The 57671-nt window shown below is 38.2% G+C and carries 59 protein-coding genes, 4 tRNA genes, 1 other RNA gene and 1 pseudogene (1 of these 65 running past the window's edge); 39 read left to right on the forward strand and 26 right to left on the reverse strand.

From position 1 onward, the window contains the following. Window positions 1-170 precede the first annotated feature (170 nt). The 9 genes and pseudogenes from CVT05_RS06940 to CVT05_RS06980 all read left to right on the forward strand — a co-directional run bounded on the left by CVT05_RS06940 (window position 171) and on the right by CVT05_RS06980 (window position 11231). Window positions 171-1571: an aspartate ammonia-lyase gene (locus tag CVT05_RS06940; protein WP_107698279.1), complete on the forward strand. Its 1401-nt coding sequence runs from the start codon at window positions 171-173 to the stop codon at window positions 1569-1571. A 91-nt stretch (window positions 1572-1662) separates the two neighbouring features. Then, a complete protein-coding gene (locus tag CVT05_RS06945; protein WP_054196953.1) occupies window positions 1663-3150 on the forward strand; it encodes an anaerobic C4-dicarboxylate transporter in 1488 nt (495 codons plus the stop codon). Between the two features lie 293 nt (window positions 3151-3443). After that, window positions 3444-5718 (forward strand): annotated as a pseudogene (phsA, locus tag CVT05_RS06950) (thiosulfate reductase PhsA). Window positions 5719-5727: 9 nt separating this feature from the next. After that, window positions 5728-6291 (forward strand): 4Fe-4S dicluster domain-containing protein, encoded by a 564-nt coding sequence (locus CVT05_RS06955; protein WP_072595164.1) that lies wholly within the window; start codon window positions 5728-5730, stop codon window positions 6289-6291. Further along, window positions 6284-7219, forward strand: a complete 936-nt coding sequence (gene nrfD / locus CVT05_RS06960) for an NrfD/PsrC family molybdoenzyme membrane anchor subunit (protein ID WP_107698280.1) — start codon at window positions 6284-6286, stop codon at window positions 7217-7219. Before CVT05_RS06955 ends, nrfD begins: the two co-directional genes overlap by 8 nt. Window positions 7220-7309: 90 nt before the next feature. Next, complete coding sequence (locus CVT05_RS06965; RefSeq protein ID WP_103583408.1) at window positions 7310-7978, forward strand: response regulator transcription factor; 669 nt, start codon at window positions 7310-7312, stop codon at window positions 7976-7978. Then, window positions 7962-9068, forward strand: coding sequence for a sensor histidine kinase (locus CVT05_RS06970; RefSeq protein ID WP_107698281.1), 1107 nt, complete (start codon window positions 7962-7964; stop codon window positions 9066-9068). The genes CVT05_RS06965 and CVT05_RS06970 overlap by 17 nt, the downstream gene beginning before the upstream one ends. Before the next feature lie 49 nt (window positions 9069-9117). Next, window positions 9118-10128, forward strand: a complete 1011-nt coding sequence (gene ruvB, locus CVT05_RS06975; RefSeq protein ID WP_009294236.1) for a Holliday junction branch migration DNA helicase RuvB — start codon at window positions 9118-9120, stop codon at window positions 10126-10128. Window positions 10129-10151: 23 nt separating this feature from the next. Then, window positions 10152-11231, forward strand: coding sequence for a cytochrome C (locus CVT05_RS06980; RefSeq protein WP_107698282.1), 1080 nt, complete (start codon window positions 10152-10154; stop codon window positions 11229-11231). Here the strand turns inward: CVT05_RS06980 and CVT05_RS09275 are convergent. Continuing rightward, window positions 11219-11395, reverse strand: coding sequence for a hypothetical protein (locus tag CVT05_RS09275; protein WP_159070834.1), 177 nt, complete (start codon window positions 11393-11395; stop codon window positions 11219-11221). The genes CVT05_RS06980 and CVT05_RS09275 overlap by 13 nt on opposite strands. Before the next feature lie 51 nt (window positions 11396-11446). Between CVT05_RS09275 and CVT05_RS06985 the strand changes: the two genes are divergently transcribed. The 3 genes from CVT05_RS06985 (at window position 11447) to CVT05_RS06995 (ending at window position 13753) form a co-directional block, all read left to right on the forward strand. Then, a complete protein-coding gene (locus tag CVT05_RS06985) occupies window positions 11447-12487 on the forward strand; it encodes an AI-2E family transporter (protein ID WP_072595169.1) in 1041 nt (346 codons plus the stop codon). 14 nt (window positions 12488-12501) lie between these two features. Beyond that, window positions 12502-12873 carry an HIT family protein gene (locus CVT05_RS06990; RefSeq protein ID WP_107698283.1) on the forward strand — a complete coding sequence of 124 codons (372 nt, stop codon included), beginning with the start codon at window positions 12502-12504 and terminating at the stop codon, window positions 12871-12873. Window positions 12874-12970: 97 nt separating this feature from the next. Beyond that, complete coding sequence (locus CVT05_RS06995) at window positions 12971-13753, forward strand: cache domain-containing protein (protein ID WP_178140366.1); 783 nt, start codon at window positions 12971-12973, stop codon at window positions 13751-13753. A gap of 45 nt (window positions 13754-13798) precedes the next feature. Here CVT05_RS06995 and ssrA read toward each other — a convergent pair. Beyond that, window positions 13799-14157, reverse strand: a transfer-messenger RNA (tmRNA) gene (gene ssrA, locus CVT05_RS07000). Between the two features lie 26 nt (window positions 14158-14183). Further along, window positions 14184-14588 (reverse strand): histidine phosphotransferase, encoded by a 405-nt coding sequence (locus tag CVT05_RS07005; protein ID WP_035167557.1) that lies wholly within the window; start codon window positions 14586-14588, stop codon window positions 14184-14186. 85 nt (window positions 14589-14673) lie between these two features. Here CVT05_RS07005 and panB point away from each other — a divergent pair, with 85 nt between their 5' ends. Continuing rightward, window positions 14674-15483 (forward strand): 3-methyl-2-oxobutanoate hydroxymethyltransferase, encoded by an 810-nt coding sequence (gene panB, locus CVT05_RS07010; RefSeq protein WP_107698368.1) that lies wholly within the window; start codon window positions 14674-14676, stop codon window positions 15481-15483. A 47-nt stretch (window positions 15484-15530) separates the two neighbouring features. Here the strand turns inward: panB and CVT05_RS07015 are convergent, their stop codons facing one another. The 11 genes from CVT05_RS07015 to CVT05_RS07065 all read right to left on the reverse strand — a co-directional run bounded on the left by CVT05_RS07015 (window position 15531) and on the right by CVT05_RS07065 (window position 22723). Continuing rightward, window positions 15531-16550, reverse strand: coding sequence for a bifunctional 3,4-dihydroxy-2-butanone 4-phosphate synthase/GTP cyclohydrolase II (locus tag CVT05_RS07015; protein ID WP_107698284.1), 1020 nt, complete (start codon window positions 16548-16550; stop codon window positions 15531-15533). Between the two features lie 266 nt (window positions 16551-16816). Continuing rightward, window positions 16817-16893 (reverse strand) — tRNA-Asp (locus CVT05_RS07020). Between the two features lie 8 nt (window positions 16894-16901). After that, window positions 16902-16977, reverse strand: a tRNA-Val gene (locus tag CVT05_RS07025). An 18-nt stretch (window positions 16978-16995) separates the two neighbouring features. Next, window positions 16996-17071, reverse strand: a tRNA-Glu gene (locus CVT05_RS07030). Between the two features lie 13 nt (window positions 17072-17084). Next, window positions 17085-17160: transfer RNA gene (locus CVT05_RS07035), tRNA-Lys, on the reverse strand. A 493-nt stretch (window positions 17161-17653) separates the two neighbouring features. After that, window positions 17654-17914: a 30S ribosomal protein S18 gene (gene rpsR, locus CVT05_RS07040; RefSeq protein ID WP_021091467.1), complete on the reverse strand. Its 261-nt coding sequence runs from the start codon at window positions 17912-17914 to the stop codon at window positions 17654-17656. A gap of 15 nt (window positions 17915-17929) precedes the next feature. After that, window positions 17930-18487 (reverse strand): single-stranded DNA-binding protein, encoded by a 558-nt coding sequence (locus tag CVT05_RS07045; RefSeq protein ID WP_103589590.1) that lies wholly within the window; start codon window positions 18485-18487, stop codon window positions 17930-17932. 13 nt (window positions 18488-18500) lie between these two features. Further along, on the reverse strand, window positions 18501-18920 hold the full coding sequence (gene rpsF, locus CVT05_RS07050; protein WP_107698285.1) for a 30S ribosomal protein S6: 420 nt from the start codon (window positions 18918-18920) through the stop codon (window positions 18501-18503). Window positions 18921-18997: 77 nt separating this feature from the next. Further along, window positions 18998-19996 (reverse strand): DNA polymerase III subunit delta, encoded by a 999-nt coding sequence (gene holA, locus CVT05_RS07055; RefSeq protein WP_107698286.1) that lies wholly within the window; start codon window positions 19994-19996, stop codon window positions 18998-19000. Further along, complete coding sequence (locus CVT05_RS07060; protein ID WP_107698287.1) at window positions 19989-21908, reverse strand: RNB domain-containing ribonuclease; 1920 nt, start codon at window positions 21906-21908, stop codon at window positions 19989-19991. The genes holA and CVT05_RS07060 overlap by 8 nt, the downstream gene beginning before the upstream one ends. Then, complete coding sequence (locus CVT05_RS07065; RefSeq protein WP_107698288.1) at window positions 21905-22723, reverse strand: HDOD domain-containing protein; 819 nt, start codon at window positions 22721-22723, stop codon at window positions 21905-21907. Before CVT05_RS07065 ends, CVT05_RS07060 begins: the two co-directional genes overlap by 4 nt. A 142-nt stretch (window positions 22724-22865) precedes the next feature. Here CVT05_RS07065 and ilvC point away from each other — a divergent pair, with 142 nt between their 5' ends. From ilvC to ruvX, 4 genes are read left to right on the forward strand one after another with little or no spacing between them, the layout of a single operon-like run. Beyond that, window positions 22866-23888: a ketol-acid reductoisomerase gene (gene ilvC, locus CVT05_RS07070; protein WP_107698289.1), complete on the forward strand. Its 1023-nt coding sequence runs from the start codon at window positions 22866-22868 to the stop codon at window positions 23886-23888. Window positions 23889-23891: 3 nt separating this feature from the next. Further along, window positions 23892-25283 carry a divergent polysaccharide deacetylase family protein gene (locus CVT05_RS07075; RefSeq protein ID WP_107698290.1) on the forward strand — a complete coding sequence of 464 codons (1392 nt, stop codon included), beginning with the start codon at window positions 23892-23894 and terminating at the stop codon, window positions 25281-25283. After that, complete coding sequence (locus tag CVT05_RS07080) at window positions 25280-26050, forward strand: DNA-processing protein DprA (protein WP_107698291.1); 771 nt, start codon at window positions 25280-25282, stop codon at window positions 26048-26050. Before CVT05_RS07075 ends, CVT05_RS07080 begins: the two co-directional genes overlap by 4 nt. Then, a complete protein-coding gene (gene ruvX / locus CVT05_RS07085) occupies window positions 26047-26436 on the forward strand; it encodes a Holliday junction resolvase RuvX (protein WP_107698292.1) in 390 nt (129 codons plus the stop codon). The genes CVT05_RS07080 and ruvX overlap by 4 nt, the downstream gene beginning before the upstream one ends. Window positions 26437-26444: 8 nt before the next feature. On the opposite strand, the gene CVT05_RS07090 is transcribed toward ruvX, so the two are convergent. From CVT05_RS07090 to CVT05_RS07120, 6 genes are all read right to left on the reverse strand, one after another. Then, entirely contained in the window at window positions 26445-27245 is an 801-nt protein-coding gene (locus tag CVT05_RS07090) for a hypothetical protein (protein WP_107698293.1), read from the reverse strand. Next, on the reverse strand, window positions 27242-28264 hold the full coding sequence (gene queA / locus CVT05_RS07095) for a tRNA preQ1(34) S-adenosylmethionine ribosyltransferase-isomerase QueA (RefSeq protein ID WP_107698294.1): 1023 nt from the start codon (window positions 28262-28264) through the stop codon (window positions 27242-27244). The genes CVT05_RS07090 and queA overlap by 4 nt, the downstream gene beginning before the upstream one ends. Further along, a complete protein-coding gene (gene tatC / locus CVT05_RS07100; protein WP_021091515.1) occupies window positions 28257-29015 on the reverse strand; it encodes a twin-arginine translocase subunit TatC in 759 nt (252 codons plus the stop codon). The genes queA and tatC overlap by 8 nt, the downstream gene beginning before the upstream one ends. Beyond that, the gene (gene tatB / locus CVT05_RS07105; protein ID WP_084042117.1) at window positions 29015-29413 is read right to left on the reverse strand and encodes a Sec-independent protein translocase protein TatB; all 399 of its coding nucleotides are present in this window, start codon (window positions 29411-29413) and stop codon (window positions 29015-29017) included. The genes tatC and tatB overlap by 1 nt, the downstream gene beginning before the upstream one ends. Before the next feature lie 67 nt (window positions 29414-29480). Further along, a complete protein-coding gene (gene hemW, locus CVT05_RS07115) occupies window positions 29481-30527 on the reverse strand; it encodes a radical SAM family heme chaperone HemW (RefSeq protein WP_107698295.1) in 1047 nt (348 codons plus the stop codon). 55 nt (window positions 30528-30582) lie between these two features. Further along, window positions 30583-31467: an AraC family transcriptional regulator gene (locus CVT05_RS07120; RefSeq protein ID WP_107698296.1), complete on the reverse strand. Its 885-nt coding sequence runs from the start codon at window positions 31465-31467 to the stop codon at window positions 30583-30585. Window positions 31468-31573: 106 nt separating this feature from the next. On the opposite strand from CVT05_RS07120, the gene CVT05_RS07125 reads away from it, so the two are divergent. The 12 genes from CVT05_RS07125 to cmoA all read left to right on the forward strand — a co-directional run bounded on the left by CVT05_RS07125 (window position 31574) and on the right by cmoA (window position 43321). After that, window positions 31574-33520, forward strand: coding sequence for a TonB-dependent receptor domain-containing protein (locus tag CVT05_RS07125; protein ID WP_107698297.1), 1947 nt, complete (start codon window positions 31574-31576; stop codon window positions 33518-33520). A gap of 1 nt (window position 33521) precedes the next feature. After that, window positions 33522-34619, forward strand: coding sequence for a PepSY-associated TM helix domain-containing protein (locus CVT05_RS07130; RefSeq protein ID WP_107698298.1), 1098 nt, complete (start codon window positions 33522-33524; stop codon window positions 34617-34619). A 63-nt stretch (window positions 34620-34682) separates the two neighbouring features. Then, the gene (locus tag CVT05_RS07135; RefSeq protein WP_107698299.1) at window positions 34683-35147 is read left to right on the forward strand and encodes an RNA pyrophosphohydrolase; all 465 of its coding nucleotides are present in this window, start codon (window positions 34683-34685) and stop codon (window positions 35145-35147) included. Continuing rightward, complete coding sequence (locus CVT05_RS07140) at window positions 35147-36349, forward strand: aspartate kinase (protein ID WP_021091541.1); 1203 nt, start codon at window positions 35147-35149, stop codon at window positions 36347-36349. The genes CVT05_RS07135 and CVT05_RS07140 overlap by 1 nt, the downstream gene beginning before the upstream one ends. After that, window positions 36349-36891: a HobA family DNA replication regulator gene (locus CVT05_RS07145; RefSeq protein ID WP_087583908.1), complete on the forward strand. Its 543-nt coding sequence runs from the start codon at window positions 36349-36351 to the stop codon at window positions 36889-36891. Before CVT05_RS07140 ends, CVT05_RS07145 begins: the two co-directional genes overlap by 1 nt. Beyond that, entirely contained in the window at window positions 36892-37512 is a 621-nt protein-coding gene (locus CVT05_RS07150) for a DNA polymerase III subunit delta' (protein ID WP_107698300.1), read from the forward strand. Continuing rightward, the gene (gene folP / locus CVT05_RS07155; RefSeq protein ID WP_107698301.1) at window positions 37509-38648 is read left to right on the forward strand and encodes a dihydropteroate synthase; all 1140 of its coding nucleotides are present in this window, start codon (window positions 37509-37511) and stop codon (window positions 38646-38648) included. The genes CVT05_RS07150 and folP overlap by 4 nt, the downstream gene beginning before the upstream one ends. Next, window positions 38642-38968, forward strand: coding sequence for an NADAR family protein (locus CVT05_RS07160; protein ID WP_234400578.1), 327 nt, complete (start codon window positions 38642-38644; stop codon window positions 38966-38968). The genes folP and CVT05_RS07160 overlap by 7 nt, the downstream gene beginning before the upstream one ends. Window positions 38969-39114: 146 nt before the next feature. After that, complete coding sequence (gene ligA / locus CVT05_RS07165) at window positions 39115-41058, forward strand: NAD-dependent DNA ligase LigA (RefSeq protein WP_107698302.1); 1944 nt, start codon at window positions 39115-39117, stop codon at window positions 41056-41058. Beyond that, window positions 41048-41761 (forward strand): TlyA family RNA methyltransferase, encoded by a 714-nt coding sequence (locus CVT05_RS07170; RefSeq protein ID WP_107698303.1) that lies wholly within the window; start codon window positions 41048-41050, stop codon window positions 41759-41761. Before ligA ends, CVT05_RS07170 begins: the two co-directional genes overlap by 11 nt. Further along, window positions 41727-42620, forward strand: coding sequence for a bifunctional riboflavin kinase/FAD synthetase (locus CVT05_RS07175; RefSeq protein ID WP_107698304.1), 894 nt, complete (start codon window positions 41727-41729; stop codon window positions 42618-42620). Before CVT05_RS07170 ends, CVT05_RS07175 begins: the two co-directional genes overlap by 35 nt. Next, a complete protein-coding gene (gene cmoA, locus CVT05_RS07180) occupies window positions 42617-43321 on the forward strand; it encodes a carboxy-S-adenosyl-L-methionine synthase CmoA (RefSeq protein ID WP_103648276.1) in 705 nt (234 codons plus the stop codon). Before CVT05_RS07175 ends, cmoA begins: the two co-directional genes overlap by 4 nt. A gap of 147 nt (window positions 43322-43468) precedes the next feature. Here cmoA and CVT05_RS07185 read toward each other — a convergent pair whose 3' ends face one another. Further along, window positions 43469-45745 (reverse strand): molybdopterin oxidoreductase family protein, encoded by a 2277-nt coding sequence (locus tag CVT05_RS07185; RefSeq protein WP_107698305.1) that lies wholly within the window; start codon window positions 45743-45745, stop codon window positions 43469-43471. 397 nt (window positions 45746-46142) lie between these two features. Then, entirely contained in the window at window positions 46143-46415 is a 273-nt protein-coding gene (gene rpsO / locus CVT05_RS07190; RefSeq protein ID WP_004317763.1) for a 30S ribosomal protein S15, read from the reverse strand. Window positions 46416-46561: 146 nt separating this feature from the next. Here rpsO and CVT05_RS07195 point away from each other — a divergent pair, with 146 nt between their 5' ends. Genes CVT05_RS07195 through CVT05_RS07225 form a run of 7 tightly spaced genes read left to right on the forward strand, consistent with a single transcriptional unit; the run spans window position 46562 to window position 53069 of the window. After that, window positions 46562-46966: an RrF2 family transcriptional regulator gene (locus CVT05_RS07195; protein WP_072594593.1), complete on the forward strand. Its 405-nt coding sequence runs from the start codon at window positions 46562-46564 to the stop codon at window positions 46964-46966. 2 nt (window positions 46967-46968) lie between these two features. Continuing rightward, window positions 46969-49164, forward strand: coding sequence for a flagellar biosynthesis protein FlhA (flhA, locus tag CVT05_RS07200; RefSeq protein WP_107698306.1), 2196 nt, complete (start codon window positions 46969-46971; stop codon window positions 49162-49164). A gap of 9 nt (window positions 49165-49173) precedes the next feature. Further along, the gene (locus CVT05_RS07205; protein ID WP_107698307.1) at window positions 49174-50199 is read left to right on the forward strand and encodes a DHH family phosphoesterase; all 1026 of its coding nucleotides are present in this window, start codon (window positions 49174-49176) and stop codon (window positions 50197-50199) included. Next, a complete protein-coding gene (locus CVT05_RS07210) occupies window positions 50196-50423 on the forward strand; it encodes a hypothetical protein (RefSeq protein ID WP_021089755.1) in 228 nt (75 codons plus the stop codon). Before CVT05_RS07205 ends, CVT05_RS07210 begins: the two co-directional genes overlap by 4 nt. Before the next feature lie 9 nt (window positions 50424-50432). Continuing rightward, on the forward strand, window positions 50433-50843 hold the full coding sequence (locus CVT05_RS07215; protein WP_107698308.1) for a tetratricopeptide repeat protein: 411 nt from the start codon (window positions 50433-50435) through the stop codon (window positions 50841-50843). A gap of 16 nt (window positions 50844-50859) precedes the next feature. Then, a complete protein-coding gene (locus CVT05_RS07220) occupies window positions 50860-51789 on the forward strand; it encodes an aspartate carbamoyltransferase catalytic subunit (protein WP_107698309.1) in 930 nt (309 codons plus the stop codon). Between the two features lie 2 nt (window positions 51790-51791). Continuing rightward, window positions 51792-53069 (forward strand): dihydroorotase, encoded by a 1278-nt coding sequence (locus tag CVT05_RS07225; RefSeq protein ID WP_107698310.1) that lies wholly within the window; start codon window positions 51792-51794, stop codon window positions 53067-53069. An 87-nt stretch (window positions 53070-53156) separates the two neighbouring features. Here CVT05_RS07225 and CVT05_RS07230 read toward each other — a convergent pair whose 3' ends face one another. Genes CVT05_RS07230 through CVT05_RS07245 form a run of 4 tightly spaced genes read right to left on the reverse strand, consistent with a single transcriptional unit; the run spans window position 53157 to window position 56112 of the window. Next, window positions 53157-54446 (reverse strand): M28 family peptidase, encoded by a 1290-nt coding sequence (locus CVT05_RS07230; protein WP_107698311.1) that lies wholly within the window; start codon window positions 54444-54446, stop codon window positions 53157-53159. A gap of 16 nt (window positions 54447-54462) precedes the next feature. Continuing rightward, window positions 54463-54720: a heavy-metal-associated domain-containing protein gene (locus CVT05_RS07235; RefSeq protein ID WP_009294141.1), complete on the reverse strand. Its 258-nt coding sequence runs from the start codon at window positions 54718-54720 to the stop codon at window positions 54463-54465. Continuing rightward, entirely contained in the window at window positions 54713-55036 is a 324-nt protein-coding gene (locus CVT05_RS07240) for a hypothetical protein (protein ID WP_009294140.1), read from the reverse strand. Before CVT05_RS07240 ends, CVT05_RS07235 begins: the two co-directional genes overlap by 8 nt. Beyond that, window positions 55033-56112 carry a transglutaminase-like domain-containing protein gene (locus CVT05_RS07245; protein ID WP_107698312.1) on the reverse strand — a complete coding sequence of 360 codons (1080 nt, stop codon included), beginning with the start codon at window positions 56110-56112 and terminating at the stop codon, window positions 55033-55035. Before CVT05_RS07245 ends, CVT05_RS07240 begins: the two co-directional genes overlap by 4 nt. Before the next feature lie 93 nt (window positions 56113-56205). On the opposite strand from CVT05_RS07245, the gene CVT05_RS09360 reads away from it, so the two are divergent. The 3 genes in view from CVT05_RS09360 to CVT05_RS07255 are tightly spaced (at most 8 nt apart) and all read left to right on the forward strand, a layout consistent with a single transcriptional unit that may run on beyond the window. After that, on the forward strand, window positions 56206-56373 hold the full coding sequence (locus CVT05_RS09360; RefSeq protein WP_002942642.1) for a hypothetical protein: 168 nt from the start codon (window positions 56206-56208) through the stop codon (window positions 56371-56373). 1 nt (window position 56374) lies between these two features. Beyond that, window positions 56375-57244, forward strand: a complete 870-nt coding sequence (cmoB, locus tag CVT05_RS07250) for a tRNA 5-methoxyuridine(34)/uridine 5-oxyacetic acid(34) synthase CmoB (protein WP_234400581.1) — start codon at window positions 56375-56377, stop codon at window positions 57242-57244. An 8-nt stretch (window positions 57245-57252) separates the two neighbouring features. Beyond that, a protein-coding gene (locus CVT05_RS07255; protein ID WP_103589560.1) for a thioesterase crosses the window boundary here: on the forward strand, window positions 57253-57671 show its 5' portion. 115 nt of this gene lie beyond the right edge of the window; 419 of the gene's 534 nt are visible here — the first part of the coding sequence; the start codon lies at window positions 57253-57255; its stop codon lies beyond the right edge, outside the window.

Here is a 57671-nt window from a genome sequence, read left to right on the forward strand (position 1 = left end):
ATCTAAGCTATATTATTAAATATAGCTTAAAAGCTACTATAAATTTTTTTCCAAAAGTCGTTTTATCTAGGTTAAAAGTCAAAGCTTAAAAAAATAAAGTAGTAATTAATATTTAAAATATTAAATATCTATATAATTTCATTAATACATTTTTTATAAGGAGAATGGTTATGGCAACCAGAAAAGAACACGATTTTATAGGTGAGTTGGAAATCTCTGACGATTTTTATTATGGTATCCAAACATTTAGAGCTACCGAAAATTTTCACATGAGCGGTAGAACATTAAAAGAGTATCCATACTTTGTAAAAGCATTTGCACAAATCAAAAAAGCGGCTGCACTTGCAAATAAAGAGGTTGGCGTTTTAGATCCTAAGATCGCTGATACGCTAGCAAAAGCCGCTGATAGAGTAATAGCAGGTGAGTTTTTAGATCAATTTGTTGTTGATATGGTCCAAGGTGGTGCTGGAACAAGTACAAATATGAATGCAAATGAGGTTATTACAAACATCGCGCTTGAGAGCATGGGTCATAAAAAGGGCGAGTATCAATACATCCATCCAAACGATCATACAAACCTTGGACAAAGTACAAATGACACTTATCCAAGCTCAATAAAAGTAGCAACTTACGCAAAACTTACTGATTTGCTTGCTGCAATGAATCTACTAAAAGACGAACTTGATAAAAAAGCAAAAGATTTTAAAGATATCATTAAAATGGGTAGAACTGAGCTTGAGGACGCAGTTCCTACAACACTTGGAAATACATTTAATGCATTTGCGAGCTACATTAAAAGCGATATCGAAAAGATCACAGCTGCACGCGAATCAATGACATATCTAAACATGGGTGCAACTGCGATTGGTACAGGTATTAACTGCCATCCTGATTATAAAAATGTGGTTGTTAAAAAGTTAAAAGATATCACTGGTGTTGATTTCAAAAAAGCTGATGATTTCATCGCAGCTACACAAGATACAGCAGACTTCGTTCACGTAAGTGGTGCGTTAAAAACTGCAGCTGTTAGACTTTCAAAAATCGCAAACGACCTTCGCTTAATGAACTCAGGTCCAAGATGCGGCCTTGGCGAGATAAATTTACCACAAATGCAACCAGGTAGCTCAATCATGCCAGGCAAAGTAAACCCAGTTATTGCTGAGGTTGTAGGCGAAGCATGCTATGAAGTAATCGGTAACGACGTAACTATCATGCTTTGCAGTGAGAGAGGCGAATTTGAGCTAAATGCATTTGAGCCAGGCATTGCTTATGCGCTATTTAACTCTATATTTATACTTGAAAATGCGATGAAAACACTAGCTGAAAAAGCTGTAAGAAAACTAACAGCAAATCCAGAAGCTTGCTTAAAATCAGTTCTAGGCTCAGTTGGTATCGTAACTGCGTTTAATCCATACATCGGTTACGAAAAATCTGCAAGTATTGCTAAAGAAGCGTTGCAAACTGGTAAAGCAGTTGGTGATATCTGCCTAGAGAGAGGTTATCTAAGCAAAGAAGAGATCGATAAAATTTTAGAGCCAAAAAATATGCTAAATCCAAGCATGATTAGGTAAAAATTTAAGCAAAGTATTATTAAAAGCGTGTCAAAATTCTGACACGCTTAAGTAAAAATTTTAGTTATAAAATTTAATAGAGGAGTTTTCAATGGATATTTCATTGATATTACAGTTGATCGTGCTTTTTGGTGCGATATTCTTGGGTGTTAGACTAGGCGGTATGGCTATTGGTTATGCTGGTGGCATTGGCGTCGTAGTTTTAACTTTAGGACTTGGATTAAAAGCAGGTAGTATACCTTGGGATGTTATTTTAATCATTATGTCCGTTATAGCTGCTATTACAGCTATGCAAGTAGCTGGTGGCCTTGATTATTTGGTGCAAATAGCTGAAGGGATACTAAGAAAACATCCAAAATACATAAATTTCTTAGCTCCAGTTGTCACTTACTTACTAACTGTATTTGCCGGTACTGGACACACAGCATTTTCTATGATTCCAGTTATTACCGAAGTTGCAAAGACACAAAACATTAAGCCTAGCGCGCCTCTTAGTATAGCTGTTGTTGCTAGTCAGATAGCTATTACAGCAAGCCCGGTTTCAGCAGCGGTTGTATTTATGGCTGGTGAGCATGCTTTGGGTGGACTTGGCATTAGCTATCCATTACTATTAGCTATCTGGATACCTACAACTTTTATTGGTTGTATGCTAACAGCTCTTGTTATAAATATATTTTATAATCTTGATCTAAGTAGCGATAAAGAGTATCAAAGAAGACTTAAAGAAGGGCTAATCAAAGATGTTAAAATCGAAGAGAAAAAAGAGCTTCCAAAAGGAGCTAAACTATCTGTTTTAATATTCTTAGTTGGTGTTATCTCTGTCGTTTTATATGCTACTGCTATTAGTAAAAACGTAGGCTGGATAAAACCAAGCTATGTAACAGGCTATGAAAAAATTTATGAGACCAAAAGTCCAGATAAATTTAATGAACTTGTCGCAAAAGATATAAAAGTCAAAACTGACTCAACTACTAATGTAAAATATGTAGAAGATCCAGATAAACCTACAAAGGTGTTGGTATTAACTAGAGATAACGCTATTATGAGCTTTATGCTAGTTATCGCTACTTTAATCACACTAACTTGTGGCGTTAAAGTCGATAAGTTATTTAATACAGCTACATTTAAAAGTGGTATGACTGCGTGCGTCTGCGTGCTAGGTGTAGCGTGGCTTGGAGATACTTTCGTGGTAAATCACACCGATGCGATCAAAAATTTTGCCGGCGATTTTGTTAAAGACTATCCGTTTATGCTAGCTGTTGCGCTATTTTTTGCTAGTATGCTTCTTTACTCTCAAGCTGCTACCGCAAAGGCACTTATTCCTACAGTTATAGCCGCACTTGGTTTAACTGCTGCAAATAACGGTGACGCATATATTTTAGTTGCATCATTTGCTGCAGTTTCAGCATTGTTTGTGTTGCCAACATATCCGACACTTCTTGGAGCCGTTCAAATGGATGATACTGGAACAACTAGGATAGGTAAATATATATTTAACCACTCCTTTTTTATTCCAGGTGTTTTAGCTATTGCTTTTTCTGTCGCACTTGGATTTTTGATAGCTCCGATACTTTTATAAGTATTTTAAATCAAACTTAAGCCGAGATCTCTCTCGGCTTTTTAAATCCCTTGAAAATTTTTAATTTCTATTCAAAATCCTTAATCAAAAATTTATATTCAAATTTTTTATAAGATTGCGTTAAAAATTATATTAATTAAATTTATAATTTTTAGAATTTTACTTATTTTTATATTAGAATACTAATTTTTTAAAACTAAAAATCTAAATATAAATATTAAGTAAGATTTAATTTTATTTTCAACTTTAAATACTAGAATAACTAAAGGCAAATATCTTTTAAAGGGAGAAAGATGAGCTTAAATAGACGAGAATTTTTAAAATTCGGTGCTGGAGTTAGTATGGTTGCATCGTCCTTACCGGGTGGTGCTTTAGAAAATGCTGCAAAGCAAGATGAGAAGTACGTCCGTAGCTTTTGCGAGATGTGCTCTTCAAGATGCCCTATCGAAGCAAAAGTTTGTTGATAATAAAATTTGCTTCTTAAGCGGTAATCCAAAAGCTGGTGGTACGGCGACTTCGCTTTGTGCAAGAGGTGGCTCTGGTTTTAGCCAGCTTTATGACGAAAATAGGGTCAAAAAGCCTTTGATCAGGGTCGGCGAGAGAGGCGAAAATAAGTGGCGCGAGGCCAGCTGGGACGAGGCACTTGATCTAGTTGCTTCAAAAATGCTTGAGATTAAGCAAAAGTATGGCCCTGAAAGCTTTGTCTTTACCTGTAAAAGCTCGCAAACACACAAGCTAATGGTAAATTTTGCCTCATCTTATGGTTCGCCAAACTGCTTTTCACACTTTTCATGCTGTCCGATCACATATCAGATGGTCTGCGAGCAGATGTATGGCATCGCTAAGCTAAAAAGAGACTTTGCAAATGCAAAATACGTTGTAAATTTTGGTCACAACCTCTTTGAAGGCATCGTCATAGCCGATGCTAAAAAGCTTGCTAAATTTGCAGCTAAAAAAGATACAAAGCTACTTGTGCTTGAGCCAAGATTTAGCGTGGTGGCTTCAAAGGCTGATGAGTGGCTGCCAGTTAGACCTGGTACCGATCTAGCTTTTGTGCTAGCTATCATAAATACATGGATACAAAATGGCACTTACGATAAGGAATTTATAGAAAAATTTACAATTGGCTTTGATGAGATCGTTAAAAGCGTAGAGGGCAAAACGCCTGAATGGCAAGAGACAATCACTGGCATAAAAGCAAGTGATGTTAGACGCATCGCTGATGAAATTTATAAAGCTGCTCCAAGAGTTATTTTTGATTTTGGGCATAAGACAACCACCACAAAAGCTGAATATATGAGGACAAAGGCTATCATGGTGGCAAATGCGATGATGGGCAACTGGGAGGTTAAAGGCGGTCTTTTTGGTGGCAAAAATGCAAAAACCTTTAACAAACTAGTCGGCGAGGATAAATTCCCCGTTCTTAAAAATCCAGATGATAAATTTAAAGTACCAAAAGTGACTAGACTAGACTTTGCTGGCGAGACTGGTAGGCATAAATTTGTAAGTAGAAAACATGGCGTTTTGATGGATATAAATGACGCTATCTTAAACGAAAAGCCTTACGCCATAAAAGGCTGGTTTAACATCCGCTTTAACCACCTAATAAACGTTGCTGAGACGATGAAGAGCATAGAGGCGATGAAGAAGCTTGATTTTATCGTGGTAAGCGATGTCTATCTAAACGATATGGCGACATTTGCTGATGTCATCTTGCCTGAGAGTAGCTACCTTGAGCGCGACGAGGGCATAGAGGATAAGTCAGGTCTAAAGCCAGCTTATATGATAAGAAATAAAGTTATTGATCCAGTTGGCGACACGAAGGACGGGGCATTTATCTTTAGGGAGCTAGCACGCCGCATGAAGATAGATGAGCTTTACACTTGGAACGACATACGTGAGTTTAGGATGCAACAAGCTGGCGGAGATGTAAATTTACTTGCCGCTCTTGAAAAAGATGGTTTTATCACGTGGGATGAGCCGGGAATTTTGTTTAGAGAAAAGGGCATGATCGATAAATTTGTTGCTAAATATCCAGTCGCTACTAAATTTGTAGGTGAAAATGGACTAATGGACGATATGGCTAAGCTTAAAACAAAAAGCGGTAAGATAGAGCTATTTTTGCCTGATGTCGAAGCGCAGTTTGCAGGATATGGCGCGCTAAATGACAAAGATATGGACACATTTGATGGACATGATCTTTGTCTAACTTGTGGCAAAACGCCTATTCATACCAACGGCCATACTCAGGCAGTGCCGTCGCTTCATGATCTTATGAGTGATAGCCCTATCTGGATAAATCCAAAAACAGCTAAACGTAAAAATTTACGTGATGGCGATATGGTCGTGGTGAAAAATAAATTTGGCGAGCAAAAGGGCAAGCTTATGGTGACCGAGGGCATTAGAGAAGATACACTCTTTATCTATCACGGCTTTGGACACATCACTCCAGCTCTTAAGAGTATAGATCACGTGGGGCTAAATACAAGCGTGCTTCTTAATCCAGCCGAAGGGCCAGTGGCTGCGACTATGGTTACAAATGTTGGCGTTAGCATAAGTAAAGCGTAAGGATAGAAAATGAAAAAATATATGATGATACATGATGAAAATTTATGCATCGGCTGTCAAGGCTGCTCGGTAGCTTGCAGAAGTGCAAACAACGTACCAAGGGGACTTTACCGCTTGCAGGTGCATGCAAAGATGAGTGGGACATTTCCAAATTTAAAGACTGACTTTTTACGTCAAAGCTGTGTTATGTGCGAAGATGCACCTTGTGTTGAGGTTTGCCCAACTGGCGCTAGCTTTAAAACGGCTGATGGCGTGACGCTGCTTGATCATAGAATTTGCGTTAGTTGCAAATACTGCATCCTGGCCTGTCCATACGACGCTCGTTATGTCTTGCCAAATGGCGAGATAGGCAAATGCACATTTTGCTATGAGAGTAGGCTAGAAGAGGGCAAAGAGCCAGCTTGCGTTAGCGTCTGCCCTACAAATGCCCTAACTTTTGGCGATGTAAATGATGAAAATTCTAAAATTTCAAAGAAATTAAAAGAGAGCAAATACTACTTGCCAAAAGCGGAGCTAAACACAAAACCTTCACTTGCGATGATCGCAAATACAAAAGGAGCACATCATGAATAACATGTCAGGAAGCCTAGCTCAATACTCTGAAATTTACTGGGGCTGGCCGATAGCCGTTTATCTATTTTTAGCAGGACTTAGTGCGGGTGCTAGCATCGTTGCTGTGCTCATTTCAAAAAAGTATGGCAAAGAGAACTACTATTTTAAAGCAGCTGCTCTTATCGCTCCAGTGGCGATCGTCCTTGGACTTGCTCTTTTGGTGCTTGATCTTGGCAAGCCGCTTAGCTTTTACTGGATCTTGTTGCTTTATAACTTTGACTCAGTTATGTCAATAGGCGTTGCACTACTTTTAGTTTATACGCCTCTTAGCGTTATATATGCAGTTGGTGCATTTAAAAACGAGATTGCATTGCTTAAAATTTCTCTTTTTGATATGGTTGCAAATTTTGCTAGCAAGCTTTCAAGCCTACTTGAAATTTTGCTTTTTATCCTAGGCATTGGCGTTGGTGCATATACAGGCTTTTTGCTAAGCGCAGCTCACAAGATCGCACTTTGGAACACATCAGTCTTGCCGGTATTATTTTTAGTATCAGGCTTGAGCTGTGCTGGTGCATTTACGTTACTTGTTGGCGTGCTAAAAGATAAGGCAAAAAGGCAAAACGATATTGCACACTATTTATTAAAATTTGATTTTTTTGCGATTATCGCCGAGTTTTTACTCATAGTTGCTCTATTTATGGTTGTAAAAGGTGCAAGCACAAGTGGTGCGCAGAGCGTAGCAAATGCGCTTAGCGCAAATTCTCTTGGGCTGATGTTTTATATTGGCGTCATTGGTTTTGGTATGGCTTTACCTATCATTTTAGACTTAAGCGTTTTAAAGGTGCATGATTTTAAACGCGAATTTGCCGTGATTAACGCATTATTCGTAATATGTGGCGTATTTTTGCTAAGGTGTTACATTGTCTATGCGGGGCAAATTTTTATTTGATGCTTAAAAAATAATTTTAATTTTGAATTTACCTATTAAATATTACAATAGGGCTAAATCTTAATAAGACTTATTTTTTAGGAGAGAGATTTGAAAATTTTGCTTTTAGAAGATGATTTAGGGTTTCAAGAGAGCGTCTGTGAGTTTTTGCAGACGCTTGATTATGAAGTTACAGCGGTGAGCGATGGCCAAGAGGCGTGTGATCTGATAGAGAAAAATTTCTATCACCTTTTTATACTTGATATAAAAGTCCCTGGCGTAAATGGACATGAAGTTATCAAGTACATAAGGAGCTTAAATCCAAACGCTCCTATCATGATAACAACATCTTTAGTTGATATAGGCGATATGGCGATTGGCTACGAGCTTGGCTGTAATGAATACCTAAAAAAGCCATTTGAACTTGCTGAGCTTAAATTTAGAGTAGCTGAGCTTATGAGAAAATACTATGGTACTGATGATAAGAACATAGTAAAGATCAATGACGAGTTTAGCTTTAATCTAAACAAGCGTGCGCTATTTAAAAACGGCAAAATGGTCGATCTTAGCGCAAAAGAAGTCGCACTTGTTGAGTGTCTAGTTTCGCATCTAAATTCTTATGTCAGTATGGAAGAGCTAAGAGATCTTGTCTGGAACGATAAAGAGATCGAGGGCGCTGATATCAGAATGCATGTTTTAAAGATAAGAAACAAAACAACTAGTGACTTTATCACTTCAAAGAGGCGTATAGGCTACAAGATAGATGCACAAGAGCTTTAAGATTCAGATCATAGCGACATTTGTCATAATGTCGCTCTTTTGTTTTCAAAGCTTTGTGATCTTAAATTTAAGTCAAAAAAACAGCACTTCAAAAGCTCTTTTTGGTGCGATGAAGCATGAAACTATTATCAAAAATTCGTTTTTAAAAAATGAAAATATAACTCCTTCTTTAAAGTATAAATTTGCGATCTATGATGTAAATTTTAATCCAATTATTTCAAATCTCTCCAAGCAGCCAAGCAACTTTAAATTTGTAACACTTGAAGAAAATGGCTTCTTGTTTTATAAAAGTTTTTTTATAAAGGATAAAACGCCTTATTATATTGTCGTTGAAAAAGAGCTTGATAATGAAAAAAGTATATTTCTAGCGGCACTTATGCTCCTTGTCATCCTTGTGGCTGTGCTTTTTATCGTCTATTTTTTATATCTAAGCAGCGTTAAGCCCTATAAAGAGTTTCAAAAGTATATGAACAACTTCTTTAACGACGCCATGCACGAGCTAAAGACCCCACTTGGCGTAGCTGGCATGAATCTTGAGATGCTTGGGCTTGAAAACAAGTATATAACTCGCATCAAAAACGCCTTAAAACAGATGCAAATAACCTACGAAGATGTCGAGTATTTTATAAAGCGTGGCTACATAAAATTTCCACTTGAGCGCCTAAATTTGGGCGAATATATAATAGAGCGAGTGAAATTTCTCTCAAGCGTGGCCGATGTCAAACACATCGAGATAAAGACAAATTTAGAAGGCGATGCATTTACTATGCTAAGCAAGGTCGAAGCTCAACGCATCATCGATAACACCATCACAAACGCCATAAAATACAGCCCAAAAGAGAGCGAGATAATAGTAAATTTAGAGCTTGAAGCAGACCGCATAAATCTTAGCGTGCAGGACTTTGGCAAGGGGATAAAGGACGTCAAAAAGGTCTGGAAAAGATACGTCAGAGAGGATGAAATCCAAGGTGGCTTTGGTCTTGGGCTAAATATCGTCAGCGAAATTTGCCAAAAACATGACATTTTATACGGTGTTGATAGCGTTTATAATGAAGGCAGCACCTTTTACTATAAATTTAAACGAGCTTAGATTAAGTATAAAAGCGTAAAATGAAGCCTTAAATTTAGAAGGAAAAACTTTGGATAGAATCGTTGAAATCGAAAAAGTAAGCTTTGAAAATGACTTTGAAGTCTCGCTTAGACCGACAAAATTTGAAGACTATATCGGACAAGAAAAGATCAAGCAAAATTTAGATGTCTTTATAAAAGCAGCCAAAAAGCGAAATGAGTGCCTAGATCACGTGCTATTTTACGGCCCTCCAGGACTTGGTAAAACCACCCTTGCTCACATCATCGCAAACGAGATGGGTGTAAGTATCAAAATGACTGCAGCACCGATGATAGAAAAGAGTGGTGATCTTGCGGCGATCCTTACAAATTTACAAGAGGGCGACGTGCTTTTTATCGATGAGATCCACCGCCTAAGCCCAGCTATCGAGGAGGTGCTTTACCCTGCGATGGAGGACTTTAGGCTTGATATCATAATAGGCTCTGGCCCAGCTGCTCAGACTATCAAGATAGATCTGCCAAAATTTACACTGATTGGTGCAACGACACGTGCTGGCATGATCTCAGCGCCTTTAAGAGACCGCTTTGGGATGGACTTTAGGCTGCAGTTTTACACAAGCAGCGAGCTAAGCCGTATCGTGCAGATAGCCTCTGCCAAGCTTGGCAAAGAGTGCGATAAAAACGCCTCACTCGAGATCGCCAAACGCTCACGTGCCACGCCAAGGATCGCTCTTAGACTATTAAAGCGAATTCGCGACTTTGCCGAGGTAAATGACGAGCTAATCATCAGCCACGAGCGTGCGAAAGAGGGGCTTAACGCACTTGGTGTAAATTCGCTTGGATTTGACGAGATGGATATTAGGTATTTAGAAATTTTGATGCAAGCAAGGCGCCGTCCTATGGGGCTTAGCACGATAGCTGCGGCACTTAGTGAGGACGAGGGCACGGTTGAGGATGTCATCGAGCCATATTTGCTTGCAAATGGCTTTATCGAGCGCACCGCAAAGGGTAGAATCGCGAGTGCGAAGTGCTTTGAGACCTTTAATGTCAAGATTGATATCGAAAAAGGGCTTTTTGAGTAGCAAAATTTAAATTTGGAGCAAAAATGGGTGAGCCACATCTTTGTCCTAGGTGCGAGCAAAGGACGATTTACTTTGATGGGATCTGCTATGATTGCAGGCAAAAAGAGAAGCTGGAGTTTTATCAAGGCTTAAGCGAGGCTGAGATTAAGCAAAAGCTAAAAAATGTCCTAGCTCACACAGACGAGATAGGCAAATATGATGAAATTTATAGCGATCTTGTCTATATTTTCTACCTGCACGGCATTTGCGACGAGCAGATAATAAGAGAAGTAACCAAAGAGTGTGAATACTATCCATTTGAAATTTACAAAAACGCCTCAAGTGATGTAAGAGATGAGCTCATAAATAGTCTAAATGGCGCTGAAAATAGGGTAAAAACTAATCACATCCTTTGCGCGCTTGCGTGGCAGGGCGATGAGGTGGTGAGGGAGCTATTTTTTAAGCTTTATAATGCGCCAAAGCCTTGGAAGGTAAAGCTTCACGTAGATACTGACGCATACGCTCAGGTTGCTGGCTGGAGCTTTGACGAGAGTGGTAAGAGAAGAAGCCTAGTTTTTGATAAGTGTTTTACATGTGGGCCAAGCCAAAACGCAGATGCAAGCATTAAATTTAAAGCACTAAACGATGAAAAATGTAAATTTTGTAGCGGCGAGATGCTGGAATTTATCATCAAAAAAGAGAGTCTAAAGCGACTTGGGCTAGAGCTTAAAAACGATGCTGTACTTAAATTTTGTCCAACATGCATTGGTCTTGTGCAGTATTTTTGCCAAAATGATGGCAATAATATGCAAACAGAGATAGTAGGTGAGGGCGAGAGTGATGACTATTTAAGAGATGCTGTGACGACTCTTGATGGGCAAAATTTCGAGCTAGCCAGCGAGGTTTGCGCTCACTACTCATATATGATAGATAGCGAAATTTTGCTTGGAGGATATCCGCAGTGGGAGCAAGATGCCGAGCATTTAAAATGTCCAAAATGTAGCAAAAGCATGAAATACATAGCACAAATTCCTCTTGGAAGTCTAGTAGATGGCGAGGGAACTATTTATGTTCAAATCTGTGATGAATGCGAGATCGTCGGGGCAAATTTTCAGTGTACGTAAAAGGCTAAATTTATAGGAGCTTTTGAGCTAGAAATTTTACGTAAAACTATCAATTTATCTAAATTTACTAAGCGCCAGTAGCATGCTAAAAATGTCAAAAGCCTAGCCACACTTGCTAGCTTTGCAAGCTTGATGGCAAAGAGCTTAAGCAATTTGGGAAGCAAATGAGCAACTTTGATAAATTTGCTATAATAATCCCATTTTAAGGGAGCAAGATGAACAATAGACTATTTTTTGGAATTTTTGTATTTTGTGCTTTGGCTTTGGTGGTCTATCTTTTTAAACCATATTTGCTTGATATTTTTATCGCTGCGCTGCTTGCTGTCGCGGTTTCAAATGTCCAAATCGCATTTTTATCGCTCACTAAAAACCGCAAGACGCTTTCATCGGCTCTTACCACATCTGTGCTTCTTTGCTTATTTATCGCCCCACTTCTTTATGCGGTGGTTGAGATCGCAAAATACGCAGCTGGCTTTGATATAAACAATGTCACAAAGACTATCGAATTTATCAAAAATTATGATTTTAGGATGCCTGAGTCGATAAATTTTTTAGAGCCAAAGATAAAAGAATTTATCGGTGGACTTGATATTAAAATGCTTTTTTCTCAACTTGCGACAAATCTTGCAAGTCTAGGTAAGTTAAGCCTTAAATTTGGCGTTGATATGATCATTATTTTGGTCTTTTTCTTCTTTTGCAATCTTTATGGCAATGAACTAATCAACTATCTAAAATATGCACTTCCGCTAAAGCAAGATGACACAGAGTCTATTTTAAGTGAGGTTGGTAACGTGATGAGTGTGGTTTTTTATTCAACCATTGCAAATATGATAATACAAGGCTTTTTATTTGCTATTGTCACAAGCTTTTACGGCTATGACGGCGTGCTAACTGGCATCTTTTTTAGCTTTGCTTCGCTTATTCCAGTTGTTGGCGGTATTTTGGCATGGGGGCCTATTAGCATTTATGAGTTTGCAAATGGCAACACAGCAGCAGCGATAACTATCGCAATTTATACGATCGTAGTGATCTCATTTGCAGCTGATACGCTTTTAAAGCCACTTGTTATTAAATTTATAAACTCAAAGCTGGTCAAAATACCAACAAAGATAAATGAACTTCTTATATTCTTTGCGATGCTTGCAGGTATCACGACATTTGGGTTTTGGGGCGTGATCCTTGGACCGGCGATTGTGACATTTTTTATCTCGACTATCAAGCTTTATACGCTTTTAAGAGAGAGAAATTTTGTATAAAAATAGGAACAAATATGATCTATGAAGATAAATTTATAAAAATCGAGCGTGAAGACAATGAACTTCCATGGATAAAAATTTTTACCATTAAGCCATTTCGTGAGCTAAGCGACTGCGATGAGGCAAGTAGAGTTAGGCTTTTTGAGGCGATGCTTATAAGCGAAAAGGCAATGCTTGAGTTTTATAAACCAACCAAAATAAACATTGCAAGCTTTGGAAACTACGTGCCACACTTGCATATTCATGTTATTGCTAGATTTAGTAATGACGCATTTTTCCCAGATAGCGTTTGGGCTAATCCAAAAAGAAAAAGTGAGCTTGTGTTGCCGGAATTTAATAAATTTGCAAAATTTTTAGAAGAAAAGTTAAAGGCTAGTTTTGAATAAATATAAAAAATATCTTAATTTCTACATTATTTTTATCTTTATTATAGTACTTGGAGGGCTTTTTTACTTTCTTTACAGCTCTTATATGGCTGAAAAGATGCAAAATAATATGCGAGTCTTTTTTGATTACCAGGTAAAACAGCTTAATAAAAGTATAGATGATGAGAAATTTTCATCAATGGCGATCTCGATCTTGCTTGCTCAAAATGAATCCATACAAATGTGCTTGCTAGGGCAAAGTCGCGATGAATGTATAAAAAATATCGAAAATTTAACCAAAACCCTTGGCGCAGCATCGATGTATAACAACATTAAGCTTCATATTTATGATAAAGATCTAAAAAGCTATGTAAGGAGTTGGGATTTAAACAGATATGGCGATATGATCGCTAGTAGTAGGTTTTTAGTGCAAGAGTCAAGGCATCAAAACAAGCCCATGGTTGGCATCGAGGCGTGGTATGCTGGAACGCATATAAGGGCTGTCTCAAACGTAATACGTGATGGTAAAATTATTGGCAACATCGAGGTTTTGTTAAATTTTGATTCACTTGGAAATTATTTTAAAAAGCAAGGAATTGATCTATTTGTTCTTTTGGCAAAAGACAAGATGCCATCTCGTAAAAGCATTCCAAGTGATCAAATTTTAAATGATTATTACATCGAAAATTTAAGCAGTGCAAATTTAAACATAGTAGGTTTTTTGCGTGATATTAATTTTAAAGAATATGAATTTTACGTTTATAAAACGCACTACTTTTGTGTGGTACCATTAATAGACGCTAGCAACACACAGATAGGCTATTATGTGCTTCATGTAAATACTAATGAAAAAGAGCGAAATATTTCACAAAATTATTTTGAGTCAGAAGAGCTTTTTTAATTTAAGCTATTTAATAAAATTTTTATTTGTATTTTTAGATAAAAATGGTGGAAGCGAGGGGGATCGAACCCCTGTCCAAAAACAAAATGCATACAGCCTCTACATGCTTAGCAAAAGTGAAAATTTCATCTAAAAAGGCTCACTTTCCAAAACCAAAATTTAGACTAAGACTAAAATTTCAGCTAGCAAGCAGTCACTTTGCGAGCCTACTCTAGCTAAATTACTTGCTTTTGTCCTAGCTAGAATTAGACTAAGCAAGGCTCAACTGAACTTACGCAGCTTTAGCGTAAGCAGGAGCGAAATTAACGTTGTTTGCGTTTAAATTTAATTTGAGCTTTTTACGCTTTGCTCAAAGCGACGTGCCACCGTACACACTCTGCTCCTGTCGAAGCCAAGTCGCTCCCAAAAAATAAAATGGTTAGTGGATTATTTAGTTAAGTTTTGCAGGTACATCAATGATTTTTGGTTCAAGAACGCTAAAATATTCAAAATCGTTCTCGACGTCATCTTTATATTTATTAAACTGATCGCTAATAAGTAGTAACCAATCTATAAATTTATCATTTGCTGGACCCTTTAGACTTCTTGCCTCTTGAGTTATCTCTTCAGCTAAAGTTGTAAGCTTTAATATCGGATCAAGATGCATGAATCCTGCTGCTGATTTAATATTATGAAAAATCCTAGTAAGCTCTAGGATGCTATCTTTATATTTATCAGCTCTTCCTAAATTTATTATCAAAGGCTCGAGTAAATCGCACATTAAAGCATAGTGAGATAAAAATTCTTCAACTATGTCATAAGAGTAATCTATTTCAAGCCTTTTTAATATACCCATTTTTATGTCCTTAAGAAATTGGCGTAATTGTAGCAAAAATTTGATAAAATTGTTAGCCTTTTAGGTAAAATCCTTGGAGCTTGCAATGAAAAATGAAAAAACTCAGAAGAAAAAACTAAGCATAAATGATATAAAAAATAAAAAAGGCATTGAGCCTATTGTAATGATAACTGCTTATGATGCGCTGTTTGCTAAGCTTTTTGATGATTATGCTGATATTATTTTGGTTGGCGATAGCTTAAATATGAGTTTTAATATGCAAGAAAGCACGATAGGTGCGGATATGAATACCATGCTTTATCATACAAAGGCCGTTTGTAACGGAGCTAAAAATACTTTTATCATGGCTGATATGCCATTTGGCAGCTACACAAATGAAAAGCAAGCGATAAAAAATGCGATGAAATTTTTCAAACAGACAAATGCCGATGCGGTAAAGCTTGAAGTTGGCATGCACCAAGTAAATTTAGTGAAGCGCCTTTGTGAAGAGGGCATAAACGTTATGGCACATATCGGCTTAAAGCCTCAGTTTTATAAATTTGAAGGCGGTTATAAGATAAAAGGCAGAAGCGAGATCGAGGCAAAAAAACTAATTGAAGAGGCTTTGGCGTTTGAGCAAGCTGGAGCATTTGGCATCTTACTTGAGGGTACGGTGAGTAGCGTGGCTAGCGAGATAACAAAGCAGGTTTATGTGCCAGTTATTGGTATCGGATCCGGAGTAAACGTCGATGGGCAAGTGCTTGTATGGTCTGACATGCTTGGGTTTTTCGAAGACTTTAAACCAAAATTTGTAAAACGCTATCTTGATGGAGCGGATATTGTAAGAAAGAGTGTGCAATCCTACGCAAATGATGTAAAAGGCAAAATTTTTCCAAGTGAAGAATTTTGCTATTAGGACGATTGATATCCGCATTAAATAAAAAGCGTCAAAAGGCTATCTATTTAAATTTCTTTATAGCCTTTTATATCAAGACCAAAACCTGCAAGGCTTACAAATTCTTTATTTTTATTTGAGCTTAAAAGTTCAATTTCGCTTATGCCAAAATACTTTAAAATTTGTGCCCCAATGCCATAATCTTTTTGCGAGCTTGTATCGCTTTTATTGCTGTCTAAAAATAGTAACACTCCGCCATTTTTACTTAAAAAATCCAACGCCTTTAATAAATTATCAAATTTATCTCCGCTTAAAAGCTCATGGTCTTTGCTTATTTTTTGAAATTTTACATTAGTTTGCGCTTTTGTCTCTCCAAAAACATAGGCAGCGTGATTTTTATTTTCGTGATCTTTTATGTCATATCTTTTTGCTTCAAAACCACAGATTTTTACACTCTTTGCGGGCGAAACTTCTATTAAGCTTTCGTGGCTAAGTCTGTATTCTACTAACTCAGAAACGCTTATCATGTTTAGGTCAAATTTTTTACAGAATTCCTCCAAATAATCACGTCTTGCCATTGTTCCATCTTCTTTTACGATCTCACAAATCGCTGCCATTGGACTAACGCCAGCGAGTTTGCAAAGATCAACTGATCCTTCAGTATGACCTGTACGAACGAGGACGCCACCTTTTTTTGCAATAAGCGGAAATATATGCCCAGGCCTTACAAAATTTTCAGGCACTGAATCAATACTAGCAGCAAGTCTAATCGTCATATCACGCTCATAAGCACTTACGCCTGTCGTTGCCTCCTTTGCGTCAATTGTGACAGTAAATGCAGTTTCGTGGCTGGATGTATTTTTAGAAACCATTAGCGGCAAATCAAGTCTTTTTGCGTTTGCTTCATCCATCGCAAGGCAAAGCACACCTTTTGCATGAGTGATCGCAAAATTTACCTTTTGCATATCGCTGCTTGCCGCTGAAAAGACCAAGTCTCCTTCATTCTCACGGTCTTCGTCATCGACCATAATTACCATTTTGCCATTTTTTATATCTTCAATCGCTTTTAATACATTTTCAAATGCCATAAATTTCCCTTATTAAATTTTTACGATTATATTGATTTTTTGATAACTTAGAGATAAAAATATTAATTTTGATTTGTCTTGTATCAATTATTTAGAAATTTTAGAAAAAGATTTATTTTTAAATATATGCGATTTAGTGGCGATAACTTAGGTTTTATTTTTCAATTTATTTTATATGTAAAATTTTAAAACATAAATTTTTAATAAAATTCACTATTTTTAAGAATAACAATAACTGGGAAAAATGGAAGTTAAAGAATAAAAGATGGCGCAGCGGACGGGGCTCGAACCCGCGACCTCCGCCGTGACAGGGCGGCATTCTAACCAACTGAACTACCGCTGCACCTAAAATGGTGGTCGCTATAAGACTCGAACTTATGACATCCACCTTGTAAGGGTGGCGCTCTACCAACTGAGCTAAGCGACCTAAAATTTAAAAAACATCTGGCGACCCTTAGAGGATTTGAACCTCTGTTTCTACACAGAGAAAGTAGAGTCCTGAGCCACTAGACGAAAGGGTCATAAACCCAAAAATGGTGTCCTGCGTTGGATTCGAACCAACGGCCCCCTCATTAAAAGTGAGATGCTCTACCGACTGAGCTAGCAAGACATTTGCTTAAAAAAGAATTGAGATTATACAAAAAACATTATTACATGTCAAGAAAAGGATGCTTAAAATTTGTTTTTGGCTAATATTAATTGTACGGTTAAGCTGATTTGACATCGGTAAATTTTTAAAATAAAAAATACATAATAAAGGCCATTTGTAAGATATGCGGACACCAAATGGATGAATATTGGATTTACTAAGATATGTTTTTATTGTAAAGTTCTTCTATATTAAGTATCTTACTTTTTAGCCTCATGTGAACAGCTATTGCTATACGATAGATGATGTGTGATTCATAATAGTAAGAATTGTAGTGAATCGACGACATTGATTGCACATATGGCTAAATAAGTTATTTTTGAACTAAAGAGTTGTTTAAAGACGACATATATTTTAAACTGCAGTCAATAAATAAAAATCTATAAGAACATATATCTAGAATATTTAAGATTAGGATTAAACCCCATTAATAGGGGTTTAATAAATTAAATAATTATAGTCCATCAAAAGGATTTGAAACTACATCTTTGCGATCTACTATGTAAGGTATAATAGCTGCATGACGAGCTCTTTTGATCGCTTTTTCTACCATTTCTTGATGTCTTTTTGATGTGCCAGTTAAACGCCTTGGCATTATTTTAAATCTCTCTGATAAGCAATACTTCAAAAGAGAAGTATCCTTATAATCTATAAAATCAATTTTAGCTTCTGTAAATTTACAATATTTGCGTGAATATTTTCTTTTTTCTGCCATTTTCTATCCTTTAAATTAAAACGGTATTTCGTTGTCGCCATCAAAATTATCGGCGTCAATGTTTATATCAGGGATTTTCTCCTCATAGTACTCTTCTTGTACTTTTTTATTTTGTGGTTGCATTTGCTGTCTTTGTGGCGCTGAATTTTGATATCCACCATTACCATAGCTATTGTTTGAACCATTATTTCGTTGTTGCGAGTATGAACTATTTTGATTAAATCCACCTTGACTTTGTCCATTAGCTCCGCTATTTCCGCCAAGCATCTCCATATTTTCAACTACGATTGAGTGCTTTGAGCGGTTTTGTCCATTATTGTCGGTCCATTGATCAAATTTCAATCTTCCTTCAACTAGAAGTTTGGAGCCTTTGCTTAAATATTGATTTGCTATTTCAGCTGATTTGCCAAAGAATGATATGTCAATAAAGCACGTTTCTTCACGTTTCTCGCCGTTAGTATTAAATTTTCTAGTAACAGCGATACCAGAATTTCCTATAGCAGATCCACTAGTAGTATATCTAAGCTCTATATCTCTAGTTAAATTTCCAACCAAGACTACTTTATTGAACATTTTTTATCCTTGATTATTCTTCTGCAAAAGTTTGCTCGTCTACTTTTTCAACTCTTGGCTCGCGTGGTGCTCTTGGCTCGCGAGTCTCTTTTTTGATAGTTTGTTTGATGCCTTTGCAAAGTCTTTCCCAAGCTGCGATTTCGCGTTTATTTTCATATTTAACGCTTAAAAATCTTATGATATCCTCAGTGATCCTTACATTTCTTGTAAGCTCTGCAAGAAGTGCTGGCGGGGCTTTGTAATAGATAACAAAGTATGTTCCACGCTCATATTTTTTGATGGTATAGGCTAGTTTTCTAGTGCCCATCTCAACGACAGTAGCGATCTCGCCGCCGTTTTTTGTTATAACTTCTTTTACGAAGTCAACTTTAGCTTTAACTTCCTCTTCCGTTAGTGTCGGCTTAAGAATAAATAAAAGCTCGTAATGTTTCATTTCTTCTCCTTATGGATATTTAGCTCACTTTGTGAGCAAGGATTTTGCTTTAAGCAAGGGTGGATTTTAGCTTAAAGTTACTTAATATTTGCTGTTGATATGAGATGTTGTAAATTTAAAATAGTTGATAATACAAAAATTTCTTTATCCATTTTTGTGTTTGTTTTTAGCTCTAGCTCGGCTAAATTTAGCGTTTTAAATATCTCCAAATAGGTATTTAAATTTAGTTTTAAGCTATTTGCTTTTAATAAATTTGCAACATTTACAGGCGGTTGATAACCAATCGCTTCATCTAAATTTAATCGGCCATTTATCTTAATGTAAGAGTAAATTTTAAATAGCCTAAAAAATGCTTTGTAAAGTGAGTTTAGAAGTAAAATTTCATTAAAATTTGGATCTTCTAGATAGGTAAAAAAGTCGTTTTTTATATCTTTTAGTGCCATAAATTTGTTAAAAAAATCATCAAAATTTATCCCGCCAAGCCCAAAAACTAGCCTTTTTACATCATCTTGTTCGATGTGTGTGTTTAGGCTCTTTAGTTTTGTTAGCTCGCTTGCTGCAAGGTATAAATTTTCATTGTGGGTAAAATAAAGCTCATAAAGTGCATTTTTAGTTATGTTTAGGCCTATTTTGGCTGAGTTTTTAGCTAGTAAATTTATCGCTTCATCCGGAGTTGAGGGCTTAAAAAATCTCGCAAAATTTGTCCCAAAAGCCTTTTGCGTATCAAAAACTAGCTTCATATCGGCCTCATAAAGCTCAAATAAAAAGTAGTTGTCTTGGCTTTTTGAGCAAAGCGAGATGAGCTCTTTTAACTCTTTTGCCGGGATCTTTTTGTCGCTTTTTATATAAAGGATATTTTTGCCGCCAAAAAGCGACTGCTCGCTTAGATGAGAGCTTGCTTGCGCGTAGTTGTACTCATCAAAATAAAGGCTTAATAAATTTGCGTCTTCGCTTGAGTAAAAGCTTAAAATTTCCTTGCCAAAAAGCTCGATCTGAAACTCATCTGCCCCAAAAAGCAAGAAGTAGTTGCTTAAATTTGCATTTGCTAAATTTAGCTCCAAATCTTTTCTATACATCGATCTTTCTTACTACTTTTGCAAAAATTTTAGCACTTGCGATGTCGGCCTCTGTGATCTTGACGACAAGTTTTTGGAGTAAATTTGCGCTGTATCCTGTTATGAAAATCCTAGCTCCAACAAAATGATCATCAAGCTTGGCAACCAAGACATTTTGGTTTTCGCTCACGTAGCAACGCACCTCTTTGCCAATGTTTGCGGCTGCCCAGCGTGCAAATTTCCTATCCATAAAGTCGTAGGCTACCTTGTCGGCTTCTCTTTCAAGTTCGCTTAAATTTGCGCAGGTGCTTTGGATGTTTAAAAGCAAGAAGTTGTAAAGCTTCTCATCTTTTGAAATTTTAGCCTTTAAAAGTCTGTGCAAAATAAGGTCAGAATAGCGTCTAATAGGGCTTGTAAAGTGTGTGTATCTATCAAATCCAAGCCCGAAGTGGCCTAAATTTTCACTTGAGTACTCAGCTTTTTTTTGAGACTTGATGATGAGCTTATCTATCTCTTCACGGTTGCCTAGCTCGTCGGCTTTTATTTGGATCTTTCTTATCAAATTTGCAAGATCACTCTCGTAGGTAAAGTCAAGCCCCAAAAGTTGTAAATCTTCAAGCAAGGTATCTATCTTTTTAAAATCAGGCGAAGCGTGGTTTCTAAAAACGCCCTTTGTGATGAGCTTTGCGGCAGCTTTATTTGCTAAAAGCATGCAGTCCTCGACAAGTCTATGTGAGTCGGAGTCACTTTCAAACCTAGTTTGAGAAATTTGACCCTCTTCATCAAGACTCATTCTAAGCTCTTTTGTCCTAAAGTCAAATGCATGCAAAAGCCTTTTTTTGCGAAGCTTTGTGGTGGGTTTAAAAAGTGGCTTGATCCATGAAATTTCACACTCTCTTTTGCCTTCTAAAATTTCATCGATCTCATCGTAGTTAAAGCGCCTTTTTGAAAGGATAATCGCTTCAAAAAGCTCCTCTTTTTTTACCTCGTTGTTTGCATCAAGTGAAATTTTAAAACAAAATGCAAGGCGCGGTACATTTGGCTTTAGCGAGCAGATATTTTCACTAAGCGCGCGCGGCAACATCGGTACTGAGATGTGCGGAAAGTAGATAGAAAAGCCTCTTTTTTTAGCCTCGCTATCAATGGCGCTATATGCGGTCACATACTCGCTTACATCAGCGATTGCGACGTAAATTTCACGCTTTTTCTCATCAAAATATATGGCGTCATCAAAGTCTTTGGCATCGACTGGATCGATCGTGCAAAACTCTAAATTTCTTAGATCAACTCTATTTGGATACATGCTAGCATCGACTTCGTCGCCAAAAGCCTTTGCCTCAAGCTCACAAGCCTCGCTAAATTTATCGTTTTTATTATAGATAGCAAGCGAAATTTTCTCATCGCTTAATGGATCTTCTAAATTTCCTAAAACCTCGACTATTTCGTTATTTAGGTTGTTTACCTTAAGTAGCGTCCCAAGTGGGAGCATCTTTAGGCTTTTTTGAGTCGCTTTTAAGGTCGTGCTTAGCCCTGTTTTTAAATTTACTCCTAAAATGGCCGCTCCAAAGCGTTTTGTATAGACCACACTTGTCTCATTGGCAAGCTTTAGGCTCATTACTATTTTAGCGCTTTGGCGTTTTTTCTTAAGCGGCAAAAGCTTTGCTAACACGATATCGCCAAGGTGAGAATTGTTTAAATTTTTATTTTCTACGATTATGTCTTGCTTGAAGCGTTTATCAAACGGCATGATAAAGCCAGTTGCGTTTTGACTGATGTCTAGCTTGCCGCAGACGTAGCCATTGTTTAGGTAAAATTTATCTTTATGGGAGCTTACGGCACCAAGATTTAAGAGATTTCGTAAAATCTCTTTATCTTCGTTTGAAACTTCTTTTTCCTTGATGCCAACTAGTAGTGAGGTTAGAAATTCTTTCACAAATTATCTTTGACTTTAGCGACAGCCATTAAAAACGTATCATGTCCAAAGCCGTATTCGTCAAGAAGAGGTAGGGTATTTTGTATGCTTATATCATCAAGTTGATTAAAGATATTTACAGCTGTTTTTATCACTTTTAGGGCTTTTGCGTAATCTTTTATATGATCTGGTGCCTCTTCTGGATTATTTGAATAGAGTATTGAGCTGCTAAGCTCTGTTTCAAGGTTCCATTGTTCAAAAATTTTAGCAGTAACTTCTTCATTTGACATATCTAAAATTTCTGTTTCAAATAGGGCAAGATCGATTGGGCTAGATATATTTTTAAGTTTTTCTCTAAATTCGGTGTCTTGTTTATTTTCGGCTAATTCGTGAGCAAGAACTATCTTGCCAATCTCAAGCATAAATGAAGCTGGAGAGAGAATTTCTAAGCTTTTAGGATTAACTTTAGAATGCCAATTGTACATCAGTGCATTTTGTATTATCGAGATATTTAAAAAATCTTGTGTAGTAATGCCATAAGGCTCTAAATTTATAGAAAAGCTCTTTTTAATCGTGCTTGAAAGCGCAAAACCTCGAATAGTAGCCATACCAAAAAGAGAAATAGCTCTTGCGATGGTTGTGATCTCTTGAGAAAACCCATAAAGTGGAGAGTTTGCTGAACGCAAGATATTTGCTGTTAGCATCGGATCCTTTTCGACCACTTTTGTAAGATCACTTATTGAGCTGTTTTCATCCGCATGTAAGCGTTGAATTTGTATAACTGTGTCATCTAATGGTGGAAGTGCTTTGATTTTTTTAAAAACTGATTCATTCATTGAGTTATCTCTTTTTTTGAAATTTCAGCGTATTTTATCAAAATAAATTATCATAAAACTTAAAAAGAGTTTCTATATATTTCAGCCGAATTTTTGCTGGCTAAAGTTATAATTTTGCCAAATTTTAATAATAGGAGTAACAATGGCTATAAATGTTTATTATGATAAAGACTGCGATTTAAGCCTTATTCAAAGTAAAAAAGTAGCAATCATTGGCTTTGGTTCACAAGGTCATGCACATGCTGAAAATTTAAGAGATAACGGTGTAAGTGTTGTCATTGGTCTTTCAAAAGGTGGCAAAAGCTGGGCAAAGGCTGAGACAAAAGGCTTTGAGGTAAAAAGCGTAAGCGAAGCTACAAAGGGCGCTGATGTGGTTATGATTTTAACTCCAGATGAGCTTCAAGCAGAAATTTATAAAAATGAGATCGAGCCAAATTTAAAAGATCACGCTGCTATCGCGTTTGGACATGGTTTTAATGTTCATTTTGGCCAGATAAAAGCTCCAGCAAATATAGATGTCATTATGATCGCTCCAAAAGCACCAGGACACACAGTTAGAAGCGAATTCGTAAGAGGTGGCGGCATACCTGATCTTATCGCTGTTGAGCAAAATGCAAGTGGAAAGGCAAAAGAGATCGCTCTAAGCTATGCTTGCGGTATAGGCGGCGGCAGAACCGGCATCATTGAGACAACATTTAAAGATGAAACTGAAACAGATTTGTTTGGTGAACAAGCAGTACTTTGTGGTGGTCTTTGTGCGCTGGTAAATGCTGGTTTTGATACGCTTGTAGAGGCTGGATATGAGCCTGAGATGGCCTATTTTGAATGCTTGCACGAGCTAAAACTAATCGTTGATCTAATGTATCAAGGTGGCATGGCTGATATGCGTTATTCTATCTCAAATACCGCTGAATACGGTGATTACGTAAGCGGTGTAAGAGTGGTTGGCGAAGAGAGCAGAAAAGCCATGAAAGAAGTTTTAAAAGAGATTCAAAATGGTAAATTTGCAAAAGACTTCATCCTAGAGAGAAAAGCAGGATATGTTAGAATGAACGCTGAGCGCGGTATAGCTGAGAGAAGTTTGCTAAATCAAACTGGCAAAAAACTTCGCGCGATGATGCCTTGGATAACTAACGGCAAACTTATAGATCAAAATAAAAACTAAGCCTTGAGCGAAAAAAAGACTGCAAAGAAGCGACCCACAAAAAATAGTGCAGGTCGCTCTCACAATAAAACCTATCTTGGTATCGGCATTATCGCAGCTATTTTGATAATAGCACTTAGCGTAGCCCTTAGTATAAAAAATAATGGTGCAGAACAGATAAGCAAAGCAAATGAGCCAAAGATAGAGAAGCAAATTTCTAAAAAAGCTGAGCCAAAGGTTGCCAGTAAAGAGAAAAAACAAGAATACGAAAAGAGAAAATACCCTCTAAAATTTGATGAAGATGAAAATTTAAGTAAAATTTTTACCGATCCTAAGCATAAAAGTGAGCTTGTTTTAAATTCAAAAGTTGAGCCAAAAGAGCAAAAAAAGATAGCTGAAGTAAAGAGTGAAGCCAAAAAAGAAGAGATAAAAAAAGAGCAAAACGATACTAAAAATTTACTTGCAAGTTATAAAAATACAGAGCCTAGTGTAATAGAAAATGAACAAAAGATAGAGCCATTTTATAGCTCAAAAATCGAACAAAAAACCGAGTTAAAACCTCAAAATTTTGAAGCAAAAGTCGATCAAAATAAAAGTACTGAAATAGAAAAAAAAGAGAAAATTAAAAGCGAGAACATAAAAGTCGAGCCAGCTAAAAAAACTGAAAATTTAACTACCAAAAAGATAGAAAAAACAAAATACGAAGAAAAAAATATAAAAAAAGATAGCTTTGAAGCGGTACCTTTTACGCCAAGCGCTAGCATAAAAGGACGTGCAAAGCTCGTCATCATAATAGACGATGTGGCGACATTTGAACATGCGAGTATGATAAAATCGCTTGGCCTAGAAATCACGCCGTCTATTTTTCCAGCGACAAAGACTCATCCAGATACGCCAAATATCGCAAGAACATTTGAGTTTTATATGATACATCTTCCGATGCAAGCAAAACACTTTGATAGCCCAGAGATAGGCACTCTCACGATCAATGAGAGCTTTGAGAGCATGCACGAAAAGATAAAAAAGATACGCAAAGACTTCCCACGTGCAAAATATACAAACAACCATACAGGATCGCGCTTTACAAGCGATTTTGACGCTATGGATAAGGCTTATAGGGCGCTGATAGAGCAGGGCTTTGTCTTTGTTGATAGTAAAACTATCGCTCAAACCGCAGTAGCAAGAGCTGCAAAAAAACATAATCAGCCATACATTTCAAGAGATATATTTTTAGACGACGATCCATCGGCTAGTGCTGTTAGGCGTGAGCTTGTGGCTGCTGTAAATTTGGCTAAAAAAAGAGGCTACGCGATCGCCATTGGGCATCCAAAGAAAAATACGATCGCAGTGATAAAAGAGAGTAAAAATAATCTTTTAAAAGATGTTGATGTGGTTTATCTAAAAGATATTTTATGAGACTTGATTTTATTCCAGAGCCGTTAAAAAGACTAAAAAATCCACCAAAACAGCTAAATTTTATCGGAGATACTTCGCTTTTATATTTGCCAAAGATCGCAGTTGTTGGCTCAAGAAAGGCAAGTGTTTATACAAAAGAGTGTGTTGTAGCACTTTGTGCAGCACTAAAAAGTGCAAACATATGCGTGGTAAGTGGCGGAGCAATCGGCGTTGATATCGCAGCTCATAAAGCCGCTATGCCACGAACGATTGGCATTTTTGCGAGCGGACTTGACACCATCTATCCAAGCCAAAATAAAGCGGCGATAAATGAAATTTACACCAAAGCCTTGGCACTTAGTGAGTATGATGAAGGTGAGCCGCCACTTGCTTATAGATTTTTGGAGCGAAACCGCATAGTTGTGGGGCTTTGTGAAGCTCTAGTCGTCGCGCAAGCTGATCTTAAAAGTGGCTCTATGCAAAGTGCGAGGCTTGCAAATGAGCTTAAAATTCCAGTTTATGTACTGCCACAGCGCATGGGTGAAAGCGATGGGACAAATTTTTTGCTTGCAAATAAAAAAGCTGAGCTTATCGATAACTATCATAAATTTGCTTCACTTTTTGGCGAGATAAAAGAGCAAGAAAAAGACGATGATGAGATATTAGAATTTTGTAAAAATGGCATAAGCCTTGATGAAGTTTTGGCAAAATTTGGCGATATCATCTATGAGTACGAGCTTGAAGGGCTAGTTGAAATTTCAAATCTAAGAGTAAAGAGCATGCTATGAGAGAGAAATTTATGGCGATCGATGTTGGGCTAAAGCGAATAGGGCTTGCTTTTGGTTTTGGCGAGATCGTGACTCCGCTTGAGCCAGTGCTTAGAAAAAATAGAAATCAAGCCGCAAGAGATGTGAGTCAAAAGGTAAATGAATATACCCCAGATACGCTAGTAGTGGGTGTGCCAATCGGTGGTAGTAGCGAAGATGAGATGAGAAGACGCATCGAGCATTTTGTCTCACTTCTTGATGTAAAGGCAAATATTGTCTATCAAGATGAAGCCTTTAGTAGCAGTGAAGCTAGTGAAATTTACACCAATACAAGACGAGATGGTAGGCTAGATAGCATTTCAGCCACTATTATTTTAAAAAGATATCTTGGGGTAAATAAAAAGTAAAAATCGGTCTATTTCTTAAGCGAATTTTTAAAAGCTAGCTGAAAGCTATCTGTGCTAAAGGGCTGCTTTAATACTGTGACATTATTTGGCAGATCGTTAGCCGACTCATCGCTTTTACAAATGGCTACGATACGAAAATTCTTAATATTTTTAAACTCAAGTATATCTTCTAGCATCGCTTCATCTTTTAAAATTTTACTATCGATAAAAATAATAAATGGGGTAAAAATAGAATCTTTTATATGTCTCATTAGATTGCTAATGTCGTTTTTGCCGATAACCTTTAGACCTAAAAAATTTATCTGAGCATTAATGGTGTCAAACAAAGCATCGTCATCGCAAGCGACTAAGATGTTTGTATTTGTTTGATTTTTGATATTTATTTGTCTTTGGATGGCTCTATCGCCTGTTAGTGCTGCACTAAAAGATATTAAAAATTCTCCATCATTGTGAGAGATTATAGATTCATTTGCTTTTTTTAGATAGTTATTTATCTTGCTGAGATAGTAGTGACTTGGCCTCATTACGCTATGGCTAGATTTTATCTTAATGTCAAAATGTACAGATTTGGGACTATAATTTTTAAGTTGAAAGAGAATGTAAATGTCAGCATATTCGGTAGAGTAAAGGAAAAATTTGCAAATATTTTCAAGTGTTTTTATGAGATTTGTAGCATCAAATTTTAAAAACCTTGGATAACTTGGATCGTAACTAAAAATGATGGAATTTTTAGTGTCTTGCGCATCTTGGTATATGGCGCTAAGAAAAATTTCCATTCTGTTTATGATATCGATAGGCTTATCTTTCATATTATCAACATCCCGTCGCCGTATGAGTAAAATCTATACTTTTCATCAACTGCCATTTTGTAAATCCTCATCGTCTCTTCAAGCCCTATAAAGCTGGTAACTAGCATTATTAGAGTTGATTTTGGTAGATGAAAATTTGTAAGAAGGTAGTTTTGCCTGATAGGCTTATTATTTAGGTTTAAAAATAGCTTGCAAAAGCCGCTTGCTTGCTTACTTCTTGCAAATTCTTCAACGCATCTAGTAACCGTCGTACCAACGCCAAGGATTGGTTTATTAGAATTTATAATCTCTTGAGCTTGCTCGCTTAGCTCGTAAAATTCTGAGTGCATTTTGTGGTCATTTATATTTTGGCACTCCACACCTTTAAATGTCCCAGCGCCAACGTGAAGCGTAATATAGGCGACTTCATGCTTTGCTTTTATCTGCTCTAGCATTTGTTCACTTATGTGAAGGCTAGCTGTTGGAGCTGCCACTGCACCGCTATTTTTGGCAAATATGCTTTGATACCAGCTCTCATCATCCTTTGTATCAGCCCTTTTAATGTATGGCGGAAGCGGGACGTGACCAATTTTTTCAAGCTCACTAAAAAGGCGAACATTATCAAGCAAAACGCCATTTCGCGTAAAATTCACCACCCTTGTGCCATCGTCATTTAGCTCAAGCACATTTACTTTTAGATTATCAGGAAAATTTAAAACGCTACCAGAGCTTACTTTGCCTCTTATATAGACACTAAATTTATTCTCGCCTATGGGCTGGTTTAGCATCACTTCGCAAGCCCCGCCGCTTTCTTTTTGTCCTAAAATACGAGCTTTGATAACTTTTGTGTTATTAAAAATGACCGCTGCGTCCTCTGGAATAAGGCTGGAGAGATCTTTAAATTTGTAGTGTTTTATCTCTTTTGTATTTTTAAAATAGACAAGCAATCTTGCCTCTTCTTTTGGCAAAACTGGCTCTTTTGCGATGAGCTCTTCAGGCAAAAAATAATCATAACTTGAGACGTCGTTTATATTACTCATCGCTTGCTACGTCGCTGTCTTGTTCTTCTTTTTCGTCTTCATCGTCGCTCTTGTTAGCTCTTTTAGCGACGATTATTGAAATTCCATAAAGTCCGATTAGTGGTAGTGCCATTAAGACTTGACTTATCACATCAGGTGGTGTAACGATAGCTGCAAAGATAAAGATGATAACAACAGCATATCTGAAGTAATCTTTTAGCATCTTGTCATCAACAAGTCCGATCTTTGCTAAGAAAAATGTAATGACTGGTAGCTCAAATGAAATTCCAAAGCCAATCAGTAGTTTTGCAAAAAAGCCAACATACTCGCCAATGCTTGGTAGTGCCGTAAAGAGCTGGCCACCAAAATTTACCAAAAATGCAAAGCCAAGTGGAATCACCACGTAGTAACAAAATGCCGCCCCGCACGCAAACATAAATGAAGCTGAGATGACAAATGGGATCACATATTTTTTTTCATTGTCATAAAGTCCAGGGGCGACAAATAGCCAAAACTGCCAAAAAATGATAGGTAGCGCGATCACGACACCAGCAAAAAATGCAACCTTCATCGCTGTAAAAAAAGGCTCTTGAATTTGAGTAAATATGATATTTGAGCCAGCTGGCAATACCTGTTTTAATGGTTCGCTCATCCATGCAAGCAGTGGGTTCCAAAACGTAAAGCAGATGCCAAAACAGACAAAAACGCTTACTATGCTTATAAAAAGTCTCTTTCTAAGTTCGATTAAATGGGGTCTTAGCTCTTCAAACATTACGCCTCTTTTTTATCGTTTAAGATCGCATCTTTAACTAAATTTGTTGGATTTTGTATATTTTCTACCGTTTTTTTCGTGTCGCTTACGACGTTTTGTATGCTTTCAGTGACGTCGCTTGCGCTTTTCTTGATCTCGTCAAGCTCTTCAAAAGTAAGCTTTTTGCGCACATTCTGCGTGCTTTTAGTTATGCTTTCTTTATATTTTTGGGCATCTTCTTTTAGCTCAGCTATCTTCATTTCTTGATCAAATGTTGATTTTGCGTCGTTTATGCCTTTTTTAAACATTTTTAGAAATTTTGCAATCTGAACCATCGCACTTGGCAGCTTGTCAGGACCTAAAACTAACACTGCAATAATGGCGATAACTAAGATTTCAGAAAAACTCATTCCAAACATTTTGGCCTCTATTAAATTTTATTTAAGCTTTGTATTTTATCTTGACTTTGCTCAAAATTTTATAAATTTAGCCCTCGATAAAGAGTGCGATCTCGTCGCTTAGTAAGAAATTTGGATTATAAAATTTGCCATTTTTAAAGAGCAGTTTTTCATTTTCTACAAGTATATTTGCTCTTTTTTTCTGAGCCTCACTTAAGCGTCCAGCCTCCACGCCAACTATGCTTCTAAGCCCTAAAAATATATGCTCTCTTACTAGCTCGCTTTGACTTAAAATTTCTCTTTCTCTGTAAGTTGGTTGCGAGATGTAGGCATTGATGCTATTTTTGGCGTAGTATCTGATGCCATCCACGAAGCCCACGCTATAAGCACCCACGCCAAGGTAGTTTTTGCCTTGCCAGTAGCCAAGATTGTGCTTGCAAATCTGCCCGTAATTTGAAATTTCATACTGCCCAAAGCCAGCTCGCTTGATCTGCTCTATCATAAATTTAGCCAAAGTGTCGCTATCTTTTTTATAGCTTTTTTTGCCAGCAAATGGGGTATTTTCTTCAAGTGTAAGAGAGTAAGCGCTTAGGTGCGTGATAGCAAGGTTTTTTAAATTTGCCACTTCAGCCAAAAGGCGTTTTTTAGTATCAAATTTAGTGTCATAGATGAGGTCTAAATTTATGCTCTTAAAGCCAGCTGTCTGGGCATTTTCAACTGCTTTAAAAATTTGCTCTCTGCTGTGAATGCGCCCAAGAAATTTTAGCTTATCTTCAAAAAAACTTTGAGCACCAAAGCTTATGCGATTTGCACCTAAATTTTTAACATGCTTTAGCCAGGCTAAATTTGCAGAATTTGGATTTGCTTCAAGTGTGATCTCAGTTGTTGGAGTGCAAAGAGGAGCTAAAATGCTAAAAATTTCATCATAAAGCTTAGCATTTACCGCGCTTGGTGTGCCGCCACCAAAAAAGATAGTAGAAATTTCTTTTACATTTTGGCTTTTTAGCTGAAAATTTAGATCAAGGCAAAGTGCCTTAAAATAGGCGCTAACCTTGTTAAATTCGTCGTCACTTGAGCCAAAAGCACAGTAAGGACATTTGCTTTCACAAAATGGCACGTGGATATAAACTTGCAAATTTCTCTCTTTTTAAAATTTTGGCGATTATAAGAAATTTGGCATTTATAGCAGTTTAAAAGTAGCTTTTGGTCTTTAAGAGTTTGCTTGGCAAAAAGCCAAAATTTATCTTAAAAATTTTTGCAAAATGTGCAGTATTTGTATAACCTACGATATTTGCGGCTTCTTTTATGCTGATATCATTTTGCTCTAAAAGAGTAAAAGCCAGCTTTAGACGCTCTTTTGCTAAGAGTTGATAGATCGTATCTTTAAAAAATAGCTTAAAATTTTTCTTTAGCCAAAAGTCATTTGTGCCACAAAGATGGGCTAGCTCTTTGATGCTTGGAGGATTTTGCATACGGCTTAATAAGATTGTTTTAGCCTTTAAAAGAGTCTCTTCTTCGTCACTACTAAGTGAAATTTCGCTCTCTTTTAGTATTTTACTTTTATAAATAAGCTCTAAAATTTTTGACTCGATAAAAATTTCCCTCATCGCGCCTTCATATAAATTTGTCGTATCAAGTTCATTTAAAACGCAAATTTGAGCTAAATCTTTTTTATATTTTAATAGCTCAAATTTATCATCAAATCTAAGCCCAGCAAATATCTCAAGCTTATTTGCGTAACTTTCGTCAAAAAGTAATGTTTTTGTCTTATAAAATTTATTTTGATACTCAAAGACGCCTTTAAAATCATCATTAACAAGCCCAATGCAAAATTCATCTTTGTTTAAAATATACTCTTTCCTATCAAGCTTAAAGCAAAGATCGTTTTTATCCTCATTAAACATTAAAAATAGGTATTTTTTAGACTTATGACGATCTATTTTTATCCTGCCATTACATAAAATTTCACTTTTTAGATAGCTGATGCCACTGCTTTGCTTGAAAAACTCTACGCTTACTTGTTTTTCCTTTTGAGATATCTTGCTCGTTCCATATTTTTTGTCTAAATTTATCATTTTATCCCTCAAGCGTTAAATTTAATCCCTTTAGCGTTACGTATGATATTGATAACGATTATTTAATTTTAGTAAAATGTGCATTAAATTTTTATAAGGAGTTTTTGTGAAAAGTGCATTAAAAATTTCTATTTGTGCGGCAATTTTTATAAATTTACCGCTTTTTGCAAATGAAGATAAGGTTCTACCAGAGGTTAAAGTAGTGAGTGCAACAGGATTTGAGCAAAATATCAAAGACGCACCAGCAACGCTTAGCGTTATAACTAAAGAGGCATTAGAAAAGAAAAATCATAAAGATATCGAGAGCATGACAAAGGATATCCCAAGTCTTTTTGGGACGACTCCAGAAGCGGCAAATAGACGAGGAATTTCTATACGTGGATTCTCTCCAAGATTTACTAAAATTTTAGTAAATGGCATGCCAGTACCAGGTGATAACGCCTATAAAGGCCTTAGAAGCGTTGGAGGCTCATATAGTTTTATTCCGCCAGCAAGTGCGATAAGCCGTATCGAAGTGATACGTGGACCTATGAGCTCGCTTTATGGAAGTGACGCACTAGGCGGAGTTATAAATATTATTACAGATGAGTTTAGTAATGAATTTGGCGCAAATCTTGGCTCAAGCTATAAATTTGCTAGAAATAAAAATATAAGCGGTGAGTTTTACAACAGCCTTTATTTGCACTCTGGACTAATTGACGATGTTTTAAGTGTTTCTGTTTATGGTAAAAATTTAAATAAATCAGAAGATAAAATTTCTTACGCAAATAGAGAGCAAAAGGATAGAAATTTTGGTGCGAAGCTATTTTTGAAGCCAAATGAAAATAATGATATTACGCTTGAGCTTGCAAGAAGCGATGTAAAATATAAAAGAACTAAAGGCAAAACACTATCAACTGGTACCAACTCAGTTGCTAGTGAGAGGATAAAGGGCGATGTGATAAATTTAAGCCACGAAGCAAGGCTTGATAATATCTTGCTTCAAAGCTATTTATCTTATGGCAAGATAAAAGAGATAGCACAACAAAATTTGACACTAAAGACTCTAAATTTTGATACAAAAGGCTCATATTTTACTGATAATAACGCCTTTACCTTAGGACTAAATGCTAAAAGAGAAAAGCTAGATGAAAAGGCAACCACAGCGGACGCTGCGAATGTAAAGAGGTATGATGTTTCACTTTACGGCGAGGATGACTATCATCTTACAAAAGACTTTATCTTAAGCACAGGTATTCGCTATAACTACGATGAGAACTATGGCTCGCACGTTTCACCAAGAATTTATGGTATCTATAACTTAAATGACTTTTTTGCTCTAAAAGGCGGAGTTAGCACAGGTTATGCGACACCTGATATCAAGCAGCGCACGCAAGATCTTGCTTTGCCATTTGCCGGAGGACGCGGAGCACAGCTTGGTAGAAGCAGCCTTAAGCCAGAGACAAGCGTAAGTTATGAATTTGGTGGCGTTTATAATAATAATGAAGGTTTTGAAACATCTTTAACTGGCTTTTACACAAGTTTTAAAGATATGTTAAGTTACAGACCTATCTGCTCAAGAGGCAGTGTTTGCAGGCATAAAGGCAAAATTTATCCAAATGGTATTTGGGAGAGTATAAATATCGGTAAGGCTGAAATTTACGGAGTTGAGCTAACAAATGAGTGGCAGGTGACAAATGCTCTTAGACTAAATCAAAGCTATGTTTATACAAAATCAAAACAAAAAGATGGATCAGAAGTTGGCAAAAGCTTAAACAACTACCCGCTTCATACATTTAAATTTGGAGCAAACTACGAGCTAAATAGATGGCTAAATTTCTGGTCACAGATAAATTATTATGGTAGAACTAAAAACTCATTTAGCTATGCTGATGATATGAGAGCTTACGTTATCGCAGATCTTGGCATAAACTACAATGTAACTAAAAATTTCAGCCTAAACTTAAGCGTTTATAATCTATTTAACGAGTTTTTTACGACAAGATCAGGCAGATATGATGTTTTGATAGTTGATGGACAAAAGATCGAACTTGGCTTTAATTTGAAGTTCTAAAATGTTTAAAATTTGGCGGAAATTTCACTTAATTTTAGCTCTTATCTTTGCTTTGCCACTTTTGATAATCTCAATTAGTGGAGCGATTATTTCGTATCACGATGAGATAATTGAAGCTTTTAGTAAAGATGAGATAGACATAGCAACTAATAAAAGTGCTTTAAAAATAGATGAAATTTTAAAGGTCTTTAGTAAGACTTGGCCAAATTTTAACCTTAGTTATATAAAGATAAAAGGCGAGGCAAATAGAGCTTATGTGGTAAGCGGCACAAGCGAGAGTGGCGAGTTTAAGTCGTTCTTTGTAGATCCTTATACGGGTGAGGTAGTCTCTGAAAATAGCGTGGAAAAATTTATAGGGCTAGCTCTAAATTTACATAAAAATCTAGGGCTAGCTCTATTTAAAAATGAAAATTTATCTAAATTCGCAAGCGAGATAGTGGCGATTTCAACGCTTGCACTACTTGCGATTTTATTAACTGGAGCGTTTATACAATTTTGGAGATTTAGAAGCAAATTTATTAGCGCCTTTAAGCTAAATCTAAAGGCAAAGAAATTTGCATTTTTATATTCGTTGCATGGATTTTTAGGGCTTTATTTGGGGGCCATTTTGCTTATTATCTGTGTTAGCGGTCTATACTTTTCTTATGAGAGCTTTGCTAAGGTTATAAATCAAATTTGTGGCGAAGAGAAGGTCTTTAAAAAGCCAAATTTTACTAGCAAAAATGGCTTTAGCCTAAATGAAAAGCAAAAGGTAGAAAATCTTCATAAAGCTTATGAAATTTTTACCTTAAAATTTGGAAATGAGTTTGATGCTTTAAATTTTATCCTCAATAAAGACGGCGTAAAATTTATGATCTTTTACTTGCCAAAAGGCGCTAGTGAGAGTGATGGCGTTAGACTTGCGGTCGATACGGCAAGTGGAGAAATTTTAAAAAACACCATGCCAAAATCTTTTGAAATTTATAAATTTATGCTTGATTTGCACGCTGGATATACATTCAAAGAGGCTGGAAAATTTATCTTTTTTATGGCTTCTTGTGGAGTTGGCGTGCTACTTTTTAGCGGCTGTGTGATTTACTACAAACGGCGTAAAAAGTAGTTTTATTTATCTATCTCTTAACTCTTTTTAGTTATTATCCCAAATAAAATTTTTGGAAAAATCATGCAAAAAAAATACAGACCAAATGTGGCAGCTGTTATTTTGTCTAGCTTGTATCCATTTAAATGTGAAATTTTAGTCGCAAAAAGGGTGGATATGGATGATATTTGGCAGTTTCCTCAAGGCGGAATAGACGAAGGTGAGAGTCCAAAGCAGGCTTTAAAAAGAGAGCTTAAAGAAGAGATCGGAACTGATAAAATCGATATCTTAGATGAGTATCCGCAGTGGCTAAGCTACGACTTTCCAGTAAACGCGGCAAAGAAATTTTATCCATTTGATGGACAGACACAAAAGTATTTTTTAGTTAGACTTAAAAATGGTGCCAGCATAAATTTAAAGACAGAACATCCTGAGTTTAGCGAGTATAAATTTGTAGATTTTGGTAGAAGTTTAGAGAACATAAATCACTTTAAAAAGCCTATTTATGAAAAGGTTTTGAGTTATTTTAAAGAGAAAGGATATTTTTGATGTTGATCGTTCAAAAATTTGGCGGAACTAGCGTAGGAACACTTGAACGCATCGAAGCTGTGGCAAATAGGGTCATTGAGACAAAAAATAGCGGTGCAGACGTAGTTGTGGTAGTTTCTGCGATGAGCGGAGTTACAAATCAATTGGTTGAATATAGTGAGTATTTTTCAAAACATCCAGATGGCGTCGCCACTGATATGCTTTTAAGCTCTGGAGAGCAAGTAACGACTGCGCTTTTAACGATCGCACTTAATGCAAAAGGCTATGCATGTGTGGGTATGACAGGTGCGATGGCAGGCATTATTACTGATGATATTCATACGAAAGCAAGGATCGAAAGGATAGAGACTGCTAGGCTAAAAGCCGAGCTAAAAGCTGGCAAAATCGTAGTTGTAGCTGGCTTTCAAGGTATAGATGAAAAAGGTAATATCACAACCCTTGGTAGAGGCGGTAGTGACCTTAGTGCAGTTGCATTAGCAGGGGCGCTTGATGCTGATCTATGCGAAATTTTTACCGATGTTGATGGCGTTTATACGACAGATCCAAGGATAGAAAAAAAGGCAAAAAAACTTGAGAAGATAAGCTATGATGAGATGCTAGAGCTCGCTTCTGCTGGCGCAAAGGTACTACAAAATCGCTCAGTCGAGCTAGCAAAAAAACTAAATGTAAAACTCATTACAAGAAGTAGCTTTAATCACAACGAAGGTACATTAATAGCAAAGGAAGATGACAATATGGAAGCAGTTTTAGTAAGCGGAATAGCACTAGATAAAAATCAAGCAAGAGTAACTCTAAGGGGCGTAGTTGATAAACCTGGCATCGCAGCAGAAATTTTTACAGCTTTAGCTCATGAAAACATAAACGTAGATATGATAATCCAAAACGTAGGACATGACGGCACTACAAATTTAGGCTTTACAGTGCCACAAAATGAGCTTGAACTAGCAAAAGAGACTATGCAAAAGCTCTCAGCTGCAAAACATATAGAATTTGATGACGCGATCGTAAAAGTTTCAGTTATTGGCGTCGGCATGAAGAGCCATAGTGGCGTAGCATGTTTGGCATTTGAAACGCTTGCAAAAGAGGGAATAAATATCCAAATGATCTCAACAAGCGAGATAAAAATTTCAATGATCGTTGATCAAAAATATGGTGAGCTAGCAGTTCGCGTACTTCATGATGCTTATAAGCTAGATAAATAATGCAAGATTTTATTCAGTGGACGTTAAAGGCTATTAGGGACGAAGGTCCTTTGATGAGCTGGATGGAGGAAAGGCGTGTTGAGTGGACGCCTTTGCTTGCATCTAGGCTTAAATTTTTGCTCGAAGGAAGGGCTTTTATAACTATAAGTGATGAAGAGCGAAGATGGTTTGAAACTTATCTTTTGAAAAAGATGAATCACTCAAAAAGCATTAGGCCATTTTTGCCTTTTTTTAGCCTAAGATCGCTCTATCCATCACTTGATGAGATAGAGACAAATGAGCAAAAGCAGCTTCTAAAAGATATGCTAAGTCTTGCCTTTCCAAACGGATACTTGTTTTTTTATATCGGAAAGAGTCTTGATAGATATGCAAATTTAGCCAAAAGCGACGAGGATAGCTATATGTGGCTATTTGACGAGCAAGCACAAAATAGCTTTACTCTTAGCTCAAGCGATGAAAATTTAGACATTAAACTAATAAGTCTTTGCAAAATTTTTGATAAAAGCATTGATGCGGCGCTCTTTGCCAAGGTGATACTCTAAATGCTTAATAAAATCGTAGTTACAAGCGATTTTGAAAATTTAAAAGCTAAACTTGAAGATGAGTTTGGCATTAATAATTTAAGATTTTATGTAAGTGATGATTTTTTGCTAGAAAATGCAAAAGAGGTCATCGCAGAAGCATACATTGCTGAAAAAGATGAAAAAATTTTAGTAATACATGCTAATTCTTTTAGGACAGAGGCTCAAAATGCACTTTTAAAGATCATCGAAGAGCCCCCAAGAAATATCAAATTTATAATAGTAACGCAGAGTAAAAATTTACTTCTACCGACGATTAGATCAAGAATGCTCATAGAAAATAATCTAACCAAAAAGCCAAAAATAACCCTTGATCTAAATTTAAAATCGCTTAGCCTAAAAGAGCTAACAAGCTTTATCGATCAAAAGATCGCAGACGAGCAAGCTCAGAAATTTAGCAAAAACGAGTTAAAAGAGCTTGTTGGCATTATTGTGACAAAGGCGGTTGATAGCGGGTATAAATTTAGCTGCGATGAGATGGAGTATTTTTTCTCGCTCATCAAGCTTGCGGATCTAAATGCCAAATCTCACGCCGTACTAACGCCACTACTGCTTACTATATTTCAAAAAGGACGACGTTGAAATTTTATAAGATAAATAATAAAAGCGACTTTGATGAAATTTGCAAGGCTGTCTCGCCAAGTCCGGGTGGCGCGAAGCTCATGCATGAAAAGAGCGAGATAAATTTTATATTTATAGATGAGATAAAAACCCCAGCGGCAAATATATTAAAGCAAGATGCATTAAGTGTTGGAGCTGAGCTTGTGACGCATAAAGATACGATTTTAGGGCGTGAAAGTCTAAATAAAGCCTTGCTAATGGCGACAGATGCGCAGCTTAGGCAGTTAGCTAAAAAAGAGAAGTTGCAAGACTTTGGACTTAAAAATTTAGCAGCCTTTTTAGAGACAAAATTTATAAAGCCAACAAAGCCTCTTATAATGGGAGTTGCAAATATAAACACAGATAGCTTTAACGAACAAAGCCGCATAAATACGCAAAATGGTATTTCAAAAATAGAATATATGATAGAAGTAGGTGCAGACTACATCGACCTTGGCGGCGTTAGCTCAAGGCCAGGGAGCCAGTATTGCGGACGTGAAGAGGAATTTAGGCGCATAAAAGATATTGTGGAGGAAATTTACAAGCTAAATTTACATGAAAAGGCGAAATTTAGCCTTGATAGCTTTGATGAGTATTGTTTAGAATTTGCTCTAAATCACGGCTTTAAAATGATAAATGACATCACGGCAAATGCTTCACTCGCCACGCTTGCGGCACAATATGACGCTGAGTTTTGCATGATGCATATGCAAGGCGATCCAGCCACCATGCAGGTTGCGCCAAAATATAACGACTTAATCGGCGAGATAGCGGACTTTTTTGAGCAAAAGATAGCCCTAGCAAAGGAGCTTGGCTCCAAAAAACTAGTACTTGATGTGGGTATTGGCTTTGGCAAGACGGCTGAGCAAAATTTGCTGCTTATTAAGCATTTGGAGCATTTTTTGAAATTTGACTGCCCGCTGCTAGTCGGCGCTAGCCGCAAATCAGTCATAAATCACTACTATAAAAGCGAGGTTAAGGAGCGCTTGCCAGGCTCGCTCTATCTGCACCTAAAAGCTTATGAAAATGGTGCGCAGATCATTAGGACGCACGATGTGGCCGAGCACAAGCAGCTTTTTGATATACACGAGGCGATGAAGCAAACCACGCTTTGGTAGAGTGCAAGGCTAAAAAGGCTGAGTGCTTTGGCGATAAAGAGGCTTTGGAGCAAATTTTATCTGCCAAAGATCCAGCGCAGATGAAGGCGCTTGGTAGGCAGGTGCGAGGCTTTGACGTTAAGGTCTGGGACGAGGTCAAATTTAGCGTCGTGCTAAATGCGAGCTATCTAAAATTTAGCCAAAATGCCCCTTTGCGAGAGTTTTTGCTCTCGACAAAGGATAAAATTTTGGTTGAGGCAAGCCCAGTTGATAAAATTTGGGGCATAGGTTTGGCTGCAAGCGATGAAAATGCGCAAAATCCTACGAAGTGGCGAGGGTAAAATTTACTTGGTTTTGCGCTGATGAGGGTGAGGGATGAGATAGTAAAGGTCTATAAAAATGTCCATTTATGTGACGCCAGAGAGCTAAATTTAGATCATTTATAAAGTATGTTTAAGATAAAATGCGGTGTAAATTTGGAGCAAAAATGACAAAACAAGAGTATGAAAGAGCGGTAGAGACGCTAAATGCGTGGGCAAAGGCCTACTACGACGATGACGAGCCACTTGCAAGCGACGAGGAATACGACGCGCTATATCACGCGGTGCTTGATTATGAGCAGGCAAATCCAAGCGAAATTTCTATCTTTTCACCTACAAAACGCGTGGGCGGCACCGTAAAAGAGGGCTTTAGTAAGGCTAATCACATCAAACGCATGTGGAGTATGGAAGATATTTTTGATCTAGCCGAGCTTGATGCGTGGCTAAAGCGTGGCGATAAAGAGAATTTGACCTTTGTGGCTGAGCCAAAATTTGATGGAGCGAGCTTAAATTTGCTTTATGAAAACGGCGTTTTGGTTAGGGCAATTACTAGGGGTGATGGCGTTACGGGCGAGGACGTGACGCAAAATGCAAAGACGATAAATTCTGTTTTAAAGAGCATTGATTACAAAGGGCTAATTGAAATCAGGGGCGAGGTCGTTATAAAAAAAGAAGATTTTGAGCTTCTAAACGCAGAGCGCGCAAAAAATGGCGAGGCGCCGCTTTCAAACCCTAGAAATGCAGCTGCCGGAAGCCTAAGACAGCTTGATAGCGCGGTAACTGCAAAAAGAAAGCTACTTTTCATACCTTGGGGCGTGGGCGAGCATACTCTTGGGCTAAAAGATCACAGCGAGGTGATGAAATTTGTGCGTGATCTTGGCTTTGAAAGAGATGATTTTTTTAAAATTTTAACAAAAGATGAGCTTGAGGCTGCATACAACGAGCTTTTAGCAAATCGTGACTCAAAGAGCGTGATGATGGATGGAATGGTGATACGTGTAAACGACCTTGCGCGCTGTGAAGAGCTGGGCTATACGGTTAAATTTCCAAAATTTATGGTGGCGTTTAAATTTCCAGCTATTGAAAAGGTGACTAGGCTAAAAGATGTCGCACTTCAGGTTGGCAGAAGTGGCGTAGTAACGCCTGTTGGCGTGCTTGACGAGGTAAATATCGATGGAGCTAATGTAAAATCAGCCACGCTTCATAACTTTGATGAAATAGAGCGCCTTGGTGTCATGAAAAACGACTATATCGGCATCATCCGCTCAGGTGATGTTATACCAAAGATAACAAAGGTTTATAAGGATAGGCGCGATGGCAGCGAAGAGGCGATAGATAGGCCAAAATTTTGTCCAGTTTGTGGCTCGCACCTACTTGATGAAGGGGTCTTTGTAAAGTGTCAAAATTTAAGCTGCAGGGCAAGAGTGGTTGGCTCAATAATTCACTACGCATCGAAAAAATGCCTAAATATAGACGGCCTTGGCGATGCGATCGTAAATTTGTTATTTGATAAGGGACTGATCTCTTGCATAAAAGATATCTACGGCCTTAAATTTGATGATCTCATGGTGCTTGAGGGATTTAAGGAGAAAAAGGTAAATAACCTTTTAAACGCTATCGAAGCCAGTAAAGGTGTGGAGCTAGCGCGCTTCATTACGGGGCTTGGCTGCGAGCACATTGGCGAAGTGGCAGCTAAAAAGCTAGCAAGTAGTTTTGGGCTGGGCTGGCTTGATGCTAGTTTTGAAGAGCTTGTCTCGCTTGAGGGCTTTGGCGTGGAGATGGCAAACAGCTTGATAGACTTTGCCGAGGTAAATAGAGCAGAAATTTTAGCCCTTAGCCAGATCGTGCAGCCAAGCGTGACGCAGGCGCAGAGCATCTCAAATGCGCTAAGTGGCAAAACGGTCGTGATAACTGGCACGCTAAGTCGCCCAAGAGATGAGATAAAGGCGGAGCTTGAGAGTTTTGGTGCAAAGGTTTCAAGCTCAGTTTCTAAAAAAACGGACTTTGTCTTAGCCGGCGAGGAGGCTGGCAGTAAGCTAGAAAAAGCAAATGAGCTAGGCGTGCGAGTGATCGATGAGAGCGAATATGAGAGGCTAAAACTTGAGGTTTGATAACTATGTCGCAAGCGTTTTAAATATCAGTAGAAACAAGGCGAGCGAGCTAATTAAATCTGGCAAGGTGCTTTCAAACGGCGAAATTTGCACCAAGGTTTCAAGCGAGGTTAGTGAGGCTAAAATTTCGCTGCTTGATGAAATTTACGTTGGGCGAGGAGCTTTGAAGCTAAAGAGCTTTTTGGAGGCGATGAAATTTGACCTAGCTGGCAAAAATGCACTTGATATCGGCAGTTCAACTGGTGGCTTTATGCAAATTTTGCTTGAGCGTGGCGTAAAAAGCGTGACTGGTGTGGATGTGGGCACTGATCAGCTAGATGCCAGTCTAAGAAGCGATGAGCGAGTAAAAATTTATGAAAAGACCGATATAAGAGAGTTTGCCAAGCAAGATCAAGATAAATTTAATCTAATAACTTGCGATGTTAGCTTTATCTCGTTGGTTGAAATTTTGCCAGCCATAGGCGATTTAGCAAGCACAAATTCGCTCATTATCACGCTTTTTAAGCCACAATTTGAAGTGGGTGTTGGCGTAAAACGAAATAAAAAAGGCGTCGTCACTGATATGAAAGCTATAAATTTAGCAATGAAGAGGTTTGAAGTGATGGCTAATGGCTTAGGATTTAAAATGATAGCTTGCAAAGAGTGCGAAGTAAAAGGGAAAGAGGGAAATGCCGAATTTTTCTACGCTTTTAACAAAAGATAACATCACTGCCGTTGCGATCGGGCACTTTGACGGCGTGCATAGAGGGCATAAACAGCTTTTAAAGCAGCTAGGCGAGTTTGGCGGACTTGTCGTGATCGATAAAAATAAAGCCAACATCACGCCAAAGCTAAAGCGAGCGGAGTACTCAAACTATCCTTGCTTTTTGTATGATTTTGACACCATTAAAGGGCTTAGTGGTGAGGAATTTATCACATTGCTAAAACATGATTTTAAAAATTTAAAAAAGATCGTTGTTGGCTTTGATTTTAGATTTGGCAGAAACAGAGCGTGGGACAAGCACGATCTGAAAAGAATTTTTGATGGCGAGGTAGTGGTCGTTGATGAGGTTTGTTATGACGGCATGGGCGTGCATAGCTCATCCATCAGAGAGCTGATACGCCAAGGTAACATCGAAGAGGCAAACAGGCTAATAGGCAGGGAGTACTCGATTGAGGGCAATGTGATAAAAGGGCAGGGCATCGGTGCAAAGGAGCTAGTTGCAACGCTAAATTTAGAGATCAAAAGCTATCTTTTGCCGCGCGAGGGCGTCTATGCGACAAGAACTAGGATGGGCTCATACACATATGGCTCGGTCACTTTTATAGGCAACAGGCTTAGCACGGATGGAAATTTTAGTGTCGAGACGCACATCTTAGACGAGGTCGCGCCAAAAGTAACGAAGCACGTTGCCGTTTGCTTCATAAAACGCCTAAGAGATAATAAAAAATTTAATAATCTTAGCGAGCTAAAAGAGCAGATAAAGCACGATATAAACGAGGCTAGGCAGTGTGTGGGCGTGTGCGATCTTTTCTTTGGAGAGACGATGAGATACTTTGACGGATATGGAGCTGGTATATGAGAGATGAAATTTTTAAAGAGCCTATAAGCAAGCAGTTTGAATTTGATGACTTTGTGGCGAGCGTTTTTGATGATATGATCTCGCGCTCGGTGCCATTTTACGATGTGAGCTCAAATCTAAACGCAAAGCTGCTAGCTAAAATTTTGCCAAAAGATGCAAGCGTATGCGATCTTGGCTGCTCGACGGCAAATAGCTTGCTTTTACTAAATAACCTTAGAAACGACCTCGTGCTAAGTGGCGTGGATAACTCTGAAGCTATGCTAGCAAATGCCAAAAATAAGGCAAAAGCTTATGGAGCAAAGATAAAATTTTTGCTTGATGATATTTTAAAGTGTGAGCTAGCGGGCTTTGATGCAGTTTTGGCAAACTATACTTTGCAGTTTATCAGACCACCAAAAAGGGCAGATCTAGTGCAAAAAATTTATAACGGACTAAATGAAAATGGAGTCTTTTTATTTAGTGAAAAGATCATCTTTGAAGATAAAAAACTTACTAAAAGCGTCATAGAAATTTACGAGGACTACAAGCAGGCGCAAGGCTACTCACGCTATGAGATCGCCCAAAAAAGAGAGGCGCTTGAAAACGTGTTGGTGCCATATACCGAAGAAGAAAATAGAAATTTAGCCCTAAATGCTGGCTTTAAGCGTGTCGAGAGCACATTTAAATGGGGAAATTTTATGAGCTTTTTGGCGTTTAAATAAATTTAAAAATATCTGCTTTTGTGTTTAATATAAAATTTAACTACAAACAGTGAAGTTAAAATTTAGATTTTTTGGCTTCGCAATGTCAAAATTTTTGGATTATGAAATTTGGTAGTAAAGAAATTTAGCGGGAATTTCCCGCTAAATTTACTCATTTATCGCTGCGTTTCCGTGGTGGTGGAAGTCGTCGTAGATGATCTTTGAAGTTTGGAATTTCTCGCGTTTTAGCTCGCGAACTCGTAAAAATTCCTCTTCATCGATCTTTTTGATCTGGATAGCTGCTTTAAATGTCGGAGTCTTACTGATGTAGTCCCAACCGCTGCTTGTTAGCTCGTTGCAAGAGCTCTCCCAGTAGTGGAAAGTCATCTGTATGATGCCATCAGGCACGATGTCAGTCACTTCAGCTTTTACGACGATGTAGCCGTATCTACTCCAAGCTTTGATAAAGTCACCTTGTTTTAGTCCGTATCTTGCTGCAAGTGCTGGATTCATTTCGGCGATAGGTCCGATGCTATCTCCGCCTTCTTCGATCGCTCGTGAGCGTCTTGTCATAGTGCCAACTGTGTATTGATAGACCTTTCTAGTGGTTAGAAGCTGTATCGGATACTCATCGTCAGTCTTTTCATCGACTGAGCCAGCCATGATAGGATACTCAGGCGACATATTCATCTTCTTAGCAAACTCAAGTTTTGCGCTCTCGATCTTATCGGCCTTATCCACAAAGAGGCATGGCACAAAACGACCTTTGCCATCAGGTGTGAAAAATTTCTTATCAAGATAGAGGCTTTGACCACCCATGTCATCTTCATTTGGACATGGCCAATGTAGTCCGTGATATTTTTTGATACGATAATAACTCATACCGCCATATCGTCTTGGGTCGCATTTTCTAACTTCTTCCCAAATTTCTTCTGGTGAGTTGAAGTTAAAGCCCTCAGTTGCTCCTAAACGACGTGCGATCTCGCAAACGATCCACCAGTCTTGTCTAGCATCTCCTGGAGGTGTGATGACTGCTTCGTTGTGCTGTACGCGGCGCTCTGCGTTTGTATAAAGTCCTTCTTTCTCGCTACTTGCAACGCCTGGAAGTATGACGTCAGCTTTTAGTGAAGTCTCAGTTAAGAATAGATCTTGCACGACGTAGAAATCAACATGAGCGATACCTTTTAGGAAGTGGTTTGTATTTGGCTCAGAGATGACCGGATTTTCGCCGATAGTCCAGAAGAAATGCACTTTGCCATCAAGGATCGCATCAGGTACTTCGGTTTTGTGAACGCCTATTTTTGAGCTCAAAAATCCAGGTTCTAGGTGCCACATTTTTTCAAACCAAGCTCTTTGCTCTGGATCAGTGACTGAGCCAAGATTTGGGAAGATATTTGGCAAAACGCCCATATCGCAGCAGCCTTGAACATTCTCTTGGCCTCTTAGTGGTAAGTCGCCTGTGCCAAGCTCACAGATGTTGCCGGTGATCAAGAATAAATTTGACACATCGCAAACTCCGCCAACGCCGTGGTTAAAGTGAGTTACGCCCATACCGTGAGTGATGACAGCTGGCTTTGTGGTAGCGTACATTCTAGCAGCTGCTCTGATATCCTCTGGATTTAGCCTTGTGTATTTAGCCACGACCTCTGGAGCATAGTCTTTTACAGCTTCTTTGACATACTCAATGCCTATTGTGTGATCTCTTACAAATTCTTCATTTACAAGGCCTTCTTCGATGATAGTATAAAGAAGCGCGTTTATAACAGGGATGTTGTGCTCAGGCTCTAGCTGCAAGTGGATATCGGCTCTACTTGCAAACTCAGTCTTAATAGGGTCGATAACGATCAGTTTTGCACCGCGGTTTAGCGCTCTTTGGATGTGCATAGCTGCGATTGGGTGACCATTTTCTGGGTTTGAGCCTATCATTAATATACAGTTACTATAAGTGCCAATCTCTGTAAAGCTATTTGTGGCAGCTCCGTTTCCGATTGTTTTAGCAAGTCCTGCTACTGTCGGAGCGTGTCAAATTCTAGCGCAGTGATCGACGTTATTTGTGCCAATTACTGCGCGCATTAGTTTTTGAGCAACGTAGTTGTCCTCAAGTGTACAACGTGCTGAGAAATTTCCAGCTAATGCGTCTGGACCATATTTTGCTTTGGTTTCTTTCATTTTTTCTACGACAAGATCAAGCGCCTCGTCCCAGCTGGCTTCCTCAAAATCACCATCCTTTGAAAATACGCCATTTTTCTTTCTAATTAATGGTTTTGTGAGTCTATCTGGACTTGCAACGTAATCCCAGCCATAAAAGCCTTTTAAACATAAATTTCCTTGATTGACTGGATTGTCTTCAACGCCAGTGGCGGCACGAACGACATTGTTTTCCACATGCAAGGTTACTTGACAGCCTGTCCCACAATAAGGACAGATGACTTTGCCTTCTTTCATTATTTTCTCCTTTGCTATGCAATATTTGCATATTTATATATGGGTAATATTACTAGCCGAATTCTTAATCTTTAATAAAAATTCTTTATCTATAAAAATAAATTTTTAATTTAAGTTAAAATTAATTTAATTCTACTAAAGTCAATTATTTAGGGACTTTAAAATTTATTTAAAATTGATAAATTTATTATAAAAGAAATAAAGATATAGAGATTTAGCTTTTTATATAAAATGAAGAAATTAATTCTAATTTTACTTTATTTAAAAAGGTTAGTCATATTGTGAGTAGATAAATTAATACTAAAGATGGGAAATTTTAAAATTGAGCTGTAAATTTTTGAATAAAAAATACGGATAAATGAAATTTAGTAAGGAGAGCAGATTGCTCTCCGATGGATTATTTATCTCTTAAGCCAAGCTCAGAGATTAGTTTTGAATATGTAGTGTAGTCTTTGTTTTTAAGATACTTTAAAAGTCTTTTTCTTTGACCAACTAGTTTTAAAAGACCTAAGCGTGATGAAAAGTCTTTTTTGAAAATTTTAAGGTGTTCTGTAAGTTCAGTTATTCTAGCTGTTAAAAGAGCTATTTGAACTTCTGGAGAGCCTGTATCTCCCTCTTTTCTAGCGAATTTCGCAACTATTTGAGCTTTTTTAGCCGAATCCAAAGCCATAATGACCTCCTGATTGGTGAATTTTGGAAGAGCGATTATAGCATTTAAAACATAAAGTTAGATAAAACTACGCTTTTTAAAAATTAATGAAAAATGCAGTAAAAATTTAATAAAATTAGGGCTATTTAAAGACTTAAGGAAGATAAATGCTTTTTACAAAGGCAAGCGAATACGCTCTACTTTCACTTATTTTAATATCACAAAAATCATCTCCGGTTGATGTTGATACAATTTCAAATGAACTTAAAATTTCAAAAAGCTTTTTAGCCAAAATTTTACAAAATCTTGCAAAAGATGGAATTTTAAAGTCGTTTAAAGGGGCAAATGGCGGTTTCGCGCTAAATAACGAACCTGAAAATTTAAGCATAAAAAAGATAATAGAGTGCGCTGAAAAACGTGAACTTAACGTCTTTGAGTGCTCATCTTCTGCGGATGGCTGCCCGTCAAATAAAGCCTCGAGCTGTCAAATTTGGTCGATGTTTAGTGGTCTTCAAGGCAAGATCGACGAGATGCTTGATGCGATAAAACTAAGTGACATCGTTAAGAAGTAGACTTGGCAAAGCAAAAAAATAATATCTTAACTCTTGTTGCGCCGTTTCTTGCGCCAATTGTTAAGTTTAAAAGTCTTAGCATTGTTGGTATCATTGTTGCCATCCTTGCTATCATTATCGTACCGCTTCCAAGTGCGGTGCTTGACTTTTTCCTGGCACTTTCGATCTCGATTTCTGTGCTTATAATCTTAATTTCGATTTATGTGCCAAAACCAACCGATCTTAGTACATTTCCGACGCTAATTCTTATCGTTACGCTTTTTCGCCTCTCGCTAAATATCGCAACCACGCGTATGATCTTAAGCGAAGGTCACAATGGCCCAGAAGCGGTCAGTGAGATCATCTCAAGCTTTGGAAATTTCGTCGTTGGCGGCAACTTTGTCATCGGCACCATCGTCTTTTGTATCTTGGTTCTCATAAATTTTATGGTCGTAACAAAGGGCTCAACCCGTGTGAGCGAGGTGCAAGCGCGTTTTACACTTGATGCGATGCCAGGTAAGCAAATGGCGATAGATGCGGACTTAAACGCAGGTTTGATTGATGAAAAAACAGCGCGTGAAAGACGCCAAGCCATCATCGGTGAGGCAAATTTTTACGGCGCAATGGATGGTTCGTCTAAATTTATAAAAGGTGATGCCGTCGCTGGCATCATCATCACTATAATTAACATCATCGGCGGCTTTGCTATCGGCTCATTTCAACACGGCCTTGATATGGCGACATCGGCTCAGTACTATACGATCCTGACTATCGGTGACGGTCTTGTGAGCCAGATCCCAGGACTTATTACTTCAACAGCGACAGCCATTATCATCACAAGGGCCAGCAAGGACGATGAGGACTTTGCAGAAGGTACGCTAAATCAGCTATTAGGGGATTATAAAACCTTGCTAATAGTGGGCTTCATATTATTTATGTTTGCCCTTGTCCCAGGACTTCCGACTCTTTCTCTTGGCTTTATTGCAGTACTATTTTTGGGGCTTGGCTACATCATTAAGCAGACCAAAGATGGTGGATTAAATTTAAACCTTGCACCAAAAGACAAAGCTGCTTCTAAAAAGGCTGGAGCAGGTGTGCCTGGTGCCGCAGGAGCTAGTGCGACAAGTGGCACCGCTGCTAAGGTTCCAAAGAAAAGCGATGAAGAGATAGCAAGAGAAGAAGAGACAAAGATAAATGATATCTTGAAGCTTGAAATTTTAGAGCTCGACCTAGGATATGGCTTGCTAAAGCTAGCTGACGTGGATCTCATTGAGAGAATTCGTGCCATGAGGCGAAATATCGCTTCAAGCCTTGGCTTTTTGATGCCAAAGATAAGGATCCGCGACAACCTTCAACTCCCACCAAATGAGTATCGCTTTAAGCTAAAAGGCATCGTAATCGGTCAGGGTGAAATTTACGCGGATAAATTTCTAGCGATGGATAGTGGTCTTGTGAGTGAGGATATCGAGGGAATTCCAACAAAAGAGCCAGCTTTTGGACTAGATGCACTTTGGATCGATGCTAGCGTCAAAGAGGACGCCATACTTAGTGGCTACACGATAGTTGATCCTGCAAGCGTCATCTCAACGCATATGAGCGAGCTTATCAAGCAAAATGCATCCGAGCTTCTGACTCGCCAAGAGACGCAAAATTTGCTCGACAAGCTAAAGATCGATTACCCAGTTGTAGTAGAGGATACGCTAAGAATCGCACCTATAAATTTGATCCAAAAGGTCTTAAAAACGCTGCTTAAAGACAATATTCCGATCAAAGACCTGCTTAGTATACTTGAGGCTATTAGTGATATCGCCGAGGTTAGTAAAAACCTAGATATGATCATCGAGCACGTTCGTGCAGCGCTCTCACGTGTCATCACCTCGCTTTATGTCGATGAGAAAGGTCAGCTAAATTTTTACATTTTAGATAGTGCTGCGCAGCAAAAGCTTATGGACGCGGTGCAGTATAAAGACGGCGCGCATCACCTTATGATAAATGTGGCTCAAACTTCAGCGATCGTTCAGGCACTAAGACATGAAAAAGAGAAACGTCCGATGAGTCAGCACGGCGAAATGGTGCTTTGCGTGGAGCCAAGCCTAAGAAAATTTATAGCAAATATCTGCGCAAATTTTGCCATCGACATCGTGGTGCTAAGCTTTGCTGAAATCTCGGCAAATACGCCATTTGAAACGGTTGGCGTCATAGAAATAGAAAATTTATAAAGGAAAACGATGAAAATTTATCACCTCTCGCACACCGATCTTGACGGATACGGCGCGCAATACATAACAAATTTTTACTTCAAAGATGTGAAATTTCTAAACTCAAACTACGGCAGAGAGATAGATGATAAATTTGCTCAAATTTTATCTGAGATAGATGTCTCAAATGATGATAAAAACATTATCTTGATCACTGATCTAAATTTAACTCTAGCTCAGTGCGAGAGCTTTACTGAGATGATAGAGGGTAAAAATATAAAGCTATTTTTGCTAGATCATCACCAAAGCGGTGCCGAGTGCGCGAGCGCTTACTCATGGTATTTTTTGGATAGTTCAAGGTGCGCCACAAAGATCACTTACGACTTTTTTGCAGGAATTTTTGGCAAAAACAAAGAGCTTGAAATTTTTAGCGACGTCGTAAATGCTGTGGATATCTGGCTAAAAGATGATAAAAATTTTGAGATGGGCAAAGTCTGCTTGGGACTTGTAGCAAACGCTAAAGAGATAAACAAGGTGATGTTTGAAGCCGAAAACAACCTCTATATGGATCACGTCCTAAAAGAAGCGAGTAAATTTTTTAACGAAAAAAACGACTATATTGGCCTTGATATGCAGGTGCATGCTATTAAAAAGTCATTTTTCAAAGAGGATAAAGACGATACGTTAAGTAATCTTATCTCAAACTACGTCGTAAAAAAACTTAGTGAAAATAAAGAGAAATTTAGCATAAGCTATAAAGATCATAAAGGAATTTTAACCTACAATATTGGCAACGTTTCAGTTATTGGCAACGACTTTTTAGTGGCAAATCCTGAATTTGACTTCTTTATCGACGTGACAAATAAAAAAACGCTAAGTTTTCGCGCAAATGGCAAGCTTGACGTTAGTGCCATGGCAAAGCATCTAGTTGGTGGTGGCGGACACGTAAATGCAAGCGGTGGGCTATTCGCAAATTTCAAAGATGGCTTTAGCTACGAGCCGATTAAAGCCCAGATAGTAGATCTAATAACTAAAAAAACACAGGAGGAAATATGAAAGAAGAAGAGGTAAGCGTAGAAGAACTTAGCTATGAGCTTAGTATGGTGCTTGAGGCGATGTTCTACTATGCTGGAGTAAAAAAAGACAAACTTGAAGAGGCGGCAAATCTTTATGTTGAGTGCATCGATGATGCGTTAGAAAATTCAGACGCTAGCGGTAGCGACGAGGTCATAGAGATAGTTGAATATATGAAAAAACATCATTCAAAATTATTTAAATAAGGAAAGAAAATGAAGAAAATTTTAGTTTTAGTGGCAGCAGTTTTTGCGTTAAATGCTATGGCAAATGACAATTTAGACAAAGCAAACGAGCTTTATGCAAAGAAAAATTTTAATGAAGCTTATCTTTATTTTAATAAGGCTTGCGGAGAGGGAGAGAAAAAAGCTTGCACGATGAATGCGATCATGCTATTTAACGGCGACGGCGTAGCAAAAGATAGAGCTCAGGCTGAGAAAATTTTTACAAAAATGTGTGACGAAAACGAAGGCATGGCTTGCGAAAAACTAGGCGAAATGATCGCTTATGGCCTTGTAAAAGATAAAGACGCAAACGAAGCAAAGAACGAAGAAAAAGCAAAGGCTTTATTTAAAAAAGCTTGTGATAACGGCTACCAACCAGCTTGCGACTTCGTAGCAAAATAAATTTAAGAGGCTTAAAATGGGCTACAAACATAAAGATTTGATAGGAACTAGAGAGCTTAGCAAAGAAGAAATTTTATATTTTTTAGACGCGGCGAAAGAGTTTAAGGAGCTAAATTTAAGCCAAGTGAAAAAAAATGACTATCTTCGTGGAAAGACCACGATCAACGCATTTTATGAAAACTCGACAAGAACTAGGACATCCTTTGAGATTGCAGCAAAGAGACTTGGAGCTGATACGATAAATTTCAGCTCATCAAGCTCAAGCGTGACAAAGGGCGAGAGCCTAAATGATACGATGAATAACATGGCTGCTATGAGAACTGACATCATCGTGCTTCGTCATCCAAGCTCTGGAGCGGCAAAATTTGCAGCTGATAGAACAGAGGCTAGCGTCGTAAACGCAGGGGACGGTACAAATGAGCACCCAAGCCAAGCCTTGCTTGATCTTTTCACGCTAAGAGAGCATGGCAAAATTTTGGATAAAAACCTAAATGTAGCGATCATCGGCGACATCGCTAGAAGCCGCGTGGCAAGGTCAGACATCTGGGCGATGAAGAAATTTGGCATAAATTTAAAGCTCTTCGCGCCAAGGATGATGATGCCAAAAGATGCTGAGGTCTTTGAGTCTCAAATTTGCAAAAATATGGATGAGGCTTGCGAGGGTAGCGACGTCATCATCATGCTTCGCATCCAACTAGAGCGTGGCGGTGCGGACGTGGCATTTCCAAGCTCGAGAGAGTACTCGAAATTCTTTGGACTAAATAAAAATAGGATAAAGCTAGCAAAGCCTGACGCGATCGTGCTACACCCAGGACCGATAAATAGGGGTGTAGAGCTAAACTCAGACGTGGCTGATGGTACGCACTCAGTCATACTAAATCAAGTTGAAAACGGCGTTGCTATAAGAATGGCGATACTAAATACGCTTGCAAAAAATAGGGGCTAACGATGAAAATAGCAATAATTAACGGCACTATCGTAAATAGCGACGAGAAATTTAAGGCAAATATCCTAATAGAAAACGGCAAAATAGCCAAAATCGGAAGTGAGAAATTTGAGGCTGATAAGGTCATCGACGCCACAAATAAGCTAGTCATGCCAGGACTTATCGATATGCACGTGCACTTTCGCGATCCTGGCCAAGAGTACAAAGACGATATCATCTCAGGCTCGCAGGCAGCCGTAGCTGGAGGAGTGACAACCTGCCTTTGCATGGCCAACACAAACCCAGTAAATGACAACGCTTCAATCACAAGAGCGATGATAGAAAAGGCTAAAAACTGCGGGCTGATCGATCTTTTGCCAATTGCAGCCATCAGCAAAGGGCTTGGCGGCAACGAGATCGTTGAAATGGGCGATCTTGTAGAGGCTGGAGCAGTTGCATTTAGTGATGACGGCCTACCAGTGACTAGCTCAAGCGTGATGAGAGCGGCACTTGAGTACTCAAGCATGTTTGGTAGCTTTTGTATAAGCCACTCAGAGGACTGCTCGCTTTGCAGACAGGGCGTCATGCACGAGGGCAAGGTCTCGGCCATACTAGGACTTCGCGGCATGGCGAGGGAGAAAGAGGAGATCGCAGTGAGCCGTGATATGCTACTTGCAAAGCTCACTAAAGCGCACATCCACATCGCTCACGTAAGCTCGGAATACTCGCTAAAGATCATCGAAATGGGCAAAAAAGAGGGCATAAACATCACATGTGAGGCGACACCACACCACTTTAGCTTTAGCGACGATGAAATTTTGAAAAATGCCTACGATACAAATTTCAAAATGTCGCCACCACTTCGTGAGATAAGCGACGTAAAAGCAGTAAGAGAGGCACTAAAAAGCGGTCTTATAGACGTTATCGCCACCGATCACGCCCCGCACCACACAGATGAAAAGATAGTGGAATTTGACAAGGCGCCATTTGGTATCATTGGTCTTCAAACTCTTGTGCCACTTACGCTAAAGCTCGTAAATGAGGGCGTCATAAGCCTAGAGCGCATGGTGGAGCTAACATCGACAAATGCGGCTAAAATGCTAAATTTAAAAGATAAAGGCAGACTTGCCGAGGGCATGCTAGCTGACGTCGCTGTGATAGACCCTGAGATCGATTACGTTTATGATGAAAAGATAAACCGCTCAAAATCTATAAATTCTCCGCTTTTTGGCAAAAAGCTAAAAGGCGCAGCGACTACTACGATAAAAAGTGGCAAGATCGTTTATGAGTTTGGGAAATAGTCTAAAATTGCTCGAGTTTGCGGGTAAATTTGACTTAGCCTATTTGATAGATAAAATTTGCTAGAAATTTCTAGCAAATTTTATTTTTTATGAGTTATATTTTTTAACGATACCGCGAACGACTTTTTCTATAAAAAGCGCAGATTCAACTTCGCAGCATTCTCTTATTGAGTGAGGTGAGTGGATGTTTGGTCCTATTGAGCAAGCGCTAAGACCCGCTTTTTTCTCCAAAAGCACGCCACATTCGAGTCCGGCGTGAACGGCTGTTATCCTTGCATTTGGCTTATAAATTTTTAGCTCCTCTAGGATGTCGTTTGCAAATTTATCATTTATAGGCTTCCAAGCAGGATTTCTATCTTTTGCGATGACCTCAAAGCCAAGCGCTTTTGCAAGCTCAGAAATTTCAAATTCCATTCTATTTAGCCCATCTTTGCTCATTGACCTTGCGAAAAACTCCACTTCAAGTGTGCCATCATCTTTGATCTTTGCAAGTGAGAGATTTACACTATCTTGTGGTATGCCTAGCTCGCAGTTATAGGCTCTTACGCCTTGTGAAAATGAATTGATTAGTGCTAAAATTTTCTCGCCATTTTCTAAAATTTCATCTCCCATGCCAAGCTTTTTCACGCTTAAATTTTCACACTCACTTTTTAGCTCTTTATCGCTTAGAACCAGTGCAGTTGCGCCACTTGGGATAGAGTTGCTTCGCTCGCCACCTTCAAATTTGACAAGCTTACAGCCATTTTTAGTCACAAATGCCGCCAAAATCTTGATCGCATTTGGGATATTTTTATGTATCTCGTTGCCAGAGTGTCCGCCAGGAAGCCCACTTACTTTTACTTCATAAAGCGTGCTCTCTTTTGTTTTTTTGCTATTAAGCGAGATGGTGGCAAATAAATTTACACCACCAGCACAGCCGATAGTGACTCTATCGTCCTCTTCGCTGTCTAAATTTAAAAGCTTGTCGGCTTTTAACTCGCCACTAAAGCCAGTGGCTCCGATCATGCCGACTTCTTCATTGTTTGTAAAGAGGCACTCAATGTCGTCAAATTCGCTTATCATCTGCATCATGATAGCTACGCCGATACCATTATCTGCGCCAAGAGATGAGTTTTTGGCTCTCATGTAGCCATCATCACCGTAAACTATCTCGATCTTTGGAGCATCGCCCATGCAGACCATATCGTAGTGGCTTTGCAAGCAAATTTTTGGTTTGCCTTTAAACGCATGAATGTTGCCAAAGCTATCGACTGCGACCTCACAGCCCTTATCTTTTGCATAGCTAGCTAGAAAATCACGCATCTTATCGGTCTCATAACTGCAGTGTGGTATCGCAGAAAGTGTCTCAAATTTCTTTAAAATTTCACTCTTTGACATATTTGCCTCCGTAAATTTATTTTATCTCGCCCTTATAGCCAGTCGCATCGACCGCCTTTAAAAGCTCTTTTTCATCGACCTTGTCATCTGCTATAACGACAGCTTTTCGCTCTTTTAGCGATACGTCTGCTTTTTTTACGCCCTCAACGCTAAGTGCAGCCTTTCGCACTATCGCCGTGCAAAGCGGACAGTGCATGCTAGGTACTGAAATTTCTATCTTTTTATCAGCGTAGCTTGCAGCCACTAAAAGGGCTAAAACTAAAATTTTACGCATAAATTTCTCCTAAAAGCTCGGGATATGTAAGGAGTAAAAGCAAAATCACTCCAAAAAGTATATATATAAGTATCCATTTTTTCTTTTTATAGCTTAGGTTGCAGCTTTTTGGCTTGTAAAATAAAGCCACACCTGAGATCACAAAGCAAATGACGGCCACTACGCTTAAAGGGACGCGGTACTCGTATAAATTTTGTGTCCAAGATAGAAAAGAAAAAGATGTGCCAAAAAGCAAGAAAAGAAGTGCCGGCAAGCAGCACAAGGTAGCGCCGATAGCACTACCTATGGATGTTAGTATCAGCCAAAAGGCTCTCATTTTAGCTCTGTTGAGACGTAGTCGTAGCTAAATTCTTTTGGCGAATAATAGTTTTGTGTGTTGCCATCAACCTCAGCGTATGGATAGCCAAAGTTGTTTAGCGGAGTTTGCTCTGGGGTTGGCTTTAAGATAAAGTCGCGTCCGTAGTTAAAGCCTATCCAGCACATCTCCCAGTTGCCAAAGCAATAATCCCTAACAGCTTTGATCTTAGCGTCGTCATTTGTTAGCTTCTCTCCCAGTCTTACCTTTGTGACATCCGCTGGATCAACCGGTATCCAACCATATCCTTTTAGATAAAACTCAGCCCTGCAGTGCTGTCCGCCTGAAATTTTAGCCACGCCATCTTTTGCGCTACCCATCTGATCTGAAAATCTAGACTGACCAACCCTGATACCAAAAATTTCTCTTGCAGGGATGCCAACTGATCTGCAAAGTCCCACAAAAACTGAGTTTATGTCAGTGCATTTGCCAACTAATTTACCACTTTCAAGTATCGCTTTAACGTCGCCTGTGCCGCATCCTAGAATGCTGTTATCACGCTGCATAGTGTTTGCAACCCACGTATAGATCGCTTTTGCACGCTCCAAATCGCCTTTAGTATTGCCGATAATCTCTAGCGCTTTTGCTCTTACGACGCCGTCAGTTGGGATGTGTGAAGTTGGTTTTAAAAACTCTAAAACTGCAGGATCTACCTTCTCGTTTGGATCGTAATTTACCTTACTAAAGTCAGTGTTGCGCTCTGTTGTTTGGATTTTAAACTGCACATTTAAGATAGGTCTTGGCTCATTTTCTTCAAAATCAGCATACATTGTAGGTATTAGCGTATCTGAAATGTAGACGTTTTTAGCGGTTGTATTTATGACGTAGTCTTGAGTTAGTTGCTGATAAGTGGTGCTTAGTGGAAGTGGTAACCAAATTCTTGAGCTTTTGCCCTTTTCGAGCAGCTGGTGTTTAAAATTTACATCGAAATTTCTTACGACTGGATTTGCTGGCTCGTCGCTAGCTAGAGTGACACTTGGAAGCAGACTCGCTGCACCTAAAAAACTACTGAATTTAAAAAAATCTCTTCTTTGCATAAAATGCCTTTTTTGCTTAATATTAGCCAAACTTGGCTCTAAAACTGCCTGCTATTCTAGCATAAAATTTTTATTTATGATAAAATCTGCCACATGAAAAAGATTATATTTTTAGGCTTTATAGCGCTATTTTGCAATGGTTGTCTTTATATGAATGAGCGTGGAGTTTCTACTCAATATTATAATGATTGTAAAGAGTATTATGATGCGACTGGCACCTACCAAAAAGAGTGTCCGCACAATATCGTCGACTGGAAATAGCGTGGATCTTAGCAAATTTAACGAGCAACAAAAGCAAATTTTTAATAGGATAGAAAATTTAGCAAATTTTGACTGCGAGCTTGAGTTAAAAGATAGTGTAAATGTGAAATTTAAAAATTTAGATCAAGCTAAAAAAGATGAAATTTTTGATCTCGCCCTTAGCCTAAAGCCTTGGCGAAAAGGGCCATTTTTACTTGATGATATATATATAGATAGCGAGTGGCAAAGTTTTATTAAATTTAATATCCTCGCCTCACACCTAAATTTAGCTGGCAAAAGTGTGGCTGATGTGGGTTGTAACAATGGATATTATATGTTTAAGATGCTTGAATACAGTCCAAAAAGCATAACTGGCTTTGATCCTAGCATGCATACATATTTGCAGTTTACTTTTTTAAATAAATTTATCCGCTCAAATATTGTTTACGAGCTTCTTGGAGTAGAGAGTTTGCCAGAATTTGGAGCGAAATTTGACACCATTTTTTGCCTTGGTGTCATCTATCATAGAAGCGATCCTATCAAGATGCTAAAAGAGCTAAAAACCGCACTAAATCCTGGAGGAGAGCTATTTTTAGATACTATGTATATTGATATGGAGGGTGACTTTGCGCTAAGTCCAAAGGATAGATACTCAAAAATTCCAAATATCTACTTTGTACCGACACTCTCGGCACTTCAAAACTGGTGCGAGAGAGCTAAATTTAGGGATTTTACCTTACTTGAAACAAAGGCGACTGATCTAAATGAGCAGCGAAAAACGCAGTGGATAGATGGAGAGAGTCTTGGAAATTTCTTAGACCCAGAAGACATTACAAAGACCATCGAGGGCTACCCAGCGCCAAAAAGAGCATATGTTAGAGTTAAAATTTAAGGATAAAAATGGCAGAAGAAAATATCTATGATATAAAAGATGAATCACAAATAATCTTACCAGAAGATGAAAATCCGCTAAGAAATGAGATAAAAACAGCTCCTTTAACAAAGCTAAATTTTAGTGGAACGGCATTTTTACTTGAAAAAAATCACGCAAAGACTAGATTTTTTACTACGGATGATATGGTGTGCGATACTGAGGGGCTTATTCATAGCGGATTTATTTTTATGGGCGCAAATCATGCCGCTCTTTTAGCCATTAATGAAGAATTTTGCGTTAGTATCGGGGCTAGAATAAATTTCTTTGGACCGCTAAAGCTTGGTGACGTGGTGGAATTTGACGCGCAAGCAAGATTTGAAGAGAGCAGAAAAAGAGAAGTAAAAGTGCTTGGATATGTTAAAGATATAAAAATTTTTGAAGGAGT

The organism is Campylobacter concisus, from assembly GCF_003049705.1.
Taxonomy (GTDB): domain Bacteria; phylum Campylobacterota; class Campylobacteria; order Campylobacterales; family Campylobacteraceae; genus Campylobacter_A; species Campylobacter_A concisus_AR.

Excerpts from the sequence above, each read along its gene's own strand:
- nrfD (WP_107698280.1), top strand. The coding sequence starts at position 6,284 with ATGAATAACATGTCAGGAAGCCTAGCTCAATACTCTGAAATTTACTGG.
- CVT05_RS06990 (WP_107698283.1), top strand. The coding sequence starts at position 12,502 with ATGATCTATGAAGATAAATTTATAAAAATCGAGCGTGAAGACAATGAA.
- CVT05_RS07175 (WP_107698304.1), top strand. The coding sequence starts at position 41,727 with ATGCCGAATTTTTCTACGCTTTTAACAAAAGATAACATCACTGCCGTT.
- CVT05_RS07135 (WP_107698299.1), top strand. The coding sequence starts at position 34,683 with ATGCAAAAAAAATACAGACCAAATGTGGCAGCTGTTATTTTGTCTAGC.
- ligA (WP_107698302.1), top strand. The coding sequence starts at position 39,115 with ATGACAAAACAAGAGTATGAAAGAGCGGTAGAGACGCTAAATGCGTGG.
- tatC (WP_021091515.1), bottom strand. The coding sequence starts at position 29,015 with ATGTTTGAAGAGCTAAGACCCCATTTAATCGAACTTAGAAAGAGACTT.
- rpsF (WP_107698285.1), bottom strand. The coding sequence starts at position 18,920 with ATGAAACATTACGAGCTTTTATTTATTCTTAAGCCGACACTAACGGAA.
- tatB (WP_084042117.1), bottom strand. The coding sequence starts at position 29,413 with ATGTTTGGAATGAGTTTTTCTGAAATCTTAGTTATCGCCATTATTGCA.
- CVT05_RS07150 (WP_107698300.1), top strand. The coding sequence starts at position 36,892 with ATGCTTAATAAAATCGTAGTTACAAGCGATTTTGAAAATTTAAAAGCT.
- CVT05_RS07045 (WP_103589590.1), bottom strand. The coding sequence starts at position 18,487 with ATGTTCAATAAAGTAGTCTTGGTTGGAAATTTAACTAGAGATATAGAG.
- holA (WP_107698286.1), bottom strand. The coding sequence starts at position 19,996 with ATGTATAGAAAAGATTTGGAGCTAAATTTAGCAAATGCAAATTTAAGC.
- queA (WP_107698294.1), bottom strand. The coding sequence starts at position 28,264 with ATGAGTAATATAAACGACGTCTCAAGTTATGATTATTTTTTGCCTGAA.
- CVT05_RS07235 (WP_009294141.1), bottom strand. The coding sequence starts at position 54,720 with ATGCGTAAAATTTTAGTTTTAGCCCTTTTAGTGGCTGCAAGCTACGCT.
- CVT05_RS07240 (WP_009294140.1), bottom strand. The coding sequence starts at position 55,036 with ATGAGAGCCTTTTGGCTGATACTAACATCCATAGGTAGTGCTATCGGC.
- CVT05_RS07145 (WP_087583908.1), top strand. The coding sequence starts at position 36,349 with ATGCAAGATTTTATTCAGTGGACGTTAAAGGCTATTAGGGACGAAGGT.
- panB (WP_107698368.1), top strand. The coding sequence starts at position 14,674 with ATGAAAAATGAAAAAACTCAGAAGAAAAAACTAAGCATAAATGATATA.
- CVT05_RS07195 (WP_072594593.1), top strand. The coding sequence starts at position 46,562 with ATGCTTTTTACAAAGGCAAGCGAATACGCTCTACTTTCACTTATTTTA.
- CVT05_RS07205 (WP_107698307.1), top strand. The coding sequence starts at position 49,174 with ATGAAAATTTATCACCTCTCGCACACCGATCTTGACGGATACGGCGCG.
- CVT05_RS07225 (WP_107698310.1), top strand. The coding sequence starts at position 51,792 with ATGAAAATAGCAATAATTAACGGCACTATCGTAAATAGCGACGAGAAA.
- CVT05_RS07215 (WP_107698308.1), top strand. The coding sequence starts at position 50,433 with ATGAAGAAAATTTTAGTTTTAGTGGCAGCAGTTTTTGCGTTAAATGCT.
- CVT05_RS06940 (WP_107698279.1), top strand. The coding sequence starts at position 171 with ATGGCAACCAGAAAAGAACACGATTTTATAGGTGAGTTGGAAATCTCT.
- CVT05_RS07015 (WP_107698284.1), bottom strand. The coding sequence starts at position 16,550 with ATGGCATTTGAAAATGTATTAAAAGCGATTGAAGATATAAAAAATGGC.
- CVT05_RS06945 (WP_054196953.1), top strand. The coding sequence starts at position 1,663 with ATGGATATTTCATTGATATTACAGTTGATCGTGCTTTTTGGTGCGATA.
- CVT05_RS07245 (WP_107698312.1), bottom strand. The coding sequence starts at position 56,112 with ATGCAAAGAAGAGATTTTTTTAAATTCAGTAGTTTTTTAGGTGCAGCG.
- CVT05_RS06985 (WP_072595169.1), top strand. The coding sequence starts at position 11,447 with ATGAACAATAGACTATTTTTTGGAATTTTTGTATTTTGTGCTTTGGCT.
- CVT05_RS06995 (WP_178140366.1), top strand. The coding sequence starts at position 12,971 with ATGCAAAATAATATGCGAGTCTTTTTTGATTACCAGGTAAAACAGCTT.
- CVT05_RS07080 (WP_107698291.1), top strand. The coding sequence starts at position 25,280 with ATGAGACTTGATTTTATTCCAGAGCCGTTAAAAAGACTAAAAAATCCA.
- CVT05_RS09360 (WP_002942642.1), top strand. The coding sequence starts at position 56,206 with ATGAAAAAGATTATATTTTTAGGCTTTATAGCGCTATTTTGCAATGGT.
- CVT05_RS07005 (WP_035167557.1), bottom strand. The coding sequence starts at position 14,588 with ATGGGTATATTAAAAAGGCTTGAAATAGATTACTCTTATGACATAGTT.
- CVT05_RS07090 (WP_107698293.1), bottom strand. The coding sequence starts at position 27,245 with ATGAAAGATAAGCCTATCGATATCATAAACAGAATGGAAATTTTTCTT.
- CVT05_RS07065 (WP_107698288.1), bottom strand. The coding sequence starts at position 22,723 with ATGAATGAATCAGTTTTTAAAAAAATCAAAGCACTTCCACCATTAGAT.
- CVT05_RS06970 (WP_107698281.1), top strand. The coding sequence starts at position 7,962 with ATGCACAAGAGCTTTAAGATTCAGATCATAGCGACATTTGTCATAATG.
- rpsO (WP_004317763.1), bottom strand. The coding sequence starts at position 46,415 with ATGGCTTTGGATTCGGCTAAAAAAGCTCAAATAGTTGCGAAATTCGCT.
- CVT05_RS07130 (WP_107698298.1), top strand. The coding sequence starts at position 33,522 with ATGTTTAAAATTTGGCGGAAATTTCACTTAATTTTAGCTCTTATCTTT.
- CVT05_RS07140 (WP_021091541.1), top strand. The coding sequence starts at position 35,147 with ATGTTGATCGTTCAAAAATTTGGCGGAACTAGCGTAGGAACACTTGAA.
- CVT05_RS07230 (WP_107698311.1), bottom strand. The coding sequence starts at position 54,446 with ATGTCAAAGAGTGAAATTTTAAAGAAATTTGAGACACTTTCTGCGATA.
- cmoA (WP_103648276.1), top strand. The coding sequence starts at position 42,617 with ATGAGAGATGAAATTTTTAAAGAGCCTATAAGCAAGCAGTTTGAATTT.
- ilvC (WP_107698289.1), top strand. The coding sequence starts at position 22,866 with ATGGCTATAAATGTTTATTATGATAAAGACTGCGATTTAAGCCTTATT.
- ruvX (WP_107698292.1), top strand. The coding sequence starts at position 26,047 with ATGAGAGAGAAATTTATGGCGATCGATGTTGGGCTAAAGCGAATAGGG.
- CVT05_RS07220 (WP_107698309.1), top strand. The coding sequence starts at position 50,860 with ATGGGCTACAAACATAAAGATTTGATAGGAACTAGAGAGCTTAGCAAA.
- rpsR (WP_021091467.1), bottom strand. The coding sequence starts at position 17,914 with ATGGCAGAAAAAAGAAAATATTCACGCAAATATTGTAAATTTACAGAA.
- CVT05_RS07120 (WP_107698296.1), bottom strand. The coding sequence starts at position 31,467 with ATGATAAATTTAGACAAAAAATATGGAACGAGCAAGATATCTCAAAAG.
- CVT05_RS06955 (WP_072595164.1), top strand. The coding sequence starts at position 5,728 with ATGAAAAAATATATGATGATACATGATGAAAATTTATGCATCGGCTGT.
- CVT05_RS06980 (WP_107698282.1), top strand. The coding sequence starts at position 10,152 with ATGGGTGAGCCACATCTTTGTCCTAGGTGCGAGCAAAGGACGATTTAC.
- CVT05_RS07210 (WP_021089755.1), top strand. The coding sequence starts at position 50,196 with ATGAAAGAAGAAGAGGTAAGCGTAGAAGAACTTAGCTATGAGCTTAGT.